Genomic DNA, 55152 nt, shown 5'->3' with positions numbered 1-55152 from the left:
GGTCTATAACCAGTCGCTGCTGGCCGGAATGATCGCCGTCGATGGCGCCGACAAGGCCGAGGCCTGGGCCAAGGGCATCGTCGCCAACATGGCCAGGAAGCCGCAGGGCGGCGACCGCGACCAGATCGCCGCCGTCGCCGCCGGCCAGTGCGACGTCGCCATCGCCAACACCTATTACTTCGCCGGCATGCTGACCTCGGACAAGGCCGACGAGAAGGCCGCCGTCGCCAAGGTCGGTCTGTTCTGGCCGAACCAGCAGGGCCGCGGCGTCCATGTCAACATCTCGGGGGCTGGAATGACCGCCTCGGCCAAGCACAAGGTCGAGGCCGTCAAGCTGCTGGAGTTCCTGGCCAGCCCGGCGGCCCAGAAGATCTATGCCGAAACCAACCATGAATTCCCGGTGGCCGACGGCATCCAACCGTCGGCGCTGGTGGCCGGCTGGGGAAGCTTCAAGCCCGAGACGATCCCGGTCGCCATGCTGGGCGAGAACAATCCGGTGGCGGTCAAGCTGTTCGACCGCGCCGGCTGGAGGTGAGATGGTCATCTGGAGGAATATGATGACGCGGGCGCTGGCCCGCGCCATGGCCGAGCGGGCGGCCGAGGCGCCGCCCGACAAAGAGCCGGACGAGGCCTATCCCAAGAACCTGTCCAACACCCGGCCGACACCGTCCAAATAAGAGCCGCCGAACAGGCGGACATGGACCAGCAGGGGATAAAGCAGGTAAAGGTCGCGCCGTTCCTCCCAGAAGCCGGGCGCGATCGGCCGGATCTCGCCATAACGGCGAAAGAAGGACTCGTCGAAGGTGCCGAACATGGTGCCGAAGGCCAGCTCGATCTCGGGATGGCCGTAATAGATGGCCGGGTCGATGAAGGCGGCGACCCGACCGCCCTTGACCAGGATGTTGCCGGTCCAGCAATCGCCATGCAGCAGGGCTGGTTGTGCCGGCTCCTCGATCCAACTGGGCAGGCGTGCGGCCAGAATCTCGATCCGGTGCATGGTTTCGGCCGGCAGCCGGCCCGCATCCAGCGCGTGGCGGGCCATCGCCAGCAGGCGGTGGTCGCGAAAGAAATCAAGCCAGCGATGGGTGGCCGTATTGACCTGCGGCAAGCCGCCGATGACGGTGTCGCGCTCAAGCCCAAAGGAATGCCACGACGCCCCGTGCAGGTCGGCCAGCAATTCGGCGGCATGGGCCTGGGCCGCGCCGGTCAGCGCATCGCCGCCATCCACATGTTCCATCAGCAGCAAATCGTCGTCGGCATGGATGATGGTCGGCAAGGGCAGCCGCGACCGACACGCCAACTGGCGGACCATCCAGCCCTCGGGCTCAAGCCCCGGTCCCAGCTTGGCCACCACCCGACCGTTGCCGGCCAATTGGATCAGCAGCACCCGACCGACCGAGCCGCCCGACAACGGGGCCATGGCATCGACCTTGCGGCCGGTGAAGCGTTCGACCAGGGCCGGAACCCGGGCCTGCACCTAAAGCCGCTCCCGCAGATGGACCAGCACGCCGCGCGCACCGGCCTCGATCATGTCCAGCACCCGCTCGAACCCGTCGGCACCGCCATAATAAGGGTCGGGGACATCCTTGATCCCCCACGCGGGGGCGAAATCCATGAAAAGGGCCAGGCGCTCCTCGCGCCCCTTGGGGCACAGACGGGCCAGAATGTCGTGGTGGCTGCGGTCCATCGCCAACACCAGATCGAATTCGTCGAAATCCGCCGCGGCTACCTTGCGGGCCCGCAAATCGGCCATGACGACACCGCGCCGCGCCGCGGCGGCCGTCGAGCGCTGGTCGGGCGGCTCGCCGACATGGTAGCCGTGGGTGCCGGCGGAGTCCCATCCTATACGATCGACCAGGCCTTCCGCCGCCACCAGGGCGCGGAACACCCCCTCGGCGGTGGGCGAGCGGCAGATGTTTCCGGTGCAGACGAACAAGACCTTGATCATCGATCCCGGATACCCCTTTCGCCGCCTTCCCGCAAGGGGGATGCTGCCGCAACTTGACCTAAGTCATTTCTTTTATCCTTGGAAAGCGCCCACAAAAGTGGGGCTATTGGCCGAGGAGCAGGGGAGGTCATGAACTTTACCAAACTGGCGAATTCCATACCAATTGGTAGGCGGCTGTCGATCGGCTTCCTGTCGCTGTGCGGCTTGATCCTGATCCTGGCCGGCACCGTTGCCCTGTCGTCGGGCCGGATCGTCGAGGTCAACCGCCGGATCGTCGATCTGCGGATGCCGGTGGCGGAAATCAGCGCCAGCATTCAGACCCAGCTGCAATCCTCGCTGGCGTCGTTGCGCGGCTTTCTGCTGACCGGCAAGGACGGCTTCAAGGTCGATCGCGCCGAGGCCTGGACCATCATCAACGGGCAGCTCCCCGAGATGGACGCGCTGGCGGCCCAGTTCACCAATCCCAAGAATGTCGAGCTCTGGCGCGAGCTGAAAGCCCTGCTGCCGCAAATCAATTCCTTCCAGGCCGAAGCGGAAAAGGCCGGCGCCGGCGAGGCCGGGTCGGCCATCCTGGTGCGCGACCTGCTGCCCCGGGTCACCCGCGCCATCACCATTCTGGCCGGTGAACGCGGCGCCGACGGCAAGCGCCATGGCGGCATGGTCGACAGCCAGAAGGGCCTGTTGGCCACCGATACCGACGACGTCGAAAGCCAACTGAACCAATTGCAGCTGATGTCGTGGGGCGCCCTGGTGGTCGGCCTGGCGCTGGGCGCGCTGATCAGCTGGGGCACCACCCGCTCGATCGTGCCGCCACTGGCCGGCATCACCGGTGCCATGCGCGGACTGGCCGGCGGCGATTCCAGCGTCCATGTCCCCGGCGCCGACCGGGGCGACGAGATCGGCGAGATGGCGCACGCCCTGGAGATCTTCCGCCAAGGGCTGGCCCGCCAGCAAGAGTTGGAGGCACGCGAGCGCGAAGCCGCCGAAGCCCGCCAGCGTCGTGCCGACCTGATCACCCGCCTGACTTCGGATTTCGATTCCGGGGCGACCGAGGTGGTCAAGCATGTCGCGGCCGCCTCGACCCAGTTGGAAGCCACCGCAGGGGCGATGTCGGGCGCGGCCGCGCAAACGGCCCAACAGGCCACCGCCGCCTCGCACGCCTCGGACGAGGCCTCGGCCAACGTGCAGGCCGTCGCCTCGGCCGCCGAGGAATTGGCCGCCTCGATCGGCGAGATCAGCCGCCGGGTCGCCGAATCCTCGGCCATCGCCGACGGCGCCGTCGGCGAGGCCAACCGCGCGGCATCCGACGTCGATGGCCTGGCCGAAGCGGTCCGCCATATCGGCGAGGTGGTCAGCCTGATCACCGCCATCGCCAGCCAGACCAACCTTCTGGCCCTGAACGCCACCATCGAAGCGGCGCGTGCCGGCGAGGCCGGCAAGGGCTTCGCGGTGGTCGCCAACGAGGTCAAGGGGCTGGCTAACCAGACCGCCAAGGCCACCGACGAAATCGGAGCCCAGATCGCCCTGGTCCAGGAAAAGACCGCCAAGGTGGTCGCCGCCATCCAATCCATCGTCAGCGTCATCCAGCATGTCGGCGAGAACGCCGCGTCGATCGCCGTCGCCGTCGAGGAGCAATCGGCCGCCACCACCGAGATCGCCCGCTCGGTCGATCAGGCCTCGAGCGGCAGCGCCGAGGTTCGCCACAACATCGCCGGCGTCCAGACGGCGGCCGGCGAAACCGGCGCGGCGGCCAAGCAGGTGCTGGCGGCGTCGGGGTCCTTGTCGCAACAGGCCCGCGATCTCAAGGTGATCATCGACGATTTCCTGGAGGGCGTGCGGACGGCATGACATCATCGGGCGATTGATCGCCCCGGAGGATTCATGCCCCACTTGCCCCGTCAGGGCCGGATCGTCGTGCTGACCGGCGCCGGTATCTCGAAGGAATCCGGCCTGGATACCTTTCGCTGCGAAGGCGGTTTGTGGTCGAAGGTCCGCCTGGAGGACGTCGCCACGCCCGAGGCGTTCGCGGCCAACCCTGCGCTGGTCCAGGATTTCTATAACGCCCGACGGCGCGGCCTGCAGGACCCCGCCATCGCCCCCAACCCGGCCCACCTGGCCCTGGCCCGGCTGGAAGCGGCTTGGCCCGGCGAAGTGCTGGTGGTCACCCAGAACATCGACGACCTGCACGAACGGGCCGGCAGCCGCAACCTGATCCACATGCATGGCGAGTTGCTGAAGGTCCGCTGCCAGGTCTGCGACGATCCGTTCGAATGGCGGGGCGACCTGACCGTCGACGAACGCTGCCCCGATTGCCGCCGCCCCGGCCGCCTGCGCCCGCATGTGGTGTGGTTCGGCGAGATGCCGTTGGCCATGGATCGCATCGAGCGGGCGCTGATGGACTGCGACCTGTTCGTCTCGATCGGGACCTCGGGCAACGTCTATCCGGCCGCCGGCTTCGTGCTGGGCGTGCGCCGCGCCGGCCGTGCCCACACGGTAGAACTGAACCTCGAACCTAGCGAGGGCGCCAGCCTGTTCGCCGAGACCGTGCTGGGACCGGCGTCCCAGGTGGTTCCAGCCTTCGTCGAACGCCTGCTTGGGGCTGCTTGACTCTTCTCGCGGTTCGAGGCCATATGCGCACCGTCTATAAGGGGAATCACCGAGATGAGCGCACCCGACGGGGCCGGACACGGCCATTCGCGCAATGTCTTCGCCCTGATGTTCGGCGCCATCGGCGTCGTCTTCGGCGACATCGGCACCAGCCCGCTTTACGCCATGAAGGAAACCTTCGCCGGCCCGCATCCGCTGGCGCTGGATCGGCTGCATGTGTTCGGCGTGCTGTCCCTGGTGTTCTGGGCGGTGACCATCGTGGTCTCCATCAAATACGTCATCTTCATCATGCGCGCCGACAACAAGGGCGAGGGCGGATCGCTGGCCCTGCTGGCCCTGGTCGGCCGCGCCGCGCAAGGCAGGCCCGGCCTGTCGGCCCTGGTCGCCGCCCTGGGCATCTTCGCCGCCGCCTTGTTCTATGGCGATTCGATGATCACCCCGGCCATCTCGATCCTGTCGGCGGTGGAAGGCCTGCAGGTGGTGGCCCCGGCGCTGGACCAATATGTCGTGCCGCTGACCATCGGCATCCTGGTGATCTTGTTCGCCATCCAGAAGCACGGCACCGACGCCGTCGGCAAGATGTTCGGCCCGATCATGATCATCTGGTTCACCGTGTTGGCGGTCATGGGCGTGCGCAATATCGGCCTGGCCCCCGACGTCCTGAAGTCGCTGTCGCCGCATTGGGCCATTCTGTTCCTGTATAACGACGGCTGGATCGGGTTCCTGGCCTTGGGCTCGGTGGTGCTGGCGGTGACCGGCGCCGAGGCGCTTTACGCCGACATGGGCCATTTCGGCCGGGTGCCGATCCGCCTGGCCTGGTACTTCCTGGTGCTGCCGGCCTTGCTGCTCAATTATTTCGGTCAGGGCGCGCTGCTGTTGACCAATCCGGCCGCGCTGGAGAACCCGTTCTTCAAGATGGCCCCGGCCTGGGCCGGCGTGCCGCTGCTGCTGCTGGCCACCTGCGCCACCGTCATCGCCTCGCAGGCGGTGATTTCCGGCGCCTTCTCGGTGACCCGCCAGGCCATTCAGCTGGGCTATCTGCCGCGCATGACCATCGTCCACACCTCGGAACAGGAAATCGGCCAGATCTACGTGCCGGTGCTGAACTGGACGCTGATGATCTTCGTGATGGCCCTGGTGCTGGGCTTTCGCACCTCGTCCAACCTGGCTTCGGCCTATGGCGTGGCGGTGACCGGCACCATGGTCATCGACGCCACCCTGATCGGCATGGTCATGCTGCTGCTGTGGGGGTGGAAGAAGAATTGGGTGTTCGGCCTGGTCGGGCTGTTCCTGGTGATGGATCTGGCCTTCTTCCTGGCCAATTCCACCAAGATTCCCCATGGCGGCTGGTTCCCGCTGGCCATCGGCCTGGTGGTGTTCGTGTTCCTGACCACCTGGAAGCGCGGCCGCCAGTTGTTGATGGCCAAGCTGGCCCACGACGCCATGCCGGTCGATGCCTTCCTGGCCTCGCTGTCGGCGCGGGTCACCCGCGTCTCGGGCACCGCCATCTTCCTGACCGGCACCCGCGAGGGCATTCCGCTGGCCCTGCTGCACAATCTGAAGCACAACAAGGTGGTGCACGAGCGGGTGGTGATCCTGACGGTGATCATGGCCGAGACGCCCTTCGTGTCGGCGGACAAGCGCATCGAGCATGAAGTGCTGGCGCCGGGCTTCCAGCGCCTGACCCTGCGCTTCGGCTTCATGGAGGATCCCAACATCCCCAAGACCATGGCTCAGGCCAAGACCGAGCAGTTGGGCTTCTTCTACGAACCGATGTCCATCAGTTACTTCCTGTCGCGCGAGACCATCATCGCCTCGCAGAATCCCGGCATGGCCCCGTGGCGCGAACAATTGTTCGCCTGGATGGCCCGGTCGGCCACCAATGCCATGGACTTCTTCCAACTGCCCAGCAACCGCGTCGTCGAACTGGGCAGCCAGGTGGAAATCTAGGGCTCGAGGACGCCCGCCAGAAAGTCAGCCGCCCGGCGGCGCGAGCGCTCGGCGATTTCCGGGTCGGGGGTCAGGCGAACCTTGCCGCCACGCCCCTCGAACGCCATCGCATCATAGATGAAGCGCTCGCGATCGGTCTGGCCGTCCCAGCCATGGGTGGCCTGGGGATAGAATTCCAGGTCGATCCTGGCCCCCGGCTTGTCCTCGAGCATCCGGGCAAAACGCGCGCAATCGTCGGGCCGGCCGTAATCATCCTGGCCCCCGGCCAGGATCAGCACCGGCGCGCCGGTCAGGCGATCGAAGGTCCCGAACTGGGGGTGACGCGGATTGGTCTGCAGCCGCGCATGAGTCCAGCAGGTCGGATAGAAAGCGACGTGGACAGCGAATCGCAACCCGCCCAGATCGTCGTCGAAGGCTTCACGCGTGGGGGCCGAGGCGGTGCGGATGGCCAGATTGGCCCCGAACGAGAAACCCATCACCGCAATCCTGCCCGGATCGATATCGTCACGCCCGGCCAGATATTTCAGCGCCCCATAGGCGTGGGTCAGGTTGACGTGATGGCCCTCGCGCGGGCGGCCACCCGGCGGGAACATCAGCACTTCCAAGGTGGCGAAACCACGGCGCTGCATTTCGGCGGCATGGAAGGCGCCGCGGCCGTCGATCCCCCCCGATCCATGCAGGATCACCAAGGCCGGCCGCTTGCCGTCACCGGGCGGCACGACCAGATCGGCGGTGACCTGCTCAACCCACGGATATCCGGTTCCCTGCGCGCCGGGAAAGCCGACCGGGTCGGCGAAGGCGGGAACGCCCACCGCCACCGCCCAGATGGCCAGGACGGCCCTAGATGATCTTGCCTTCGCCGCCATCATCGACGATACCCGCCACGCCGGCCAGCCAATGGCGCAGTGCCCGGCGGCTCATCAGCTTTTCCTGGGCCGGCCCCGGCAGGTCGGTCAGGGCCAGCACGCCCTTGCGCATCAGCACCTCGATCAGATCCTCGACCACGCGGATGAAGGCCAGATCGGCGTTGATGAACGGCGCCTCGCCGGCCCCTTCGATGGCCAGGTCGCAGGTGCGTTCGACGAAGGCGACAATTTCCGGGTCGTCGGCGGCCAATTCCTCGGCGCTGTCGTCCAGCGGGAATTCGGCGATGGCGATCAGACGGCCGTCGGTATCGCGGGTGACGAAGGGCATGGGGACGGCTCCGCTATCCAATACACCCACCCTAAACCGACAAAGCCCCCTCGGGAAGACCCGAGGGGGCTTTGCTAGAGCGTTTTAGCCGTCAGGACCTTAATGCAGCTTGTGCGGCAGTTCCTGGATGGCGCCGTCCACCAGGGCGGCGGCCTGGTCGGCGGTGATGCTTTCGGCCAGAACCTGACGGGCGGCGGCGATGGCGACATCGACGGCCAGATTCTTGACTTCCTTGACCGCCTGGGCCTCGGCCTGGGCGATACGGTCCATGGCCTGCTGCTCGCGGCGCTTCAAGGACGCGTCGAGATCCTTGGCCGACTGCGCGGCCAGGCGCTCGGCCTCGGCCTTGGCATGGGCGATGATCTCTTCCGCTTCCTTCATGGCGTCGCGCTGCTTGCGCTGATAGCGGGCCAGGGTCTCCTGGGCCTCTTCACGCAGGCGGGCGGCTTCGTCGATGCGGGCCTTGATCTTGGCCGACCGGGCGTCGAGCCCGGCGCCCAGGGCGCGCACCACCGGCTTCATAGCCAGGGCGACGACCATGATGAAGGCGATGCCGACCCAGAAGGCGGCATCGGTGTAGAACGGACCGGCGGCGTGATGCGCGTCGGCTGCGTAGGCGACCGAAATCATTGTCCGTTCTCCTTCAGCGCGGCGGCGATGGCCGATTCCAGCTTGCCCTGATCGGGGCTGGTACCAACCAGACGGGCGATGGCGGCGCCGGCGACGTCAAGGGCGACGTCTCGCACATTGGCGAGGGCCTGTTCCTTGGCGGCGGCAATGCGAACCTCGCCGGCCTTGATCTGCTCGGCCAGCTTGGCGCTGAGCTCACGGGTGCGCTCATCGGCTTGCTTGGCCAGGCGTTCGCTGGCTTCCTTGATGACGGAGTGCGCGTGCGCGCGCGATTCGGCCAAAGCCTTTTCATACGCGGCAATCGCGGCCTCGGCTTCGGCCTTCAACTGCATGGCCTTGTCGAGATTGTCGTCGATCTTGCGCTGACGCTCGTCGAGGACGGCGCCGATCTTCGGCAGGGCCACCTTGGACATCAGGATGTACAAAGTGATGAAAGTGACGGCCAGCCAGAAAAGCTGGGGCGCGAAGAACGCCGGATCGAACTGGGGCATCCCGATGCTCCATATGGGGTATTGAAGCGGGATATCGGAGCGGGAGGCGGGCCGCGCCACCGGTTACCCGGCGGCGCGGCTCTCACACCGTTCCGAAGGAGGAACCTTCGCCTGAAACCTTAGGCGAAGAGGATCATCAGCGCGACGACCAGAGCGAACAGCGCGATAGCTTCGGTCACCGCGAAGCCGATCCAGCCGTACAGCTCGACGTTCGCCTTGGCGGCCGGGTTACGGCCGACGGTGGCGATCAGGTTGGCCCAAATGTTACCCACGCCGATACCCGAACCGATCATGCCGATGGCGGCCAGACCAGCACCGATCAACTTAGCAGCACTCGCTTCCATAATTTTGCTCCTTCGAGGACTGGAAACCGAAAACAGACGAAAAAGTCAGAACCCTGAAGCCACCCATCAATGCATGTGGATGGCGTCGTGCAGGTAGATGCACGACAGGATGGTGAAGACATAGGCCTGCAGCAGGGCGATACCGAACTCGAGAACGGTGATGGCGCCCAGGAAGGCGAAGGGCACGATGCCCGGAATGACGTAGAACGCGCCCAGGCTGACCACGAAGCCGCCCAGCACCTTCAAGATGATGTGGCCGACGGTCATGTTGGCGAAAAGACGAACCGCCAGGCTGAACGGGCGCGAGAAGTACGAGATCACCTCGATCGGCACCAGGATGATCGCGGTGGCGATCGGGGCACCCTCGGGGAAGAACATGCGCAGGAAATGGGTGCCGTGGCGGGCGAAACCGATGATGGTGACGCCGATGAACACCACGATGGCCATGCCGAACGTCACGATGACGTGGCTGGTATAGGTGAAGGCGCCCGGGATCATGCCCAGCAGGTTACCGAACAGCACGAACATGAACAGGGTGAAGATGAAGGGGAAATACTTGCGCCCTTCCTGCCCCACATTGTCCTTCAGCATGCCGGCGATGAATTCATAGAACACCTCGGCCAGCGCTTGCCAGCGCCCGGGAACCAAGGCGCGCGAGCGCACCGAGAGCGTCAGGAAGGCGGTGATCAGCACCACCGAAATGACCATCATCACCGCGGAATTGGTGAACGACACGTCGACGCCCGCCACTTCGAGCGGAATGATGGGCTTGATCTTGAACTGCTCGATCGGGTTCGCCACGAGAGTCTCCTACCTGTCCTTCGTTCGCTTGGCCTGCCGTTTCTGGGCCATCCCCAGTCCGACCGTCGCATCCAACCCCTTGGCGGCGCGATAGGCGTTCATCACGCCAGCGCCCCCGCCGAGAAGCAGGAACAACACCATCAACAACGGCTTGGTGCCGAAGAAGTGGTCCAGGCCCCAGCCTATGCCCACCCCGACGGCAACGCCCGCCACGAACTCGACCGAGATGCGCATCCCCAAGGCGATCCCCGAAGACGACGTCCGCCGCCCCGGTTTCTGCTCTGTCTCAGCCATCTCCCGCTCGCGCGCCGCGCGGATGCGGGTATCGAGATCGTCCAGCCCTGAAGGTCCTTCGTGCTCACTCATCGAGATCGAGCCCTTGCGAACATCCTGGTCCGGTCGCATCGGTGCCAAAAGCGCGGGCAACATAAGGGGTGCATCAGCGCGTGTCAAGGCCGGAAACCAGTAATTTCAACATGTTGATTTTAAACAAAAATTCAAGACCGACCCGACCATTTTTTGCACTGCGATATCGCAGTGCGACGAATCCGAGCCCCGCCCGAAGGGGTGGCGGCACCTCCCACCTTAAGGTGGTGTCGCCTGATCGGTCAGTTCCGCGGCCTGGGAAAGGTCGACCGAGACCAGTTGCGACACCCCACGCTCGGCCATGGTAACGCCGTACAGGCGGTGGACGCGGGCCATGGTCATGCGGTGGTGGGTGACGATCAGGAATCGGGTGCGGGTGGTCTGGGCGATATTCTCGACCAGACTGCAGAAGCGGTCGACATTGGCGTCGTCCAGGGGGGCATCGACCTCGTCCAGCACGCAGATGGGCGCGGGATTGATCATGAACACCGCGAAGATCAGGGCCAGGGCGGTCAGGGCCTGCTCGCCACCCGACAGCAGACTGAGGATCTGCAGCCGCTTGCCCGGCGGCGAGGCCATGATTTCCAGGCCGGCTTCCAGCGGATCGTCGGATTCGGTCAAGGCCAGATGGGCGCGCCCGCCGCCGAACAATTGCACGAACAGGTCGCGGAACTGGCGGTCGACCTGTTCGAACGAGGCCAGCAGCCGCTCGCGGCCCTCGCGGTTCAATTCGCCGATGGCGCCGCGCAGCTTGGCGATGGCGGCGACCAGATCGTCCTTTTCCGCCCGCATGCCGGTGATGCGCTCGTCCAGCTCGGTCACTTCCTGCTCGGCCCGCAGGTTGACCGGCCCCATGGCGTCACGTTCGCGCGACAAGCGATCCAGCCGGCGGCTTAAGTCCTCGCGGTCGGGGCGTTCCTCCTCGACCAGGCCGGCGACCTCGCGCAATTGCTCAGGGGTCAGGTCCAGCCGCTCGGCGATGCGAACAGCGACGGCGCGGCAATTCTGATCGGCGGCCGAGACGGCGGCCTCGCGGCGGATGCGGTCCTCGCGGGCCTGGGCCAGGGCCGCCTCGGTGGCGCGCATGGCGCGGTCGGTCTCGGCCTGGGCGGCTTCGGCGGCGGCTAGGGCATCGGCCGAGCGCTTGCGCGCCGCTTCGGCCTGTTCCAGCTTGTCCAGCAACTCGGCGCGGCGCCGGGCGAAGGTGTCGGGGGCCTGGGCCAGGCGCTCGATCTCGGCCATCACCGTCTCGCGCCGTTCCTCGAGTTCCTGGACATGGGTGCGGGCGGTCTCGGCCCGTTTCTTCCACGATTCCCGGTCGGCGGCCAGTTGGTCCAGCCGGCGCGCGCGGTCGGCACCGTCGCGCAGCACGCGGTCCAGCTCCGAGCGCGCCTCGACCAACCCCGAGCGCTTTTCCGCCAGTTCGGCCCGCAAGCCGTTGACCCTGTCCTTGCCGTCATCGGCCTGGGGGAAGGCCTCGACTTCAAGCCGGGCCTCCATCAGATCGCCCTCGGCATCCTCGAGATCGGCGCGGGCGGCGGTGGATTGCTCGGTCAGGGCCGCCATGCGCGATTCGAAGGCGGCGAAGCGCTGGGCCAGCCTGGCGTGATCGTCGCGGGCCTTGGCGGTTTCGGCCTCGGCCCGGCGCACCGCGTCCTTGGCGGCACGCTCGGCCTCGGTCGCCTCGTCCATCGCCGCCTGGGCCGCCTCGACCCGGCCTTGCGCCTGCTCGGCACCCAGTTCGGCATCCTCGAAGGCGGCATCCAGCTCGCGCAGGCGGTTGCGCTGGGCCAGGCGCACCGCCATCGGGCTGGGCGCGCCGGCCAGGGCGGTCAGACCGTCCCAGCGCACCAGATCGCCGGCCCGGGTCACCAGACGCTGGCCGCAGGCGAGCGCCTGACGCAGGCGGATGGCGGCGGCAAGGTCGGCGACCACGCCGACTTGCGCCAGCGAGCGGGCCAGGGCCGGCGGCGCCGATACCAGCCGGGCCAGGGGCTCGGTGCCGTCGGGCAGCGCAGGGGCCGGATCAAGCGGGGCCAGTTCGACCCAATGGACCGGGGCGTCCGACTCCAGCGAGGCCGACAGATCGTCGCCCAGGGCGGCGGCCAGGGCCGGCTCGGCCCCCGGCGAGGCCGAGACCCGGTCCAGCACCGGCGGATGATCGCTGGCCTTGGCCCCGTTCAGCACCTGATTGAGGGCGTCGATCTCGGCCTTGATGCGTGTGCGGGCCGCCTGGGCGGCCTGGAAGGCGTCGCGCGCCGATTCGCGGGCGGCGGTGGCCTGGACCCGTTTCCTGTCCCAATCCTCGGCAGCCTCGCGGCTTTCCTCCAGATATTCCTGGGCCGCTTCCAAATCCATCTCGGCCGCGGTCAGATCGGCCCGGTCCAGCCCTTCGCCTTGCAATTGCTCGGCCTGGGTCTGCAATTGCACCACCCGTTCCTTCAGGCGGTCGCGGCGGGTCTCGGATTCTTGCAGGCGGCGAAGGGCGGCGGCGCGTTCGGCGTCGGCGGCGGCCACCTCTTCCATCGCCTGACCCAGATCCTTTTCCAGGGCCACCACCACGCCCGCTGCGGCCTCGACCGCCTGCTCGGCCGCCAGGCGACGCTCGCCCTCATCCTCGGCGGCGGCGCGGACCTCGTCCTCCTCGGCGGCCAGGCGGGCGATGGCCTGATCGGCGTCGGCTGCGCGGGCATGTTCCTTTTGCAGGTCCGATTGCGACTGGGCCAGGCGCGCTTCCAGATCGCGGCGGGTCTCGGCCAGCCGGCCTTCCTCGCCCTCCAATTGCTCGCGCTCGACCAGCAGGCGCTGCCACAGGGCCTGGACCTCGCCGTCATGGCGGCGCAACTCGGGCAGGCCGGCGGCGGCCTCGGCCTGACGCGTCGCGGCCACCGCCGCCAGTTCGGCCGCTTCCTCGACGCGAAGCTCGGCTTCCTTCATGGCGGCACGGGCGGCATCGATCACCGCCAGGGCTTCCAGCCACGACAGATAAAGGACCTGGGCCTCGGTGGCGCGGATCTGTTCCGACAGGGTGCGGTAGCGCACCGCCTGACGCGCCTGCTTTTGCAGCCCCTTCAATTGCTCGTCCAGGGTGGCCAGCACGTCGTCGAGACGGGCCAGGTTGGCCTCGGCGTTCTTCAGGCGCAGCTCGGCTTCGTGCCGGCGCGAATAAAGGCCCGAGATGCCGGCGGCTTCTTCCAGCAGGCTGCGGCGCTCGGCCGGCTTGGCGTTGATCAGGGCGCCGACCCGGCCCTGGCTGACCAGTCCCGACGAACGCGCCCCGGTCGCTGAATCGGCGAACAGCAACTGGACGTCGCGGGCGCGCACGTCGCGGCCGTTGATGCGGTAGCTGGAGCCCTGGCCGCGTTCGATGCGGCGCACCACCTCAAGCTCGGCGGTGCCGTATTGCGGCGGCGCGACGCCGGCCGAATTGTCCAACCCGACCAGCACTTCGGCCAGATTGCGGGCCGGGCGGCTGGAGGTGCCGCCGAAGATGACGTCGTCCATCTCGCCGCCGCGCATCTGGCGGGCCGAGGTCTCGCCCATCACCCAGCGCAACGCCTCGATCAGGTTCGACTTGCCGCAGCCGTTGGGGCCGACCACCCCGGTCAAGCCGGGTTCGATCAGAAGCTCGGTCGCATCGACGAACGACTTGAAGCCGGCCAGCCGCAGCTTGGTGAACTGGATCACCCCCTGGCTCCCCCTTGCCCGGTCAGGACCGCCTTACTTGGCGGCCTTCAGCGCCTTGTCGAAATCGGCATAGTCGCGGGCGCCGACGATTAGCTTGCCGTTGATGATCAGGGACGGCGTCGATTCGACGTCGTACTTCTTCGAACCGGCCTGGGCGCGGTCCTGAATGTCCTTGGCCAGGTCCTGACGCTTCAGGCAGGCATCGACGTCGTCGCCGGTCATGCCGGCGAAGCGCACCAGCTTCTTCAAGACGTCCAGCGGGTTCTGGTCGCGCATCCACTTGTCCTGGTTCTTCATGATCAGGTCCAGCACGCCGAAATAGCGATCCGGCCCCGAGCAATGGGCGATCATCGAGGCGCCGACCGACAGGCCGGCCGGGCCGGTGGGGAAGTCGCGATAGATCAGCTTGGCCTTGCCGGTATCGATCCAGTTGGTCTTGATCTCGGGCAGGGTGGTCTTGTGGAAGTTGGCGCAATGGCCGCAGGTGGTCGAGGCGTACTCGATGATGGTGATCGGGGCGTCGGCCTTGCCCAGCACACGGTCGATGGCGAAGCTGTCGGCATCGGCGGCCAGGGCCGGGGCGGCTGCGAACACGACGATCAGGGCGAAAAGGCGGGCAAGGACGGTCACGGCGTCAACCTCCAAGATGGGATCGCCGGATGATAGGTGCAGTGCGGCAGCGACACAAGATTACCCTTTGGCAAGGATGTGGCGGCCCAGCCGTTCCAGCGCCTCTTTCAGGGCGGGATCGGTGACGTCCTTCAGCCGTTCGCTCAAGGCGGCGTTGGCCGGTGGCGGCCTTGGCGCCGCCTTGGCCTTGGCTCGTTCGGGAAGCGGGCCATGGCGCAGGCGCAAGCGGGTCACCGCCTGCCAGCCGAAATAGCCGTTGACCCGTTCGATGATCAAGGGTTCCAGATGCTGCAATTCGGTGGCAAACGCGCTGGAGGCGACCTTGATCTCGAGGATGCCGCCGGTCCGTTCCTTGGGCGGGAACTTGATGCGCACCGGGAGCGTGTGGGCCGCCACCGCGCTGCCTACGATGGCCGGCCAATCGACCACCAGCGCGCCGCCGGCAAAGCCGTGGCGCCCGAAAATCGGCTTGGTCACCCGATCGGCGGCAAGGGCTACGGACACCATGCCCTGGATGCGGCGGTCTTCGTCCCGGGGGGGCTTGCTGGTCATGGACGAAACCTTAGCGCAAGCCCTATGCTGCCGCCATGCCTGATACCCTGCCCGACCGCCTGCTTGTCTGGTACGACCGCGATGCCCGCACCCTGCCGTGGCGCGGCCTGACCGACCCTTATGCCGTCTGGCTGTCGGAAGTGATGCTGCAGCAGACCACGGTAGCCGCCGTCATCCCCTATTTCGCCCGTTTCCTGGCCCGCTGGCCGACGGTGGAATCCCTGGCCGCCGCGCCCACCGATGCCGTCATGGCCGAATGGGCCGGACTTGGCTATTACGCCCGGGCCCGCAACCTCATTGCCTGCGCCAAGCTGGTAACCCAGTGGCGGAACGGCCGCTTCCCCGAGGACGAAGCTGGCCTGCGCCAATTGCCGGGCGTCGGTGACTATACCGCCGCCGCCATCGCCGCCATCGCCTTCGGGCAGAAGGCGGTGGTGGTCGACGGCAATGTCGAACGGGTGATGACCCGGCTGCACGCGGTCCAAGAGCCGCTGCCCAAGGCCAAGCCCCGCCTGAAACAGCTGGCCGCCGCCCTGACGCCGGATCTGCGCGCCGGCGATTACGCCCAGGCGGTGATGGATCTGGGGGCGACCATCTGCACGCCAAGGAAACCCGCCTGCGGCATCTGCCCGTGGCAAGAACCGTGCGAGGGCCGCCGGCTGGGCATTGCCGAACGATTGCCGGCCAAGCTGGAAAAGCCGGCGCGCCCGATCCGGTTCGGCACCGCCTTCTGGCTGACCGATTCCAAGGGTCGCGTGCTGCTGCGCCGCCGCCCGCCGCAAGGATTGCTGGGCGGCATGATGGAGATCCCCTCGACCGAATGGTCAGAGACCCAGCCCGCCGATCCGACCGCCCAGGCCCCGATCACCGCCGACTGGCGGGCACTGCCGGGCGAGGTGCGCCACATCTTCACCCATTTTCAACTGAACCTGCGGATAATGGCCGCGAAGGCCGGCCCTGGAGGGCGGCCATCAGGCCTGTGGGTCGAGCTTGACCGTTTGGGCGAGCACGCCTTGCCGACGGTGATGCGCAAGCTGGTCCGCCATGCGCTGGCCAAGGCGTATTAATGGAGAGTCGGATGCGTTTCGCCCTTGCCGCCCTGATCGTCGCCGGGCTTGCCACACCGGCCCTGGCCCAGCAATACCCGCCGCCGGGCGAGCGGTTGGTGATGAACCCGCCGGCCGGCTGGGCCGCGGTGCCGGTCCAGAAGGGCGAGAAGATGTCGATCACCCGGCTTTTCCCGCCGGGCGAGGACGACAAGAACTGGAACGAGCTGATCACCGTCCAGGTCTATACCGCGCATGACCAAAGCCCGCGCACCTTCATCGACAGCGTCATCCAGTACAGCCGCGACAATTGCGAGGCGGCCGGCGCCAGCGCGGTGACCGAGGTGCCGACCAACGGCTATCCGATGGCGGTGGTGTCGGTGACCTGCACCAAGGGTCGTAAGTCGGGTATGGGCGGCTTCGTTCTGGTCCAGGCCATCCGCGGCCGCGAGGCGCTTTACGTGGTCCAGCGGCAATGGCGCGGTCTCCCGTTCGCCAAGGACCAGACGCCGCCCTTCCCCGACGGCTTGCTGCGCCGCTGGAGCGAGTTCTCGCATCAGGTCAGCCTGTGCGACACCCGCGACAACCGCTATCCCTGTCCGAAACAGTGACGCCAAGCCCGTGCGGCGTTTGAGCTGGCCCGGTACGGACTTAGAGTCTCGCTGAGTTTGGTGGAATCGGATTTTCCTGTCGTCACCCTCGGGCTTGACGAAAGGGACGATGGTTGGTAGGCCCGATTTTTAACCGGACAGCAGTGGGGCAAGCGCCAGCGTGACGGGTGGGGGGAGGCGAGCTTCAGCCTAGACCAGACCGCCCCCTAATCCTTCAGATATTCCATCGCCTGGTTCAGCTGGCTCATGCGGTCATGGCTGCCGTAATTGCTGTCGGGATGATGGATGGTCGCCAGCATGCGAAAGCGCGCCCGCACCATCCGTTTGTCGGGATGGGTGCCGGGCGGGAAGCCCAGGACGTGCAAGGCGTCGGCCTTGCTGGACACCCCATGCGGCAAGGGCTCGAACGACAGCACGTTGACGATGGCCCGCAGCCGCTCGACCTCCTCGTTGACCGCGTCCAGGATCCGGGTATCGACGACCGGCGGTGGGGGTGGCGGCGGTGGGGGTGGCGGCTCGGGAATCGGCGGCGGCGCCGATGGGTCTTCCAGCTTCAAGGCCAGGGCGCCCTGGTCCATGGCCAGGGCCAGCGCCAGGGCTCGGCGGATGAACAAGGCGTCGAAGCCGGGCGCCATGCGGACCTGCAGGCGCGGCTTGCGCCGCCACGGCCGGCCCTGGCTGGGGCCTGATTTCAGCACCACCGTCTCGCGGTCCAGCGGGTCGGGATCGCCGGGATCGGGAAAGCCCGCGATGGTTTCGGCCGGCACCACCAGCAGCACCGAGCGGGCGATGTCGCCGACATTGACCCGGCGGCGGGCGGCCAACGCCTCGACGGCGTCGCGAAACGCCGAGGCGCAGGCAATGGTATAGGAGTGCTTGACGCTGTTTCCGGCCTTGGGGTCGGTCATTGAGCTAGGCCCGCCGCCGTTCCTCGAATTTCAGGCGGCGGCCTTCTTCCAGCAGCGCGCCCATCTCGGTGGCCGGCAAGGGGCGCGAGAACAGATAGCCCTGCATCTGGTCGCAGCCCAGCGCCCGCAGGAACTCGAGGTGCTGGACGTGCTCGACGCCCTCGGCCACCACCTTCATCTTCAAGGCCCGCGCCATGGCGACGATGGCATCGACGATGGCGGCGTCGTTGGGATCGGTGATGACGTCCATCACGAAGCTGCGGTCGATCTTCAGCTTCGAAATCGGGAAGCGCTTCAACACCGACAGCGACGAATAGCCGGTGCCGAAATCGTCGATCGAGCAGGCGATGCCCATGTCCTTCAGGGTCTGCACCACGGCGATGGCGTTGTCGGCGTCGCGCATCGCCGAGCTTTCGGTCAGTTCGACTTCCAGGTAACGCGGATCAAGGCCGGTATCGGCCAAGGTGCTTTCCAGCGCATGGATCAGCCGCTTGGCATACTGGAACTGGCGGCCGGAAACGTTGACCGCCACCGGGATCGGCGGCAGTCCCATCTCCTGCCACGCCTTGTTCTGGCGGGCGCACTTGTCCAGCATGATCTCGCAGATGCCGTCGATCAGGCCGCATTCCTCGGCGACCGGGATGAACTCGACCGGCGACACCATGCCCAGTTCCGGGCTGTTCCACCGCACCAGCGCTTCCATGCCGACCACCGCGCCGGTGACCAGATCGACCTGCGGCTGGAAATAGGGCAGGAACTCGCCCTGATCCAGCGCGCGGCGCAGCTTGTTTTGCAGCGACAGGGTCTTGGCGACCCGCGAACTCATTTCCTGGGTGAAGAATTGCAGCGTCGCCGGCCCCTGGCCCTTGGCCCGCTGCAGCGCCGCCTCGGCGTTGCGGATCAGTTCCTCGGCGTCGTCGCCGTCGCGCGGGAACAAGGCCACGCCGATGGATACCGAGATGTCGAACTCGTCGCCCTGCACCGACACCGAGGTCTGGGCCAGATGGTGCAAATGCTCGATCGCCTCGGTCAGATCGCGCATGGCCTGATGGCCGGTGATCAGCACCAGGAAGCGGTCGCCCGAGGCCCGGGCCATGATGTCGTCGCGCCCCAATCCCGATTGCAGCAGGTCGGCCGCCGCGATCAGCACCTGATCGCCGATGGTGTGCCCCATGGTGGCGTTGATGATGCCGAACCGGTCGATGCCCAGGCTGAGCACCGCTAGCGGGCTGCCGCGCCCGGCCGCCAGCTCGCGGGCGGAATTGAAGCGGTCCAGGAAGGCGGCGCGGTTGGGCAGCCGGGTCAGCGGGTCGTAATAGGCCAGGAACGACAGACGCTGTTCGGCCATCTTGCGGTCGGTGACGTCGATCATCACGCCGTCCCACACCACCGAGCCGTCGGGCCGCTTGGTCGGACGGCTTTGTCCGCGCAGCCAGCGCCGCCGACCGTCGCCGCCCAGCACCGCCAGTTCCTCGTCATAGGGCTCCATCATCTTGGCGGAATGGGTCAGGCCGGCCACGAATTTCTGGCGCTCGTCGGCGGTCAGCATCTGCATGAAGACATCGGGATCGACCATCAATTCCTCGGGCTCGACCCCCAGGAACGAGCGACAGCCCTCGGACACATAGGTATAGCCGACCCTTCCGTCCTTCGACAAAATCCGCTGGAACACCATGCCCGGCATGTTGCCGGCGATGGCGCGCAGCCGCTGCTCGGTCTCGCGCAGCGCCGCCTCGGTGGCCTTGCGCGCCGTGATGTCGCGGCCGATGCAGACGAACAGGCGCGTCCCTTCCAGCCGCACCTCGACGGTCGAGATCTCCAGCGGGAAGGTGGCACCGTTGCGGCGCAGGCCGATCATTTCGTGCGGGCCGCCGCCGACCATGCCGCCGTCGCCGACCTGCAGCAATTCCGGCCGGCGATCGGGTTCGGCCAGCAAGGTCAGGAAGTCGCGGCCGGCCAGTTCCTTGCCCGACCAGTCGAACAAACGTTCGCCGGCGGCGTTGACGGTATCGACCTGGCCGTTCTCGTCCAGCACCAAGATGGCGTCGGCGGCGTGCTCCATCAGCATGTCGAGACGGAACTCGGCACGGCGGCCGTCAGTGATGTCGATCAGCACGCCGTCCCACAGCACGGTGCCGTCATCCAGGCGCCGCGCCTTGGCGGCGCCCTTCAGCCAGCGCACCTGACCGGCGGCGGAAATGGCGCGGAATTCTTCCGGGTTGACGCCCAGAACCTGGGCGGAATGACGGATCGCCGCCAAATGGTCGTCACGATCGGCCCAATGGATGACGTTCAGACAGCCCTTGCCGTTGACACTCATCGCCTCGGCGCCGATTCCCAGCACCGCTGCCAGGGTTTCGCCAAACTGGGGATAGCTGATGGTGCCGTCGGGGGCCTGGCGACGCTGAAAGGAGAATCCGGGCAGACTGGCGGACAAACCATCCAGACGCGCCGCCAATTCGGCGGGGCTTAGTCCCATGGACGGCCCCTGCTCGCCATTCTCACCAGCCAATCCTGCCTCCCTGGCGCGGCCTTGCTGCCGCCGAAGGAAGTGTAAGCCCGCGCGTGCCCGAAGGCAACGGCCGAGCCGCACCCGGACAAACGGCTTGACTCTGGGGCGGCGTCGGGCCTAAAACCCCATCCTCTTCAGTTCCTCTGGAGACATCCGCCACCACGGTGGCCCGTCAGTCCGCGAAGATACGCGCACTGGCGCGAATTTGTTTTGGAGTGCTTGATGTTCGAATCGCTCTCTCAACGTCTGTCGAAGGTGTTCGACAAGCTGACCGGCCGCGGTGCGCTGTCGGAGGCCGACGTTGTCGAGGCGCTGCGTGAGGTCCGCGTCGCCCTGCTGGAAGCCGACGTCGCCCTTTCGGTGGTCAAGGACTTCGTCGCCCGCGTCAAGGACCGCGCCGTCGGCCAGGATGTCATCCGCTCGGTGACGCCCGGCCAGATGGTGGTCAAGATCGTCCATGACGAACTGATCAACATCCTGGGCACCGAAGGGGTCGAGCTCAACCTCAACGCCGTGCCGCCCGCAATCATCTTGATGGTCGGCCTGCAGGGCTCGGGCAAGACCACCACCTCGGGCAAGCTGGCCGTTCGCCTGAAGGCGCAGAAGAAGAAGGTCCTGCTGGCCTCCCTGGACGTCTATCGCCCGGCGGCGCAGCAGCAATTGGAGATTCTGGCCCGCCAGGCCGATGTCGGCTCGCTGCCGATCATCATGGGCGAGATGCCGGTGGCCATCACCAAGCGCGCCTTGGAGATGGGCCGCAAGGAAGGCTACGACGTCGTCGTCCTCGACACCGCCGGCCGCCTGCACATCGACCAGGAACTGATGGCCGAGGTCGCCCAGGTCCGCGACGTCGCCAAGCCGGTCGAGACCCTGCTGGTGGTCGACGCCATGACCGGCCAGGACGCCGTCACCCTGGCGCATGAATTCAACGAAAAGGTCGGCGTCACCGGCATCGTGCTGACCCGCGTCGATGGCGATGCCCGCGGCGGCGCTGCCCTGTCGATGCGCGCCGTCACCGGCCGCCCCATCAAGTTCCTGGGTCAGGGCGAAAAGCTGGACGCCCTGGAGGTGTTCCACCCCGACCGCCTGGCCGGCCGCATCCTGGGCATGGGTGACGTGGTCTCGCTGGTCGAGAAGGCCATGGAGACCATCGAGGTCGACGAGGCCGAACGGCTCGCCAAGCGGATCGAGAAGGGCAAGTTCGACCTGAACGACATGCTGGCCCAGTTCAAGCAGGTCGAGAAGATGGGCGACCTCAAGGGCATCATCGGCATGCTGCCCGGCATCGGCAAGATGGCCGACCAGTTGAAGGACGCCAAGCTCGACGGCAAGGTGGTCGGCCGCCAGAAGGCCATCATCTTGTCGATGACCGCCGCCGAGCGGAGAAATCCCGACCTGATCAAGGCGTCGCGCAAGAAGCGCATCGCCGCCGGCTCGGGTGTCTCGGTCCAAGACGTCAACAAGCTTCTCAAGCAGCACCAGCAGATGGCCGACATGATGAAAAAGGTCGGCAAGATGGGGCAGAAAGGCTTGATGAGACACGGTCTGGGCGGGCTGTTGCCCCCCAGCATGAGGTTCGGCCGCTGATCCGGCGGCCGGTGGTTTTTGTTTTTGGTTTTTGATCAGAGGGAAACTCTTATGGCTCTGAAGATTCGTCTTGCCCGTGGCGGCGCCAAGAAGGCTCCGTATTATCGCGTCGTGGTGGCCGATGCCCGCTGCCCGCGCGACGGCCGCTTCATCGAGAAGGTCGGCACCTACAACCCGCTGCTGCCGTCGGACCACGACCAGCGCATCACCCTGAACGAAGAGCGCATCAAGCATTGGCTGAGCGTCGGCGCCCAGCCGACCGACCGCCTGGTCCGCGTGTTCGCCGCCAAGGGCCTGATCGCCCTGCCGGCTCGCCCCGAGCAGACCAAGCAGCCGAAGCCCAAGGCCAAGGCCCAGCAGCGCGCCAAGGATGCCGCCGAGCGCGCCGCGGCCGCCGCCGCGGAAGCCGGCGAGTAAGTGTTGATGACGACCCGGGTGTGCGTCGGCGCCATCGTTGGCGCGCACGGGGTCAGGGGGCAGGTCCGCGTCAAGAGCTTCACCGACGATCCCGCCGATGTGGCGGCCTATGGTCCGGTGGAGAGCGAAGACGGCAAGCGCCGGTTCGGTTTGAAGGTGGTCGGGCAGTCCAAGGGGCTGGTCATCGCCTGGATCGACGGGGTGACGGACCGCAACGCCGCCGAGGCGATGAAGGGAACGCGGTTCTTCGTGCCGCGCGACCGACTGCCGGAACCCGAGGAAGACGAGTTCTTCTATTCGGATCTGGCCGGATTGATCGCTTTCGGCGTGGACGGGGCCGAGATGGGCCGGGTCCGGGGCGTGGCGAATTTCGGGGCCGGCGAGGTCCTGGAAATCCAGCTTCGGGACGGCGGCTCGATCATGGTGCCGTTCACCAAGGCTTGTGTGCCCCAGGTGGATGTGGCGAAGGGCAGGCTGGTCGTCGATCCGCCTTCCTTCGCAGAAGAGGACGAGAACGATCAGGGCGGGGCGGAACGGTGAGCGGGTCGTGGCATGCGACGGCGCTGACCATCTTCCCCGAGATGTTTCCGGGACCGCTGGGCCAATCCTTGGCCGGGCGGGCGCTGGAGAAGGGAACCTGGCGGCTGGACGTGGCCAACATTCGCGATTACGCGAGCGGGCGCCATCGGTCGGTCGACGATATCCCCTTCGGCGGCGGGGCCGGCATGGTGATGCGCCCAGAAGTGCTGGACGCGGCCATCCGGGCCAATCGCGGCAGCGGGCCCTTGATCTATTTGACCCCGCGCGGGCGCCTGATCGATCAGGCCTTGGTGCGGGAACTGGCGGCGGGCGACGGGGCGACCCTGCTATGCGGCCGGTTCGAAGGAGTGGACCAGCGGGTGCTGGAGGCGCACGAGGCCGTCGAGCTGTCGCTGGGCGATTTCGTGCTGTCGGGGGGCGAGCTCCCGGCCTTGGTGCTGTTGGACGCCATCGTCCGCCTGTTGCCCGGCGTGGTCGGCAACCAGGAAACGCTGGCCGAGGAAAGTTTCGAGTGGGGCTTGCTGGAATATCCCCACTACACCCGTCCGGCCGAATGGCAGGGACGGTCGGTGCCGGAGGTTCTGCTGTCCGGTCACCACGAGAAGATACGCGCCTGGCGGAAAAGCCAGGCCGAGGACATAACCCGGCTGCGGCGTCCGGACCTGTGGGACCGGTACAAGGCGGCCAAGGACAGTAAGGATGGTATGAGATGAACATCATTCAAGAGCTCGAGAAGGAGCAGATCGCCAAGCTGACCGACGGCAAGGCGATTCCGGAATTCAGCCCGGGCGACACCTTGAAGGTCAACGTCAAGGTGATCGAAGGCAACCGCGAGCGCGTGCAGGCCTATGAAGGCGTCTGCATCGCCCGCAAGAACGACGGCCTGAACAGCTCGTTCGTGGTGCGCAAGATCAGCTACGGCGAAGGCGTCGAGCGTATCTTCCCGCTTTATTCGCCGAACATCGCCTCGATCGAGGTGGTCCGTCGCGGCGACGTCCGTCGCGCCAAGCTGTATTACCTGCGCGACCGTCGCGGCAAGTCGGCCCGCATCGCCGAGCAGACCACCGGCTACGCCGCCAAGGTCAATGCCGCCGAGCGTGAGGCTGCCGCCACCGCCAAGGTTGCCGCTGCCGCCGCCAAGGCCGAGGCTGCCGCCGCCAAGGCCGAAGCCGCCGCCCAGGCCGCCGCCGAAGAGTAAGACCGCGATGGGCCGCGCTCCTTGCGGCCCATGTTCGGATAAGACCTGCTGTCCCGACGCCGATCTCCCCGGATAATCCCGGGGGGATCGGTGCGCGGGACATCGCTATGATGGCCCCACGATGACGCCCCGCCCCGTTGGCAGGGGCGCCCGCGATAACCGTCAAGGAAAAACGATGTCCAAGCCGCGCACGCTGTTCGACAAAATCTGGGACGCCCACCTGGTGGATGTCCAGGATGATGGCACCTGCCTGCTCTATATCGACCGCCACATGGTCCATGAAGTGACCAGCCCGCAGGCGTTCGAAGGGCTGCGCATGACCGGCCGCAAGGTCCGCCACCCCGAGGCGACCCTGGCCGTGGCCGACCACAACGTGCCGACCACCGACCGCTCCAAGGGCATCGAGAACGAGGAATCGCGCATCCAGGTCGAAACCCTGGAAGCCAACGCCCGCGATTTCGACGTCGAGTATTTCCGCATGGACGACATCCGCCAGGGCGTGGTCCACATCGTCGGCCCCGAACAGGGCTTCACCCTGCCCGGCACCACCATCGTCTGCGGCGATAGCCACACCGCCACCCATGGTGCCTTCGGCGCCCTGGCCTTCGGCATCGGCACCTCGGAAGTCGAGCATGTGCTGGCGACCCAGACCCTGGTGCAGAGCCCGGCCAAGAACATGCGCATCACGGTCAACGGGCCGGCGGCTCCGGGTGTCACCGCCAAGGACATCGTGCTGGCCATCTGCGGCAAGATCGGCACTGCCGGCGGCACCGGCTATGTGGTCGAATATACCGGCGACGCCATCACCGCTTTGTCGATGGAAGGCCGCATGACGGTCTGCAACATGACCATCGAAGCCGGCGCGCGGGCCGGCCTGATCGCCCCCGATCAGGTCACCTTCGACTATGTCATGGGCAAGCCGCGCACCCCCAAGGCCGCCGCCTTCGAGGCCGCGCTGGCCTATTGGAAGACCCTGAAGACTGACGAGGGCGCCCATTTCGACGCCGAAGTGGTGATCGACGCCAGCCAGTTGGTGCCGCAGATCACCTGGGGCACCAGCCCGGAAGACGTGATGCCGATCACCGGCACCGTGCCCAACCCAGCCGACATCGCCGATGAAGGCAAGAAGAAGGCGGTGACCCGCTCGCTGGAATATATGGGCCTGACGCCCGGCATGAAGGCCACCGACATCAAGATCGACGTGGTGTTCATCGGCTCGTGCACCAACGGCCGCATCGAGGATTTCCGTGCCGCCGCCAGCATCTTCAAGGGCCGCAAGGTGGCGCCTGGCGTCCAGGCGCTGATCGTGCCGGGCTCGGGCTTGGTCAAGGAGCAGGCGGAAGCCGAGGGCCTGGACCAGATCTTCATCGAGGCCGGCGCCGAATGGCGCGAACCCGGCTGCTCGATGTGCCTGGCCATGAATGCCGACCAATTGAAGCCGGGCCAGCGTTCGGCCTCGACCTCGAACCGCAATTTCGAAGGCCGCCAGGGTCGCGGCGGCCGCACCCATCTGGTCAGCCCGGAAATGGCCGCGGCGGCTGCCGTCACCGGCAAGCTGACCGACGTGCGTTCGCTTTAGGATTTGATTGATCGTCATGGCCGGGCTTGACCCGGCCATCCACGAAACGGAAAAGGAAAAAACCACAGAGACACAGAGGCACAGAGGGGCCGTGCCGGAAGGCAACCCGGGGACCTCCTGAACAACATCTCTGTGTCTCTGTGCCTCTGTGGTGAATTGAATGGACGTCGACGCCGAAATCGCCGTTTTGGACAAACAACGCAAGTTTCTGACCCGCATGGGGATCGGACTGACCGCGGTGTTCGCCGGCATCCTGGCGGGCTACGTCCACCACAAGGGCGGCATCGCCGAAATGCTGGCGCTGCCGCTCAATAACATGGGCGATTTCCTTGCCGGCGCCTGTTCCCCGCTGGCCTTCTTGTGGTTGGTGGTTGGCTACCGGATGCAAGCGCTGGAGTTGGAGCAGAACAGCAAGGCCCTGCGGCAGCAAGCCGAGGAAATGCGGAGTGCGGTTGAACAGGCTAAAGAGCAGGCTCAAGCGATGCGCGGACATGAACGCATCGCACTTCAGAACTTACTTTTGGAAACACGGAAGCAATTTGAAGAAGACCTCGCCTTGCTGGCTGCACATATTGCAATGAAACATTCAGGAACAGAGTGTGACGTGTATTGGGGAAAATTGGCGTCTGGCGATAAATATATATTTTGCACATACATGTGCGAGCGAATTGACTCAGATATGTCGGAGTGGGGTCGATATTTCACGGACCCATCCGCCCCAGAAAAACAGCGCGAGATTGCGTCACTTTCAAACAGATACATGTTCATATTTGATAAATTCACATCATTGCTTAAGGCGATAGACGGGGGTAGCTTTATCTCATTTTACGAAAACTCTCCGTATGGCCGTCTGAACCAAGCACTCAAAAGCCTGTCACTGAAACCCGAGGTCTAGATGGATAAGTTCACCAAATTGACCGGCGTCGCCGCGCCGCTGGCGATGATCAACGTCGATACCGACATGATCATCCCCAAGCAGTTCCTGAAGACCATCAAGCGGTCGGGCCTGGGCAAGAACCTGTTCGACGAGATGCGCTATACCCCCGAGGGAGGGGAAGTCGCCGACTTCGTACTGAACAAGCCGGCCTATCGCGGCGCCAAGGTGCTGATCGCCGGCGCCAATTTCGGCTGCGGCTCGTCGCGCGAGCATGCGCCCTGGGCCATCGCCGATTTCGGCATCCGCTGCGTCATCGCCACCAGCTTTGCCGACATCTTCTTCAACAATTGCTTCAAGAACGGCATCTTGCCGATCAAGCTGGCGCAGGCCCAGGTCGATGCTCTGATGAAGCAGGCCGAGAACGGTGCCAACGCCACCTTCACCGTCGATCTGGAAGCCCAGGAAATCACCGCCCCCGACGGGTCCAAGACCGCGTTCGAGGTGGATTCCTTCCGCCGCCATTGCCTGCTGAACGGCCTGGACGATATCGGCCTGACGCTGCAAAAGAATGCCAAGATCGAAGCCTTCGAGGCGGCGCGCAAGCAGTCGCAGCCCTGGCTTTAAGGAATAAACCACAGAGGCACGGAGGCACAGAGAGAGCGTCTTCGCGATAGGCGCCACGCCGTCCCTTCCGGGGCTATCTGTTTCAGTCTGGTCGGATACCTCTGTGTCTCTGTGCCTCTGTGGTTCAATTTCTCTTATTCAAAAGAGAGGATCGTTTTATGACCGCCAAGAAGCTCCTTATTCTGCCCGGCGACGGTATCGGCCAGGAAGTGATGGTCCAGGTCCGCCGCATCATCGACTGGATGGCCAAGAAGCGGAACATCCATTTCGAGGTGTCGGAAGGCCTGATCGGCGGTTCCGCCTATGACGTGCACGGCACGCCGCTGGCCGACGAGACCCTGGCCGACGCCATGGCCGCCGACGCCGTGCTGCTGGGCGCGGTCGGCGGGCCGAAGTGGGATGACCTGCCGTTCGAGGTCAAGCCCGAGCGCGGCCTGTTGAAGATCCGCAAGGAAATGGGCCTGTTCGCCAACCTGCGCCCGGCGGTGGTGTTCGACGCCCTGGCCGACGCCTCGACCTTGAAGACCGAGGTGGTGTCGGGCCTGGACATCATGATCGTGCGCGAGCTGACCGGCGGCCTGTATTTCGGCCAGCCCCGCGGCATCGAGACCTTGCCCAACGGCGAGCGCAAGGGCGTCAACACCCTGACCTACACCACCAGCGAGATCGTCCGTATCGGCCGCGCCGCGTTCGACCTGGCCCGCAAGCGCAACAAGCGCCTGTGCAGCGTCGATAAGGCCAACGTGCTGGAATGCACCGTGCTGTGGCGCGAAGAGATGATCAAGCTGCAGCAGACCGAGTATCCCGACATCGAACTGAGCCACATGTATGTGGACAACGCCGCCATGCAGCTGGTGCGCAACCCCAAGCAGTTCGACGTGATGGTCACCGAGAACATGTTCGGCGACATCCTGTCCGACTGCGCCGCCATGCTGACCGGTTCGCTGGGCATGCTGCCGTCGGCGTCGTTGGGTGCCGCCGATGCCAACGGCAACCGCAAGGCGCTGTACGAGCCGGTGCACGGCTCGGCCCCGGACATCCAGGGCAAGGACATCGCCAATCCGCTGGCGACCATCCTGTCGTTTGCAATGTGCCTGAAGTACTCGTTCAACATGGACCATGAAGCCGAGATGATCGAGACGGCGGTCAAGAACGTGCTGAAGGGCGGCCTGCGCACCGCCGACATCATGGCCCCGGGCAAGGCCAAGGTGTCGACCAGCGTGATGGGCGAATCCATCGTGCGCGAGCTGGACAAGCTGAATTAATCAGCGCGTCGAGAAAAGATGAAGGGCCGGTTCCCCACGGGAGCCGGCCCTTTTCGTTTCAGCCGGCCAATTTCTGCTCGGCCGCTTCCACCAGGAAGCGCGACCGATTGCCGCCGCTGACGGCGTCGATGCGCCCCAGAAGGTGGCGCGGGATCATCACGTTGATGCGATCGGCCTTCAGCAGATTGGGATCAAGATCGACCAGGATCGCGACGGCGTCGCCGCGATGAGGGTCGTCCTTCAGGGCGTCCAGCGTCGATGGCGGCGGCACCGGCAGGCCGTCCTCGGTCAGAAAGGCGACATGGCCGGCCAACGCCTCGGCAGCCATGGCCCGCGCTTCGTCCAGGGTGTGGCCGGCGCTGACGCAGCCCGGCAGGTCGGGAAATTCGACGCCGTAATCGCTGCCCGCGTCCTTGCGCAAATAGGCGACATAGGAAACCATCGCATCACCCCAACAATTTGATACCGCTCTGCCGTTCGATCGACCGAACCGTCCCGGCGGGAAAGTCGCGCTTGGGATGCGGCACGGTTACCACGCCCGGCTTGGTTGGATGTCTGAAATGCCAATGGCTGCCGGTGGTCCGTCGATGCTCCCAGCCATCCGCCTCCAAGGCCTTGATGATCCGGCGGCTATCCATGTGTGTAATAATACACAACAGCCGCGCGACGGGCAATCATCCATTCCCCCGCGCCATCGCCACGCCTTCGCGGGCCAATTGGTCGGCGCGTTCATTCTCGGGGTGGCCGGCATGGCCCTTCACCCAAAGCCACTCCACCTGATGGCCGGCGCGGGCCGCATCCAGCCGCTTCCACAGATCGTCGTTCTTGACCGGCTTGTTGTCGGCGGTCTTCCAGCCCCGTTTCTTCCACGAGAACATCCACTCGGTGATGCCCTTCATCACGTACTGGCTGTCGGTGGTGACCACCACCTTGCACGGCCGGGTCAGCGCCTCCAGCGCGCTGATCACCGCCATCATTTCCATGCGGTTGTTGGTGGTGGGGTTCTCGCCGCCCTTCAGCTCCTTCTCGGTGCCCTTGAAGCGCAGGATGGCGCCCCAGCCGCCCGGGCCGGGATTGCCCGAGCAGGCGCCGTCGGTGAAGATCTCGACCGCGGGTTGGTCGTTCATTCCAGACCGTAGGCGGCGGGGCTGGTGATGCCCTGGTGGAAGCGCAGCTTCCTGAGATATTCCAGCGGGTCCTTGCGCTTGACGAAGGCCCCTTCCGGCGTATTCAGCCAGTCATAGGTGCGGGTCAGCAAAAAGCGCATGGCGGCACCCCGGGCCAGCAGCGGCAGGGCATCCAGCTCGTCGGCCGACAAGGGCCGCACCTTGCGGTAATTGCCCAGCATGAGGCGGGCCTTGGTGGCGTTGAAGGCGCCGTCGGGCTCGAAGCACCAGGCGTTCAGGCAGATGGCGATATCGTAGGCCAAAAAGTCGGTGCAGGCGAAATAGAAGTCGATCAGGCCCGACACCTTGTCCTCCCGCGTGGTCCGGTCGGCCAGGAAGAACACGTTGTCGGGGAACAGATCGGCATGGATCAGCCCCGAGGGCAGGGATTTCGGCCAGTGGGCTTCCAGCGCGTCCAGTTCGGCCTCGATGAAGGCGGCGAGGCCCGGGCGGATCTCGTCTGCGCGGTCCTTGACCTGGGCGAACAACGGGCGCCAGCCGGCCACCGACAGATTGTTGGGCCGGGTCATGGCGAAGTCGGCGCCCTTCTGGTGCATCTCGGCCAGGGCTCCCCCCAGGGCGGCGCAATGGCCCAGCGCCAGCCTGCGGGCCGACATCCCCTTGAGGAAGGTCACCATCGCCGCCGGACGGCCGCACAATTCCCTGAGCGCGTTGCCATCGGCGCCGTGCAACGGGGTCGGGCAGGCCAGGCCGCGCGCCGCCAGATGTTCCATCAGTCCCAGGAAGAACGGCAGATCGTCGGGATTCACCCGCCGCTCGTACAGCGTCAGGATATAGGGGCCGGTCTCGGTCTGGACCAGGAAGTTGGAATTCTCGACGCCTTCGGCGATGCCGGTGAACGACACCAGTTCGCCGATGCCGTAAGCGGCGACGAACTCTTCCATCTCTTCGTCGGAAACTTCGGTATAGACCGCCATTGATCCCCTCGGGCGCCGTCATTGGCCGGGAAAGTACGACGTTGACGCCACTTACTCAAGCCCGAGACACAAGCGGCGACTGAGCCGCCCGGCACGGGCCGCGCTTCGCGCCGGCATCAATCCAGTAGCTGCTGGGGCAGTTTGAAGGCGATGGTCTCGTCGGTGACCTTGACCTCTTCGATGGTCACGGCGAAATGGGCGCGGGCGGCGTCGATCACCTCTTCCACCAGCACTTCCGGGGCCGAGGCGCCGGCGGTGATCCCCAGTCGGCTGATGCCCGCCAGCGACGCCCAATCGATCTCGGGGGCGCGTTGGACCAACAGGGACTTGGCGCAGCCTTCCCGGGCCGCCACTTCCACCAGCCGCTTCGAGTTCGACGAATTGGGGGCGCCGATCACCATCACCGCGTCGCATCGGGCGGCGATGGTCTTGACGGCGTTCTGGCGGTTGGTGGTGGCGTAGCAGATATCGTCCTTCTTCGGCCCAACGATGGACGGGAAGCGCCGGGTCAGCACGGCGACGATGGCCGCCGCGTCATCGACCGACAGCGTGGTCTGGGTGATATAGGCCAGATGGTCGGGATGGGCCGGCTGCACCGCTTCGGCGTCGGCCGCGCTTTCAACCAGCATCACCGCGCCCTCGGGGACCTGGCCCATGGTGCCGATCACTTCCGGGTGGCCCTTGTGACCGATCATGATGATCTGGCGGCCGAAGGCGTGGTGGGCCTCGGCCTCGCGGTGGACCTTGGTCACCAGTGGACAGGTGGCGTCCAGATAGGACAGGCCGCGCGCCTCGGCGGCCGTCGGCACCGATTTGGGCACGCCATGGGCGGAAAACACCACCGGCACGCCGTCGGGTACTTCCGACAATTCATCGACGAACACCGCCCCCTTGGCCTTCAAGGAATCGACGACGAAACGGTTATGGACGATCTCGTGACGGACATAGACCGGGGCGCCGTACTTGGCGATGGCCGCCTCGACGATCAGGATGGCGCGGTCGACGCCGGCGCAGAAACCGCGCGGGCTGGCAAGCACGATGGTCAGCGGCGGCAAGGTCATCGGCAGGTTCCCATCAAACGTCGTTGCGGGCGGCGCCCGCCTTCTCTAAAGTCGCCCCGACCAATGCCACGGATGCCTGTCCCTCCTCAACGGCTTTTCCGAGATCATCGATGAAACTTCGCTCGCTTCTGCCGCTTGCCGCTCTGGCCCTGGTGCCCGCGCTCGCCTCGTGCTCGGTGTTCCAGAAGAAGGAGCCGCCGCCCTGCCCGCCGGTCTATATCCTGGGCGACGCCGGGACGCTGACCAAATACAAGGACGGCAAGGGCCGCGACCTGACCGATGTCGAGTTCGAGGCCGAGATCAACGGCTTCCAGGGCGACTGCAAATATGACGAGAAGGGCGCACTGGTGGAAATCCAGGTGTCGTTCGCCATCAAGCGCGGCCCCGGCGACACCGACCGCAAGGCCGAGTTCACCTATTTCGCCGCGGTGCCGCTGTTCTATCCGGCCAAGGACGCCAAGGCGGAATTCCCGGTCAGCGTCGAATTCCCGCAAGCGACCAATTATGTCCGCTATACCGACGAGCCGGTGGTGCTGCGCATCCCGGTCAAGGATTCCGACATCATCCAGAATTACGAGATCTATCTGGGCTTCCAGGCCACGCAAGAGCAGCTGGAGCGTAACCGCCAGGGCCGCAAATAGGCATTTCTGGCGTGGCGCGGGCCGTGCCGGCCCCGCTCAATCGCGCTCCTAACGCTCCCGGCGCAGGATGAAGCGGACGTGCTCACCCCGCTTGTTGGTGGCGAAGCCGTAAAGCTTGCCGCCATCCGACAGCACCCCTTCGAACTTGAAGGCGCCCTCGCCCCCCGACAAGGCGACGGTGCAGCCGCTGGCCTGATCGACCAAGCCGCCGATCTGGGTGCCGTCGGTCCAGCCGAAATCGTTGGCGATCTGCCCCTTGCGGTCCATCGCCCAGATCAGGCGGCCTTCCTTGCGGGCGAATTCCCACTTGGTCTGCGGCGCCACCCAGCGCCCGACCAGCCATTCGCCGTTATTGGCGATGGTGGTGTCGCAGATGGCCTCGGGCAGCGGCTCGGGCGGGCCGGCCTTGGGGAATTGCGGCAAGTCCTGGGCAAGCGCCGGCGCGGCCAGCAGCGTGGCGGTCAGGCAAATGGCTAGGCGCATCCTGGTCCTCACTTTCGGATCGGAAAGTAGCCGCGGTCACGCATGCAGCTGGCGGTCAGGGCATCCATCTGCTTGCGGGCGCGGGCGCGGTCATAATCGTTGAACATCGAGCCTTCGCTGGTGTCCTGATAGCCGACCTGGGCGTCGGACCAGCGCCGGCAGCCGTTCCAGTCGGTCCGCCACTGGTCCTGCGGCACGTTCGGATTCTGCCACGGCACCGTGGGCAGGGCACAGCCGGCCACGGCCAGGATCAGGACGATTGAAGCGAGACGACGCATGGGAGCCCCTGGAAAATCGGCGCCATTCGGCCACAGAGCGGCCGGGCGCGCAACCCCGGAATCGTCATTTGTGGCGTCCCTGCGCCCGGTCTATACTGCAGCGCAATCACCGCCAATATGGGGAGACCAGCAGATGAGCGGCGAAACTTTGAACGGCCTTTATTTCGAGGATCTGAGCGTCGGCCAGTCGGCGATCTTCGCCAAGACCGTCACCGAAGCCGACATCGTCGCCTTCGCCGGAATCTCGGGCGATTTCAACCCGGTCCACATCAACGAGGAATTCGCCAGCCAGACCATGTTCAAGGGCCGCATCGCCCACGGCATGCTGTCGGCGGCCTTCATCTCGACCGTGTTCGGCACCAAGCTGCCGGGCCCGGGCTGCATCTATGTCTCGCAGCTTCTGAAGTTCAAGGCCCCCGTGCGCATCGGCGACACCGTCACCGCCCGCGTCGAGCTGACCGCCCTGGTGCCGGAAAAGAAGTTCGCCACCTTCCGCACCACCTGTTCGGTCAAGGACAAGGTGGTGATGGACGGCGAGGCCACCTTGATGGTCCCGTCGAAGGGCTAGGGCAATTCCGGCTTTGCAGGAATTGCACCAAGCCCGCGTGGCGTTTGAACGGCCCCGGGACGGGGCGCCAGAGGCAAAGCCTAGACCAATTCCAGCCAACCTGGAATTGGTCTAAAGTTCCAGAACCATGGCGAGGGCGGTGCCGTAACTGGCGCCGCCCTTTCCCGTTTCAATGAACCCCAGCCCCGCCCAGAAGGCCGGCGATTGGCCCACCGCCGTCAGGGCGATGCGGGGCAGGCCAGCAGCTCGGGCCACCCGGGCCAATTCCGCCACCGCCGCCCGGCCCAGGCCCAGACCGCGCGCCTGGGGCAGCAGGGCCAGATCGTGCAGGTACAGGCAATCGGGCCCGTCCGGCAATCGGTCAAGGACGGTATCCAGCGCCGGCGCCCGGCCCAGCTTCCCGGGATGGGCCAGGCAATAGCCGCCCCCATCCGCCGCCATCAGGCAGCCGGCCGGAAACAGCGCCAGACGGTTGGCGAACACTTCGGCGCGTTCGGGATGATCGACATGGACGATGTCGGCGATGACCTGAACCCGGGCCAGATCGGCCGCAACCATCGGCCGCCAGACGGGCTCAGCCGCCGGCGATGCGTTCGGCGACATTCTTCAGCAACCCGGCCAGCAAGACGTCCAGCAGCACGACGCCGGCGGCGGTGCCCAGATTGACCTTCAGCGCCACATGGGCGACGAAGGCGCGATAAATCAGCATCAGGATGGTCAGGGCCTGGGCCAGCAGGGCGGTCCCCGCCATCGGCGCCAAGGTGGCCAGGACGGCGACGGGGAACAAGATGCCGACCTGCACCACCGCCGACCAATTATAGGCGACGACATAGCGGGCCCACTGGCCGCCCCGGCCCAGCGTTGCGGCAATGTAAAACATCACCAGCGGGAAGGCGGTCCAGTCGATGACATAGGAAATCAGCTTGACCGCCAAGTGGCGCGGCCCGGCATCGGCGAACTCGCCGGCCAGCAGGTCGAGCCCCAGGAAGGCCGGCGCCACCAGCACCGCCGCCCAGAACGACTTCCAGAAGCCGCCGTCGCTGTCGTCGAACCATTCGATGCCGGCCCGATTGCGCTTGGCCAGCAGCCAGGCCCCGGTGATCCCGCGTGCGATTTCGTCGGCGGTGATCATTCTGCCTCGAAAAAGCGGTCGAGGACCGCCTGATAGATCTCGGTCAGTTGTTCCAGATCGGACAGGGCGACGTGCTCATCGACCTTGTGCATGGTCTGGTTGATCAGGCCGAATTCCAGCACCGGACAATGATTCTTGATGAAGCGGGCGTCCGAGGTGCCGCCCGAGGTCGAGAATTCCGGCCGCAGGCCGGTGATGCGCTGGACCGCGTCGGATACCGCCGCCGACAGCGGGCCGGGCTGGGTCAGGAAGCTTTCGCCCGACACCTCGATCGAACAATCGTAATCGCCGCCGATCTCGGCCACGGTGCGCCGGATCCATTCTTCCAGCGAGGCGCTGGAATGCAGGTCGTTGAAGCGGATATTGAAGGCAGCGCGGGCCTGGGCCGGGATGACGTTGGTGGCTGGGTTGCCGACATCGATGGTGGTCAGCGCCAAGGTCGAGGGCTGAAACAGCGGCGAGCCGTGATCCAGCGGCTCGGCGGTCAGACGGCGCAGCATTTCCAGAAGGCGCGGGATCGGGTTGTCGGCCAGATGCGGATAGGCGACGTGACCTTGGGTCCCGGTGACGGTGATGCGGGTGTTCATCGAGCCGCGCCGGCCGATCTTCAGCATGTCGCCCAGGCGGGCCGGATTGGTCGGTTCGCCGACCACGCAGGCATCCAGCGTCTCGCCCTTGGCCGTCAGCCAGTCCAGCACCTTGACGGTGCCATCGACGGCCGGGCCTTCCTCGTCGCCGGTGATCAGCAGGCTGACCGAATCGGCATTGTCGCCGCGCCGGGCGATGGCGGCGACGAAGGCGGCGATGGCGCCCTTCATATCGACGGCACCGCGCCCGTACAGCCGGCCGTTCATCACCTGGCCGGCGAAGGGATCGATGGTCCAGCCGGCACCGGGCGGCACCACGTCGGTATGGCCGGCAAAGCAGAAATTCGGCCCCGCCGTGCCGCGCCGGGCATACAGGTTTTGGATCGCCGGCCCGCCGGTGGCGGAGCAGATGACATGGCAGGTAAAACCCAACCGCTCCAGCCAGCCGGCCAGCAACCCGATCGCGCCCGCATCGTCAGGGGTGACGCTGGGGCAACGGATCAGGCCAGAGGCCAGGCCGACGGGGTCGGTAAGAAGCGTGGTCAATCGCGCAACAATTCGTTGATCGACACCTTCGAGCGGGTCTTCTCGTCGACCCGCTTGACGATGACGGCGCAATAAAGGTTGGGGCCGGGGGTGCCGTCGGGGAACGGCTTGCCGGGCATGGTGCCCGACACCACCACCGAATAGGCCGGAACGCGGCCATAGAACACCTCGCCGGTGGCGCGATCGACGATCTTGGTCGATTGGCCCAGATAGACACCCATCGACAGCACGGCGCCCTCCTCGACCACCACGCCCTCGGCCACCTCGGCGCGGGCGCCGACGAAGACGTTGTCCTCGATGATCACCGGGCCGGCCTGCAGGGGTTCCAGCACGCCGCCGATGCCGGCACCGCCCGAGATATGGACGTTGCGGCCGATCTGGGCGCACGAGCCGACGGTGGCCCAGGTGTCGATCATGGTGCCGGAATCGACATAGGCGCCGACATTGACGAAGCTGGGCATCAGCACCACGCCCGGCGCGATGAAGGCCGGCCGGCGCACCACGCAGCCCGGCACGGCGCGAAAGCCGTGGGCCTTGAAGGTGCCGTCATCCCAACCCTCGAACTTGGTGGCCACCTTGTCGTACCAGGTCGAGCCGTTGGGCGCGCCCGTGACCGGCGCCGAATCGTTCAGGCGGAAGGACAGCAGCACCGCCTTCTTCAGCCACTGATTGACCACCCACTTGCCGTCCAGCTTCTCGGCGACCCGCAGATGTCCGGTGTCGAGCATGCCGAGCGCCGTCTCGACGGCGTCGCGGATCTTGCCGGTGGTCTGGGCGTTGATGCCGTCACGGGCCTCCCAGGCGGCGTCGATGTCGGACTGAAGTTGGGCGAAGCTCATGGGGTCGTGTCCTTGAAGGGCGAGAAGTCACAGGCCGAAACATAGCGCTTCGGCGTTCCAAGTCAACGCGCGCCCGCGTAGGGTCACCCCTGCCCGCCGCGGGTGGGGCGGTCAAAGGACGGTGAACTGGCGGAGCAAAATCACGTAATGGTGGGGTCCAAACGTCCTCGACCGCATGCAATGGACGATATAGGAGATTCCCTTGGCGTCCTTAAGGAAACGGTGAATTCGTGACACAACTTCATCACGCAACTTCAGCGCTTGATCGCCCCGATCGGCGACTACGGCATCCATGTGGCTCACCAACTGCTCACAGGCCAACCAAAGAGACAAATGCTCGTTGACGCACGCAAACGGCTTCTTGTCGTTGGTATGCGCGATCTTGATGGGCTTGAGCTTACGAATCCAAAAGGCCGCATAGCCGATCTGTTTGTGGGGATCGACAGCCTCGTTCTGGTAGACGGCAAGCTTTTCAAGATCCTTCGCCGTGTTGGCGGCCACCTCGTCGAACCAACCCGGCTCGACCTCGTGCCATTCAACCCCATACTTCGCCAAGACCCGAGGAACCACCCGCTCCAGCTTATCAGAGATAAGGGCCGCCAGATCGTCAACGTCAGCGCGCAGGCGCTGGTGTGCTTCGGCCCTGGTCGTCACGGCGCCAACCCTATGCTTGCTGTTCGGACGTCTCGCGATCCAGGCGACTGCAGGTCAAATCAAACAAGCGGGCCAAATAGGACAGGTCTTCGCCTTCGTTTTCCGGTTCCATGATCAGCCCCTTGGCCACCATCCGCGCACGGATGACCTGCTGCGCGTCATCGGATAGCGTTTGGGGGAAGACGGGTTCGCCGTGGCTCATGGTTCACTCTCGGAAAAATCAGAGGCGGCAGCATACGAAAGCGCATCGAAAAATCAAGCCCGGACCGCTCGCAGCAGCCGCAGGTTGATCGCAAACCTCGAAAACACGCTACTACAAAGGAATCCAGAGCGGAAGCCTCATTTTCCGCTCCAACCGGCCGTCCGCAGCCACGCCACCAGGTCATCGACGACGTGATCGACATGGGCCAGGTCGGAATCGTCTTGCATCACCACCTTGGCGTCGGGGTGGTCGTCCTGGCGGACCCACACCGTGGTCATGCCGATGTCGAAGGCGGGTTTCAGGTTCCGATGGATGTCTTCGACCATCGCCGCCGCACGCGGGTCGAAGGCGAAGCGCGCCACCATGTCCAGATAGCATTCCGGCTGCGGCTTCGGCACATAGCGGGCCGCCTCGATGTCGAAGATGCCGGAAAAATGCTGGCCGATGCCCAATTGCGCCAGCACCTTCTCGGCATGGCGCTCCGAGCCGTTGGTGAAGATCAGCTTGCGCCCCGGCAGGGCGGCCAGCGCCCGGTCCAGGTCGGGGGCGGCGGCCAGCACCGAATGGTCGATGTCGTGGACATAGTCCAGGAAGGCCGAGGGCTCGAGCCCATGCACCAGCATCAGCCCGCGCAGCGTGGTGCCGAATTCGCGGTAATAGCGCTTCTGCAGGGCGAAGGCCTCGTCCAGCGGCATGTGGAACCGCTCGGAGATGAAGCGGCGCATGCGCACGTCGATCTGCGGAAACAGGCTGGACGTCGCCGGATACAGGGTGTTGTCGAGGTCGAACACCCAGGTTTCGATCTGGTCGAGGGGACGAGTCACGGTCATGGCCGACAGGGTGCGGCTTTAGCCGCCGAAAAGCAATGGCCGCTCGCGTTTCAGGGGGTGTTTGACCGCCATACTTATGGTACTTCGTGGTACGAGAGTTTGATCATCGGGTGGGCGGGAATCCAAGTCGCATGAGTTCGGGCCACGAATCCAGACCCCAAAGGCCGGTCGAGCCACAGCGCCGCGCGGTGACGCTGGGCGATAGCGCCCTGGCGGCCTATCCGGGTCCGGCCCTGGTGCTGACCCGTGACGGCGCGGTGGTTCAGGCCAACCGGCGCGCCGAGCCGCTGCAGGCCGCCATCGCCGCAAACCGCCTGAAGAACCTGCCCGCCCTGCTGGCCGCCGCCGACGGCCAGCCGACAGCGACCATCGAGACCCTGGCCGCCCCCGGCGGCGGCGTGCTGATCCTGGAATTGTCGTCGCTGCCGACCGAGGACAACCATCTTCTGATCCTGGGCCGCGACGTCACCTTGGAGCGCAACCTGCGCTCGGCCCTGGTGGAATCGCGCCAGCGCTACAAGGATCTGGTCGAGATCAGTTCCGACTTCGCCTGGGAAGTCGGTGCCGACGGCCGCTTCGTGTTCGTCAGCCCCAAGGGGGCGCTGGGCTATGCCGCCTCGGAACTGGTCGGCCACCATCCCAAGGAATATTCGGCCTCGACCGACCACACCACCGCATTGCCGTTCCTGGCCTCGATCCCGGTCGAGGATTCCGAGGTGTGGATGCGCCAGGCCGACGGCTCGGAAGCCTGCCTGCTGGCCTCGGCCACGCCGATCCTGGGCGAACAGGGCGAATGGATCGGCGCGCGCGGCATCTGTCGCGACGTCACCCAGGAACGCCTGCGCGACGCCGCCCTGTCGCGCGCCAACAGCCGCGAGCGTCTGCTGTCCTATATCGTGCGCACCATCAGAGACGAGGTCGATCCCGCCGACATGCTGCGCGCCGCCGCCGAGGCCACCGCGCGCGCCCTGGGGGCTACCGGCTGCCAGATTTTCCGCATCCATCCCGAAGCGTCGGATTTCGCCCTGGCCGCCCAGTACGGCGAAGGCGGCGACGAGAAGACCATCCTGGACAGCTTCCTGGAATCCGACCATTTCGACGACTCCATCGGCGGCTGGAACGTCTTGTCCACCGTCAGCCGCTACCGCGCCTCGATCAACGGGGCGGTGCTGCTGTGGCGCGACCCCTGCCGCCCGGGCTGGAGCGACGACGACCGCCTGCTGATCGACGATGTCGCCAACCAGGTCGGCCTGGCCAACGAACAGATCGCCAACCACGAACGCATCTTGAAGCTGTCGCGCACCGACAGCCTGACCGGCCTGTTCAACCGCCGCGCCTTCTTCGAGGAAATCACCCGGCGCTTCAACCGCCTGTCGCGCGAACACCGGCCGGCCGCCCTGATCTATGCCGACCTGGATAATTTCAAGGCGGTCAACGACGTGCACGGCCACCAGACCGGTGACCAGGCCCTGCTGGCGGTGCGCGATCTGCTGCTGCAATCGACCCGCCCGATCGATCTGGTCGCCCGGCTGGGCGGCGACGAGTTCGCCATCTGGCTGGAAGGCGCCGAGGAACATATCGCCATCCAGCGCTGCACCGACATGCTGGAGGCCAGCAAGGAGCTGGTCCGCTATTCCGGCAGCCCGGAAAAGAAGCTGGCCATGAGCCTGGGCGTCGCCGTCCATGGCGGCCCCAGCCATGAAAGCCTGGAAGAGCTGATCGCGCGCGCCGACAAGGCGATGTACGAGGTCAAGCGCGACGGCAAGGGCCACTGGCGCCTGGCCCCGCCGCCTGGCGCGACCGGAGGCTGAACCCATGGTGATGAGCCTGCTGAAGCGCCTGTTGGGTGGCGACCACAAGGTGACCTATGAGGAAGCCCGCGATCTGGCCGCCGCCCCCGATCCAGCGGTCCGCTCGAAGCTGGCCGGCCACCCCGAGATGCGGGCCGAGATCCTTTATTTCCTGGCCGAGGATTCCGACCCCGACGTCCGCCGCCTGGTCGCCGCCAACCCATCGACGCCGGCCCAGGCGAACCTGCTGCTGGCCCGCGACATCGACGCCGCCGTGCGCCAGGACCTGGCCATGAAGATCGCCCGGGTCGCCCGCGGCCTGACCGCGCAGGAACAAGACCGCCTGCGCCGCACCGCCTACGAGGCGCTGGAAACCCTGGCCCGCGACCAGATCACCCGGGTCCGCGAAATCCTGTCGCAGGCCCTGAAGGACGTCGCCGACGCCCCGCCGGAAGTGATCGGCCGGCTGGCCCGCGACGCCGAGATCGCCGTGGCCGGCCCGGTGCTTCAATATTCGCCGGTGCTGACCGACGAGGATTTGCTGGAAATCATCGCTTCCAGCCCGATCCCCGGGGCGTTGACCGCCATTTCCAAGCGCGACGGCGTCAATGTGCGGGTGGCCGACGCCATCGCCGCCACCGACGATACCGACGCCATCGCCGTGCTGCTGGGCAATGCCAGCGCCCAGATCCGCGAGGAAACCCTGGACCGGCTGGTCGATCGCGCCGTCGATATCGAGGCCTGGCACCAGCCGCTGGTCAACCGTCCGTCGCTGCCGTCGAAGGCGGCCATCAAGCTGGCCCGTTTCGTCGCCGCCAACCTGCTGCAGGGCCTGGCCTTGCGCAACGACCTCGATACCGCCGCCACCGCCGCGGTGGCCGCCGCCGTCAGGAAGCGCCTGGACGAGCTGGAGGTCCAGGGCCCGGCCAAGGGCGAGGCCAAGCGCGCCGCCGACGAAGAGGCGGCCCTGATCCGCGCCCGTCAGTTGCACGCCCAGCACCAATTGGACGAAAGCACCATCGACACCGCGCTTTCGGGCAACGACATCGCCTTCGTCACCGCCTCGCTGGCGGTGCTGGCCGAGCTGTCGCCCAAGGTGATCAAGAAGACCGTCGAGACCCAAAGCGCCAAGGGCATGGTATCGATCGCCTGGAAGGCCGGACTGTCGATGTCCTTGTGCATGACCCTGCAAAGCCGCCTGCTGAAGCTGCCGGCCAGCCGCACCCTGCACGCCCGCGACGGCGGCTTCCCGCTGTCACCCGACGAAATGACCTGGCAGTTGGAATTCCTGGCGGATTGACGGTCAAGGGGCTGCCCCCTACCCCCGCAACGCCTCGATCTTCTCGCGGATGACGTCGATCCGTTCGACCAGGGCCACGATGCCCAGGGTGTCCTCGATGCGGGCCCGTTCGGCCATCAGGGCATCCAGTTCGGCACCGCTTTTGCCCTTCATGCGGACGTTCAGATCTTCCTCGACCAGGGCGTACTGGTCCATGGCGTCGTCCAGCAGCTGGTCCAACCGCTTCTTTTCAGCGGTCAGGAAGGCCAAATCCTCGGTCACGGTCGCATCCCTTCCACCGAACCCCGCCACCATACTATTGGAAGGGGAGGTGTACCCGTCAATGGGCAAGAGCCCAGGATGGACCTGTTCCGGTTTCCACCACCAGCGGCACGCTTAGGCTCGCCGCCTGCTCCATCACCTGCTTGACCAGGCGGGCGGTCGCGTCGATCTCGCCTTCGGGGACCTCGAACACCAGTTCGTCATGGACCTGCAGCAGCATGCGTGCGGTCAGTCCGGCCGCCGCCAGCTCGCCCGGCAGGCGGATCATCGCCCGCTTGATGATGTCGGCGGCGCCGCCTTGGATCGGGCCGTTGATGGCGGCCCGTTCGGCGAAGGCGCGCAGCGCGCCGTTCTTGTCCTTGATGCCGGGCGTCCACACCTTGCGGCCGAACGGCGTGACCACGAAGCCCTTGGCCCGGGCTTCCTCCTTGGTCGTCTCCATGAAGGTGCGGATTTCCGGATAGCGGGCGAAATAGGCCTCGATATAGGTCTTGGCCTCGCCGTTCGAGATGCCCAGCTGGTTGGCCAGCCCGAAGGCCGAGATGCCGTAGATGATGCCGAAATTGATCGCCTTGGCCCGGCGGCGTAAGCCCGGGTCGATGCCTTCGACCGGCACCCCGAACACCTGCGAGGCGGTGATGGCGTGGATGTCGTCGCCGTGATGGAAGGCCTCGATCAGGCCCTTGATGCCGGCGACATGGGCCACCAGGCGCAGCTCGATCTGCGAATAGTCGGCCGACAGCAGGGTGTGGCCGGGGGTGGCGACGAAGGCGGTGCGGATCTTGCGGCCTTCCTCGGTGCGGATCGGAATGTTTTGCAGGTTGGGGTCGGATGACGACAGCCGCCCGGTGGTGGTCACCGCCAGGGCATAGCTGGTGTGGACCCGGCCGGTCCGGGGGTTGACCTGGGCCTGCAGCGCGTCGGTATAGGTGCTTTTCAGCTTCGACAATTGGCGCCAATCCAGCACCCGGGCCGGCAGCACATGGCCTTGGGCGGCCAGTTCCTCCAGCACGTCGGCGCCGGTGCCCCACTGGCCGGTCTTGGTCTTCTTGCCGCCCGGCAGGGCCATGTCCTCGAACAGCACCTTGCCCAGCTGCTGCGGCGAGCCGACATTGAAGGCGGTGCCGGCCAGATCCTGGATCTCGGCCTCCAGCAGATCAATACGACCGCCGAACTCGGACGACAGGCCGGCCAGCACGGCGCCATCGACCTTGATGCCGGCCGCTTCCATCGCCACCACCACCGGCACCAGCGGGCGCTCCAGCGTTTCGTAGACGGTGACCATGCGTTCGGCCAGCAGGCGGGCCTTCAGGAAGCCGTGCAGGCGCAGCGTGATGTCGGCATCCTCGGCGGCATAGGCCAGCGCCTTGTCCAGCGGCACCCGGTCGAAGGTGATCATGTTCTTGCCGCTGCCGCACACCGCCGAAAAGGGGATGTTGGTGTGGCCGCAATGCAATTGGGCCAGTTCGTCCAGCCCGTGGCCGTGGCTGCCGCCATCTTGCACATAGGACAGCAGCATGGTGTCGTCGATGGGGGCGACCGACAGGCCGGCCTGGGCCAGCACCTGCAGATCGTACTTGATGTTGTGGCCGACCTTCAGCACCGAGCGGTCGGCCAACAAGGGCGCCAGCGCGGCCAAGGTATGGGCGCGGGGCAGGATGTCGGGGGCCTTGGGTGCCCCGGCATCGCCCAACAGCAGCGAGCCCTGGGCCTCGCCGGTCGTGTGCTTGACCGGGATATAGCAGGCCCGTCCCGGCGCCACCGCCAGCGACACGCCGACCAGTTCGGCGCTGAGCGGGTCCAGACCGGTGGTCTCGGTATCAAGAGCGACGATGCCGGCGGCGGTGGCCGCCTCGATCCAGCGGGCCAGGGCGTCGGCACTGGTCACCAGTTCGTAATCCTGGGTGACCCGTTCCACCGGCGGCGGCGTTTCCGGCACCGGGGCGGCGTCTGGCGGCTGTTGCGGCGCGTGGGCCTTGACGCCCAGGCGGGCCATCAGGCTCTTGAAGCCCTGCGCGGCCAGGAAAGCGGCCAGCTCGGCCGGGTCGGCGCGGCGCTTGGCGAAGCCGGACAGGGGTTCCACCCCCGGCACATCGGTCTTCAGGCGCACCAGCTCGCGGCTCATGCGGGCGGCATCGGCGTTTTCCAGCAAGGTCTCGCGCCGCTTGGGTTGCTTGATCTCGCCGGCGCGGGCCAACAGGGTATCGAGGTCGCCATATTCGGCGATCAATTGGGCGGCGGTCTTGATGCCGATGCCCGGCACGCCCGGCACGTTGTCGGCGCTGTCGCCGCACAGGGCCTGGACGTCGACCACACGATCGGGGGCGACGCCGAACTTTTCGGCCACCTCGGCCACGCCGATGGTGCGGTTCTTCAAGGTGTCGAGCATGGTGACGCCGTCGCCCACCAACTGCATCAGATCCTTGTCCGACGACACGATGGTGACGCGCGCGCCGGCGGCCACCGCCTGGGCGGTATAGGTGGCGATCAAATCGTCGGCCTCGAAGCCGTCCATCTCGACCGAGGGGACGTTGAAGGCCCTGACCGCCTCGCGGATCAGCGGGAACTGGGGCACCAGTTCTTCCGGGGCGGGCGGGCGGTGCGCCTTGTAGGCGGGGTAGATATTGTTGCGGAAGCTCTTGCGGGCGGCGTCGAAGATCACCGCCACATGGTCGGCGTCGGTGTCGTCCAGCAGCTTCATCAGCATGGTGGTGAAGCCGTAGACCGCGTTGACCGGGGTGCCGTCGGGCCGGGTCATCGGCGGCAGGCCATGGAAGGCCCGGAAGATGAATCCCGAGCCGTCCACCAGAAAGACGTGACGAGGAGCGTCCGCCACCGGAATCAATGCCCGCCGAGCTTGGCGCCCTCGGCCAGCACGAAGGTGCGCGAGCAATAGGGGCAGGTCACCTGGCGGTCGTGGCCGAGATGCAGATAGACCAGCGGATGGCCCAGCGGACCGCCGCCGCCGTCGCAGCCGACCGAGGCGGACTCGACGGTGATGGTCTCGAACTGGGGGGCCTTCTGGGCAGCCTGGGCGTTGGACATGATGGATGATCCGTTGACCGTTGAAACCGGCGGATGATACCCATTGCTGACGATGGAGCAAACACTTCCCGACAACGCCGTCCACGCTGACGGCCTTTCCAAGGTCTATGCCGGCAAGCAGGGCCGCAAGCAGGCGCTGAACCAGGTGTCGCTGGCGATTCCGCGCGGCTCGTTCTTCGGCCTTCTGGGGCCGAACGGCGCCGGCAAAAGCACCTTCATCAACATCCTGGCCGGGCTGGTGATGAAAAGCGCTGGAACCGTGGCGGTGTGGGACAGAGACATCGACAAGGACCCCAGGGGCGCCAAGGCGGCCATCGGCGTGGTCCCGCAAGAGCTGAACCTGGACCCGTTCTTCACGCCGCGCGAATTGCTGGAGGTCCAGGCCGGCATGTACGGCGTGCCCAGACCTGAGCGCCGCACCGAGGCGATCCTGGAAAGCGTCGGCCTGGCCGACAAGGCCGATTCCTATGCCCGCACCCTGTCGGGCGGCATGCGCCGCCGCCTGCTGGTGGCCAAGGCGATGGTGCACAATCCGCCGGTGCTGGTGCTGGACGAGCCGACCGCCGGCGTCGATATCGAGCTGCGCCAAAGCCTGTGGGCGATGATCCGCCAGTTGAACACCGCCGGGACCACGGTGGTCCTGACCACCCATTACCTGGAAGAAGCCCAGGAATTGTGCGACCGCATCGCCATCATCAACCAAGGCCGCCTGGTGGCCTGCGACACCACGCCGAACCTGTTGGCGCGGATGGATTCCAAGGCGGTGGTCCTGACCCTGGACCAGCGTCTTGACGCCGTGCCTGGCGCTCTGGCTGCACTGGCCCCCGAGATCAGACCCGACGGGCGGATGGTCATCCGCTATCAGCCGTCGGCGCTGCCCATGGGCAAGATCCTGGATCTGGTGCGCGAGGCCGGGCTGGTCATCCAAGACCTGTCGACCGAGGAAGCCGACCTGGAAGACATCTTCCTGCAACTGACCTCGTCCAAGGCATGAGGCGGCTGCATGTCCTGCTGCTCGCCCTGCTGCTGTCGGCTTGCGCCGCCGTGAGCCACCCGCCCGGCCCCCCGGTGGTCACCCCCGCCATCGCCCCCGATCATCTGCTGATGGCCGACGGCGCCCGCTTGCCGCTGCGTCAATGGATGCCGGCGGGGCCGCCCAAGGCGGTGATCGTCGCCCTGCACGGCATGAACGATTACTCGAACTTCTTCGACGAGCCGGGCACGTATCTGGCCGGATTGGGCATCGCATCGTACGCCTATGACCAGCGCGGCTTCGGCCAGGGGCCGCATCCGGGCACTTGGTCATCGACCGAGGCCATGGCCGACGATTCCGCCACCGCCATTCGCCTGATGGCGGCCAAGCATCCCGGCGTGCCGGTCTTCGCCCTGGGTGAAAGCATGGGCGGCGCCGTCTTGATGGTGATGGAAGCCCAAGGCCGCACGCCCGCGGAAATGACCGCGAAGCTCTTGTCGGCGCCGGCGGTGTGGGGCCGCGCCGCCATGCCATGGTACCAGCGCGCCGTCCTGTGGCTGGCCTATCATGTCGCGCCGGGCTGGAAGCCGTCGGGTCGCGGGCTGAACATCCGCCCGTCCGACAATATCGAGATGCTGAAGAAGCTGGGCGCCGACCCCTTGGTCATCAAGGAAACCCGCGTCGATGCCATCAAGGGGGTGGTCGATCTGATGGACCGCGCCGCCGAACTGGCCCCCACGGTCACCGGCCCGACCCTGGTGCTGTATGGCGAGAAGGACGAGGTCATCCCGGCCGAGCCGACCTGGCGGGCGATCCGCGCCCTGCCCGGCCTGGAAACCGAGCAGCGGGTCGCCTTGTACGGCCAGGGCTGGCACATGCTGCTGCGCGACCTGCAGGCCAAGGTGGTGTTGGACGACATCGCCGCCTGGGTGGCCGACCGCGCCGCCCCCTTGCCGTCGGGGGCCGATTCCCGGGCGCGGGCGAAGCTTTCCGACAGATGATGCGCACATTCACCTTGCGCTAAGCTGCCCTCGAACCACCGGGGGGACAAGGATGTTTGGGAAGCTTCTGGCCGCTTTGTTGCTGTTATCGACGCCCGTTCTGGCCGCCGACAAGGAATTCGACCTGGGGTTCGCCCGGCCGGGCATGATGCAGGGCCAGTTCCGCTTCGGGGCCTGGCCGCCGGGCATGGCGGTCTATTGCAGCGACGATCCCGACAAGCCGGGCACCTTGGGCAAGCTTTTGACCATGCCGCAACAGATGACCAATATGGGGGCGACCCGCTGCGCCCTGCTGTCCATCGACGACAAGGGGGTGTGGAGCCAGGCCAAGCGCAAGATCGCCGGCCAGCCCGGCCAGATGGCCGCCACCTTCGGCCCCGATGCCGGCGGCACCAAGCGACTGGTGCAATTGTTCATCGAGTTCCCGCGCACCGGCTTCGCCGATCTGAGCAAGTTCCTGACCAGCCGCTTCGGCGCACCGCAGGATCAGGCCGATACCCTGATCCGCTGGAAAACCCCCAAGCAGGAAGCAGTCCTGGTGCACGAGGACGGTGACACCGCCACCTTGATGATGTTCGATCTGGTGCTGCAGGCCCAGATGGACGCCAAGATGCAGGCGATGGCGCCGGCCAAGAAGTAAGCGGCTTATGTCACCCCGGCCTTGAGCCGGGGTCCAGGGGGCTGCGGCACGGCTGGAGATGCGCTCCTGGGTCCCCGCCTGCGCGGGGACGACGGTTCGGATATCACTTCCAGATCGGCTTGCCCGAACCGGGCAGGCCGTATTCGCCCCAGCGCTTGGTCACCTGATCGACGATTTCTTGGGCCATGGTCAGCTTGACGCCCCATTCGCGATGGGTCTCGGGCGGCCATTTGTTGGTGGCGTCCAGGCCAATCTTGCCCCCCAAACCCGATTCCGGGCTGGCGAAGTCCAGATAGTCGATGGGGGTGCCCTCGACCACCGTGATGTCGCGGGCCGGGTCCATGCGGGTCGAGATCGCCCACATCACATCCTTCCAGTCGCGGCAATCGATGTCGTCATCCACCACGATGACGAACTTGGTGTACATGAACTGCTTCAGGAAGCTCCAGATGCCGAACATCGCCCGCTTGGCGTGGCCGGGATAGGCCTTCTTGATCGACACCACGGCGATACGGTAGCTGCAGCCCTCGGGCGGCAGCCAGAAATCGACGATTTCCGGGAATTGCTGGGTCAGCAGCGGAATGAACACCTCGTTCAGCGCCTCGCCCAGCACGCTGGGCTCGTCCGGCGGGCGGCCGGTGAAGGTCGACAGATAGATCGGGTCCTTGCGCATGGTGATGGCCGAAACCTTGAAGACCGGGAAATCCTCGACATTGTTGTAATAGCCGGTGTGGTCGCCATAAGGGCCTTCCGGCCCGGTCCGGTCCAACAACACATGGCCTTCCAGCACGATCTCGGCATTGGCCGGAACCTTCAGGGGCACCGTCTTGCAATCGACCAGCTCGACCTTCTTGCCGCGCAACAGGCCGGCGAACTGGTATTCCGACAAGGTCTCGGGCACCGGGGTCACGGCGGCGATGATGGTGCCGGGATCGGCGCCGATCACCACCGCGGCCGGCATCGGTTCGGACTTCACCTGCTTCCAGCGGTGGAAATGCTGGGCGCCGCCGCGGTGCTTCAGCCAGCGCATCAAGGTTTCGTCCTTGGCCGTGACCTGCATGCGGTAGATGCCCAGATTGAAGGCGTCGCGCTTGTCCTCGGGCGGGTTGGGGCCTTGGGTCACCACCAGCGGCCAGGTGATCAGGGGCGCCGGCTCGCCCGGCCAGCAGCCCTGGATCGGCAGCCGGCCCAGATCGATCTGATCGCCGGTCAGCACCACCTGCTGGCAAGGCGCGTTGCTGACCGTCTTGGGCTTCATCGCCATGACGTTTCGGACCAAAGGCAGCATTTCCAGCGCTTCGCGCCAGCCGCCCGGCGGCTCGGGCTGCTTCAGGAAGGCCAGGGTCTCGCCCACCTCGCGCAACTGGCCCGGCTCGCGGTCCATGCCCCACGCCACCCGTTCCACGGTGCCGAACAGGTTGACCAGCATCGGCATGCCGTAAGGCGTGCCGTCGGCACGCACAGGATTCTCGAACAGAACCGCCGGGCCGCCCTCGGCCAGCAGGCGGGTCTGGATCTCGGTCATCTCCAGGGACGGCGACACAGGCACACCAACGCGCACAAGACGCCCGGTGCTTTCCAACCTGGAGATAAAATCGCGCAAGGAATCGTGGGGCAAGGAGACCTCCGGCAGATGGCGCCCCATGGAAGCGCGAAGCGAGCGGAAAGGTCAACCTTGGCCTTGGCCTTGTGCGCGAGAACGGTTACCCTTAAATATTGCCCTGGGCAGGGATGAGGGAGTTGCGCACATGGCCGCGGCATCGCAGGAACAGCGATATCGGACGCTGATCGAGTTGGGCATCGCCCTCTCGGCCGAGCGGAATCACAACCGGCTGATGGAAAAGATCCTTCTGGGCGCCAAGTCGATGACCAATGCCGATGGCGGCACGCTGTATCTGGTCACCGAAAAGAAGGACGCGCTGAAGTTCGAGATCATGCTCAACGACACGCTGGACGTGGCGATGGGCGGCACCACCGGCAAGCCGATCCCGTTCCCGCCGCTCAGGCTGCATGACGACCAGGGCGTGCCCAACCACAAGAACGTGTCGAGCTATTGCGCGCTGTCGGGCGCCACCGTCAACATCGCCGACGCCTACGACGTCGACAAGTTCGACTTTTCCGGCACCAAGGCCTTCGACGCCAAGACCGGCTATCGGTCGAAATCGTTCCTGACCGTGCCCTTGAAGAATTACGAGAACGAGGTGATCGGCGTCCTGCAGCTGATCAACGCCCGCGACGCGAAGAACACCGTCATCGCCTTTGGCCCCGACATCACCCCGCTGATCGAGGCCTTGACCTCGCAGGCGGCGGTGGCGCTGGACAACCAGCGCCTGATCGAAGCCCAGAAACATCTGTTCAAGAGCTTTATTCAAGTCATCGCCGGCGCGATCGACGCCAAGAGCCCCTATACCGGGGGCCACTGCAATCGCGTGCCCGCCCTGACCGCCATGCTGGCCAAGGCGGCGTGCGACCAAACCGAAGGCCCGTTCGCCGACTTCGACCTGACCGAGGACGAGTGGTACGAACTGGAAGTCGCCGCCGGCCTGCACGATTGCGGCAAGGTCACCACGCCGGAATACATCGTCGATAAGGCGACCAAGCTGGAAACCATCTACAACCGTATCCACGAAGTGCGGATGCGGTTCGAGGTGATGAAGCGCGACGCGGTCATCGATTATCTGCAGGCGGTCATCGCCGACGAGAAGCCCGAGGCCGAGCTGAAGGCCGAGATGGAAGCCCGCCTGGCCCAGTTGGACGAGGATTTCGGCTTCGTCGCCGAATGCAATGTCGGCGGCGAGTTCATGGCGCCCGAACGCATCGAGCGCCTGAAGCAGGTCGCCGAGATGACCTGGGTGCGGACCATCGACGACCATCTGGGCCTGTCCATCGACGAGATGAGGCGCCGCAAGCCGGACGAGCCCAAGCCGCCGGTGGTGGAAAAGGTGCTGGCCGACCACGAATGGCACATCATCCCGCACGAGGCGACCATCGACTGGAGCCGCTATGACGAGGAGGGCTTCACCATGAAGCCCTGCGCCAACAAGTACAACCAGGGTGAAATCTACAATCTGTCGATCGGCCGCGGCACCCTGACCGCCGAGGATCGCTTCAAGATCAACGAGCACATCACCCAGACCATCTTGATGCTGAAGGCCCTGCCCTTCCCCAAGAACCTGACCCGGGTCGCCGAATGGGCCGGCGGCCACCACGAACAGATGAACGGCCGCGGCTATCCCAAGGGCCTGATGCGCGAGCAGATGAGCGACCCGGCCCGCATGATGGCGGTGGCCGACATCTTCGAGGCGCTGACCGCCGCCGACCGCCCCTACAAGAAGCCCAAGACCCTGTCGGAATCCCTGAAGATCATGTCGTTCATGGTCAAGGATGCCCATATCGACCCCGATCTGTGGGTGCTGTTCCTGACCAGCGGCGTATGGAAGGACTATGCCGAGCAATATCTGAAGCCCGAGCAGATCGACGACGTCGATATCTCGAAATATCTCCCCAAGGCCGCCGAGTAGTGGCCCCCGGAAAGACCAAGCGAACAGACTGGGGAGAACTCACTTGCCCGATGGCCGTCATGCCCGGACTTGATCCGGGCATCCCTGCGGCACCACGGAATATACTGTTTTTACGGCATGATCGCTGATCAACGCGGATGGCCGGGTCAAGCCCGGCCATGACGAAGTAGGGAAACGGCCTCGGATCGGGATCAGGCATAAGGGGACGTGGTGAAACGGTAAACACTGGCGACTTAAAATCGCCCGGCTTCGGCCTTGCGGGTTCAAGTCCCGCCGTCCCCACCAATTTCCACACGAACCCGCAAGACTGTTGTTTGGCATGCTCCGCATGCTCGGGTTCAAGTCCCGCATTCCCCACCATCACCTTTGCGGCGGGAACGCCGCCGGGATTGGATCGACCAGCGGCCATTCGCCACTGTCGGCCAGTTCCTTGCGCAATTGGGCCGCGCGGATCCGGGCATCCAGATCAATGGCGACGTTACCGATGAAGGCGGCATGGCTTCGCGTGCGCTCCATCGGTTCCAGCAGCAACCGGTCGGCTTCGGCGCGCGGCGGATCGCCGCGTTGGCTGGTGGCGGCAAGATGCACCCAGGTCAGAGCGTCGGTGAAGTCGAGCGGCGCACCCTGGCCGTGCAAGGAAAGCGTGGCGAGGGTCAGTTGTGCCATGCGGTTGCCAGAACGGGCCGCCTGGATCAGCAATGCGCGGGCGCGCTCAGGTTCCGGAGCGCCGCCGCGTCCCTGCAACAGCAGCAATCCCAGCACCGTGCGGCCTTCGGCGCTTCCCTGTTCCGCGGCCAAGGTGGCAAGCCGCCGGGCTTCGACGTCGTCCTTGCTCACGCCGCCACCAATCGCCGTCAAATGGGCAAGACGCGCCAGGGCGACGGGGTGGCCTTGGGCGACGGCAGTGCGGTAGAGCGTGATGGCTTCGGCGCGGGACTGAGATACCTTCAGGGTTTCCGCCGCCTTTTTCTCAAAGCCGTTATCAAAGTCGTCGGGGCGGCGGTGATGAAGGATGGCAAGAGCGACCATCGCATCGGCCATGCCCAGGCGCACCCCTGTTCGGCATGTGTCGATGGGGGTTCCCATGGTTTCACCCGGCAGCGCCGCCAAACGACACGCCAGTGAGATAGCGGCACGGTCTCCGGCTCGGACTCGCTCCAGCAAGGCGGGCAAGGCGTCGCCATCCCAATAGGCGTGCGTCGAACCGATGATCGGCAGCGCGGCCAGCAAGGCACTGATCGATCGGTTCCGCAGGATGGCCGAGGCCTGTTCGAGCACTTGGCGAGTTTCGGCGGACGGTGCCGTCGCCCCTGCGCGAAATTCGCTGGCGATACGATGGCTCAGCCCTTTTGCGATGGCGTCGCCATAGCCCTTGTCGGCCCAGGCATCAAGTTCTTGCCATGAGCCGCGTCCGGCGGCGAGACGATAGACTGCGTCGTCGTAGAATCCCTGTGCAGCGACCATGTTCACGCCAGTCGCGGCAACGAGAACACCAGCAAACACGGTCATGAAAACAGTTCGCATGCGATCGCCCCTGTAACCGAAAAAATGGCCGGGACCCTTGCGGTCCCGGCTCACCGATATTTACCGCTGCTTGCTCTGGGTCCGGCCGGGGACAGGTTCCCACCGGGGAAAGCCAAGAATCGTTCCCCGACGATGCAATTGCCCCCCGGGGTCCCAGGCGGTTCCCTTTCGGTCATCTTCGTATTCCCAGCCCCGAGGAAGTTGCGGCTGAACTTGGGGCGTCCCTCCAGGTCTTTGCTGGTTTTGCGGAATTTGCGATGGAATATAGACATTGGATTGGCGGCGAGCATCACCACCCATGCGGACAATCATAGATGGTTTTTGGCGTCGGCTCAAGAACAAATAAAGAACCATGGTGAAGGCGCGAGCTTCCTGGAGGTAAGCTGCCGCGGCGCGTCAGTGATCGACCTGACGGCCATTATACCAATGCGGGGTCTTCTTGGCCCAATCGGACCTTGGGAAGCGCTTGTGCAAGAGCTTGAAAGCCCGCTTCCCCAGTGGAACGCCGTCAATGTCGCCGCCGCTTTCATAGCGGTTGAGCATGACGACCCGATGCAGGACCTCGGCGACCAGGTCGCGGTCCGACAACAGGGCCTTCAGCCAAGTTTCCGACTGGGAATCGGCCCACCGCAGCAGCGTCAGGCTCACCTGGCGGATCAGACGCCGCTCTCCCTGCAACTGGGCGATTTCATCCAATGCCGCCAGCTTGGCGATACCGAACAAGGATTGGCGGGACCGCGATTTGAAGATCGCGGGGGCGGGAACCGGGTCCTCGGGATTGTTGTTCCACCTAGCCCGAGCGGAATGGATCCGCTCAATTGCGCTCCATGTGATGCCACGCTCATACCTGAAACGATACCATTTCTGGGGCAGTAGCAACCAGGTCTCGAAATCGCCTTGGATGGCGCCGCCAGCGCTGAATGCCTTGGGAAGTTCACGGCTATCATGGACGTCGAAGTAATAGATTCCGACGTCGTAGTACTGGTAGGATCGGCGACTCCCCTCTTTGATCCAGGTGGACAAACCTGGGGTCCGGCTGACGACAAGTGCCATGGCGACGTCATCGGGCAATGACTCCTTGACCTCTTCGATCGCAATCTTCGCACCCGCAGCAGGCGTTTTCCCCGCAATCTGGGGAAGCAATGCCCGAGCCTCGCCTGCCCGGCCAAGGGCAACCAGACGGGCGAATATCCCGTGCAGAAGGCTGGCTTCGGTCCATCCCGAGAAAGCCCCGGACTGAACAAGACGTTGGAGATCGTCCACGGACAGCAGGTTCAGAGCCCGGAGGCTTTTGGAGTCCAACTCTTGCCCCCGGTGGATCTCGATCAACTGCTCGACCGACATCGCCGTATAGGTGCGGGCAACATTCAGCCAGCCCCGGAAGCCCGGCTCGGAGGTGATGCCCACGAGCCTCTCGAGCACCTCACGCGCCTCGGCTGCGCCACCCCTCGCCATGGCCATCATCGCGGCATTGCGGGCCAGCACGGATTGGACGGACCAGGGAAGGACGGCCATCCGCTCGCGATCCAGGGCGATGCCGGTATAGCGCCCGGCGACCGAGGCTCCAGCCGCATGGGCGGCGTACTCGGCGGGCGATGCCGCACATTTCAGGACCTTGTCCTCGATATCCTTGGCGATCCGCCCAAGCGCGTCGGCGTGGGCGGTGCCCTGGTGCCAGAAAAGCTGTGCCGCTACGGCCCACTCGATGCCCCGACCGGCCATGTACTTGTCCAGCGCGTCGGCGATCAGCCGCTCGTATTCGGCGGCATGATCCTGGCCTCCGTGATCCAGATGCCACGCCAGCGACCAGGGGGTATCGGATGCGGTAATGATCGTCTGGAGCCAGTCCAGCAAGGGGCGCTCGGCGGCAAGTCGGGCAACGGTGTATTGGACGACAGTCGGATTGGCCGCATCGTCCGGCGCCCGCCACCAATCGGCAGGCCGCCGGACCGAGGTCGCCAAATCCAGGACAATGGCCGCCTTAAGCCGTTCCGGCTCGGAGCTCGAGCCCGACGGGTCGTTTTCGACAAGCTCGACCGCCTCGGCGATAGCCTCGGCCCAGGAATCGGTGTCAAAGGGATTCTCGAACTGATCGTCGCCTTCCAGGCCCCTCATGCCAAGGTCGGGAAGTCCCCGCCAGAGGCGATAAAGGTCAAGCGTCGCGCCGACATGATCAAGCCGGTGCCAATGCGACCCGCCGGAATAGACGGTGTCGTAACGGCTGATCGCTCCGTCGATCATGGCGGCGGCGGCCTGATAGCGTCCGTCGCACCGCTCGGCGGCAAGCGCGGGCGAGGCCAATGCCATCGACAACAAGAACAGGAAATACTTCATGCCGCTCGCCCCCACGAAGACGGAACCGACCATCTTATTGTGGCCCATGATAGACAAACACGCCGATCTTCGGCATTAGGCAATTGCACCCATTAAAGATCTCAATCGGCGGTGTCGATAATCTTTAATTGCTCTATTGTGCAATCTTTTCCCTTTAAACTGGCCTCCATGAATGCCATCCTGAGACCGGGTCGAGCGTTCGGCCGGCATATGCGAAACCAGGGCGGGGGACTTAGTCATGGCTTCAGGCTTGAAATACACCATCCAGCCGGGCGATTCCTATTGGTCGATCGCGGCTGCCGTCAACAAGTGCAAGGGCGTCACCGCCGACCAGATCGCGGCTGCCAATCCCGAAATTCCGGCGTCTGCGCTGCAAGTCGGCCAAACCATCCTCATCCCCCCATAGGCGTTAACATAGCGCACACACTTGGCGTTTTCGCTTTCTTGGGGTGTCGGCGAGGCGTACAGCGAGGC

Annotated in this window: 59 protein-coding genes and 1 tRNA gene (1 of these 60 only partly in view); 26 read left to right on the top strand and 34 right to left on the bottom strand. The window is 65.7% G+C overall.

Features of this window, described 5'->3' with window-relative positions:
- Together A6A05_RS04225 and A6A05_RS22065 are read left to right on the top strand one after the other, a co-directional pair.
- Window positions 1-535, top strand: partial view of a Fe(3+) ABC transporter substrate-binding protein gene (locus tag A6A05_RS04225; protein ID WP_068497783.1) — the 3' portion only. The gene continues 488 nt to the left of window position 1, outside the view; the window shows 535 of its 1023 coding nt (coding positions 489-1023); its start codon lies beyond the left edge, outside the window; the stop codon is at window positions 533-535.
- 19 nt (window positions 536-554) lie between these two features.
- Window positions 555-677, top strand: a complete 123-nt coding sequence (locus A6A05_RS22065) for a hypothetical protein (protein ID WP_281193238.1) — start codon at window positions 555-557, stop codon at window positions 675-677.
- On the opposite strand, the gene A6A05_RS04220 is transcribed toward A6A05_RS22065, so the two are convergent.
- Window positions 632-1477: a fructosamine kinase family protein gene (locus A6A05_RS04220; protein WP_068497780.1), complete on the bottom strand. Its 846-nt coding sequence runs from the start codon at window positions 1475-1477 to the stop codon at window positions 632-634. The two genes, A6A05_RS22065 and A6A05_RS04220, sit on opposite strands and share 46 nt — an antisense overlap.
- On the bottom strand, window positions 1478-1948 hold the full coding sequence (locus A6A05_RS04215; protein WP_068497778.1) for a low molecular weight protein-tyrosine-phosphatase: 471 nt from the start codon (window positions 1946-1948) through the stop codon (window positions 1478-1480).
- A 129-nt stretch (window positions 1949-2077) separates the two neighbouring features.
- Between A6A05_RS04215 and A6A05_RS04210 the strand changes: the two genes are divergently transcribed.
- The 3 genes from A6A05_RS04210 to A6A05_RS04200 are packed head-to-tail and all read left to right on the top strand — an operon-like array spanning window position 2078 to window position 6505.
- Complete coding sequence (locus tag A6A05_RS04210; protein ID WP_245644190.1) at window positions 2078-3796, top strand: methyl-accepting chemotaxis protein; 1719 nt, start codon at window positions 2078-2080, stop codon at window positions 3794-3796.
- A gap of 33 nt (window positions 3797-3829) precedes the next feature.
- Window positions 3830-4555 carry a Sir2 family NAD+-dependent deacetylase gene (cobB, locus tag A6A05_RS04205; protein ID WP_068497777.1) on the top strand — a complete coding sequence of 242 codons (726 nt, stop codon included), beginning with the start codon at window positions 3830-3832 and terminating at the stop codon, window positions 4553-4555.
- A gap of 54 nt (window positions 4556-4609) precedes the next feature.
- Window positions 4610-6505, top strand: coding sequence for a potassium transporter Kup (locus tag A6A05_RS04200; RefSeq protein ID WP_068497775.1), 1896 nt, complete (start codon window positions 4610-4612; stop codon window positions 6503-6505).
- Here A6A05_RS04200 and A6A05_RS04195 read toward each other — a convergent pair.
- From A6A05_RS04195 to A6A05_RS04150, 10 genes are all read right to left on the bottom strand, one after another.
- Window positions 6502-7374 (bottom strand): dienelactone hydrolase family protein, encoded by an 873-nt coding sequence (locus tag A6A05_RS04195; protein ID WP_082910683.1) that lies wholly within the window; start codon window positions 7372-7374, stop codon window positions 6502-6504. The two genes, A6A05_RS04200 and A6A05_RS04195, sit on opposite strands and share 4 nt — an antisense overlap.
- Window positions 7346-7699 (bottom strand): hypothetical protein, encoded by a 354-nt coding sequence (locus tag A6A05_RS04190; RefSeq protein WP_068497771.1) that lies wholly within the window; start codon window positions 7697-7699, stop codon window positions 7346-7348. The genes A6A05_RS04195 and A6A05_RS04190 overlap by 29 nt, the downstream gene beginning before the upstream one ends.
- Window positions 7700-7798: 99 nt before the next feature.
- The gene (locus tag A6A05_RS04185; protein ID WP_068497769.1) at window positions 7799-8329 is read right to left on the bottom strand and encodes a F0F1 ATP synthase subunit B family protein; all 531 of its coding nucleotides are present in this window, start codon (window positions 8327-8329) and stop codon (window positions 7799-7801) included.
- Window positions 8326-8820: a F0F1 ATP synthase subunit B family protein gene (locus tag A6A05_RS04180; protein WP_068497768.1), complete on the bottom strand. Its 495-nt coding sequence runs from the start codon at window positions 8818-8820 to the stop codon at window positions 8326-8328. Before A6A05_RS04180 ends, A6A05_RS04185 begins: the two co-directional genes overlap by 4 nt.
- 119 nt (window positions 8821-8939) lie before the next feature.
- Window positions 8940-9164 (bottom strand): ATP synthase subunit C family protein, encoded by a 225-nt coding sequence (locus A6A05_RS04175; protein ID WP_068497766.1) that lies wholly within the window; start codon window positions 9162-9164, stop codon window positions 8940-8942.
- A gap of 66 nt (window positions 9165-9230) precedes the next feature.
- Window positions 9231-9965, bottom strand: a complete 735-nt coding sequence (locus A6A05_RS04170; protein WP_068497764.1) for a F0F1 ATP synthase subunit A — start codon at window positions 9963-9965, stop codon at window positions 9231-9233.
- A 9-nt stretch (window positions 9966-9974) separates the two neighbouring features.
- A complete protein-coding gene (locus tag A6A05_RS04165; RefSeq protein ID WP_245644189.1) occupies window positions 9975-10394 on the bottom strand; it encodes an AtpZ/AtpI family protein in 420 nt (139 codons plus the stop codon).
- Between the two features lie 156 nt (window positions 10395-10550).
- Window positions 10551-14018, bottom strand: coding sequence for a chromosome segregation protein SMC (gene smc, locus A6A05_RS04160; RefSeq protein ID WP_068497762.1), 3468 nt, complete (start codon window positions 14016-14018; stop codon window positions 10551-10553).
- Window positions 14019-14051: 33 nt separating this feature from the next.
- Entirely contained in the window at window positions 14052-14648 is a 597-nt protein-coding gene (locus tag A6A05_RS04155) for a DsbA family protein (RefSeq protein ID WP_068497794.1), read from the bottom strand.
- 60 nt (window positions 14649-14708) lie between these two features.
- On the bottom strand, window positions 14709-15200 hold the full coding sequence (locus A6A05_RS04150) for a DUF721 domain-containing protein (protein ID WP_068497761.1): 492 nt from the start codon (window positions 15198-15200) through the stop codon (window positions 14709-14711).
- Between the two features lie 35 nt (window positions 15201-15235).
- On the opposite strand from A6A05_RS04150, the gene mutY reads away from it, so the two are divergent.
- Window positions 15236-16267 (top strand): A/G-specific adenine glycosylase, encoded by a 1032-nt coding sequence (gene mutY, locus A6A05_RS04145; RefSeq protein ID WP_068497759.1) that lies wholly within the window; start codon window positions 15236-15238, stop codon window positions 16265-16267.
- An 11-nt stretch (window positions 16268-16278) separates the two neighbouring features.
- A complete protein-coding gene (locus A6A05_RS04140; protein ID WP_068497757.1) occupies window positions 16279-16857 on the top strand; it encodes a hypothetical protein in 579 nt (192 codons plus the stop codon).
- 206 nt (window positions 16858-17063) lie between these two features.
- Here A6A05_RS04140 and A6A05_RS04135 read toward each other — a convergent pair whose 3' ends face one another.
- A complete protein-coding gene (locus A6A05_RS04135; RefSeq protein ID WP_068497755.1) occupies window positions 17064-17765 on the bottom strand; it encodes a J domain-containing protein in 702 nt (233 codons plus the stop codon).
- 4 nt (window positions 17766-17769) lie between these two features.
- Entirely contained in the window at window positions 17770-20277 is a 2508-nt protein-coding gene (locus A6A05_RS04130) for an EAL domain-containing protein (protein WP_245644188.1), read from the bottom strand.
- A gap of 222 nt (window positions 20278-20499) precedes the next feature.
- Here A6A05_RS04130 and ffh point away from each other — a divergent pair, with 222 nt between their 5' ends.
- The 9 genes from ffh (at window position 20500) to leuB (ending at window position 28364) form a co-directional block, all read left to right on the top strand.
- Complete coding sequence (gene ffh, locus A6A05_RS04125; protein WP_068497751.1) at window positions 20500-21864, top strand: signal recognition particle protein; 1365 nt, start codon at window positions 20500-20502, stop codon at window positions 21862-21864.
- A gap of 51 nt (window positions 21865-21915) precedes the next feature.
- The gene (gene rpsP / locus A6A05_RS04120) at window positions 21916-22281 is read left to right on the top strand and encodes a 30S ribosomal protein S16 (protein ID WP_068497747.1); all 366 of its coding nucleotides are present in this window, start codon (window positions 21916-21918) and stop codon (window positions 22279-22281) included.
- 6 nt (window positions 22282-22287) lie between these two features.
- Window positions 22288-22821 carry a ribosome maturation factor RimM gene (gene rimM, locus A6A05_RS04115; protein ID WP_068497745.1) on the top strand — a complete coding sequence of 178 codons (534 nt, stop codon included), beginning with the start codon at window positions 22288-22290 and terminating at the stop codon, window positions 22819-22821.
- Window positions 22818-23534, top strand: coding sequence for a tRNA (guanosine(37)-N1)-methyltransferase TrmD (gene trmD / locus A6A05_RS04110; RefSeq protein ID WP_281193237.1), 717 nt, complete (start codon window positions 22818-22820; stop codon window positions 23532-23534). The genes rimM and trmD overlap by 4 nt, the downstream gene beginning before the upstream one ends.
- Window positions 23531-24019, top strand: coding sequence for a 50S ribosomal protein L19 (gene rplS, locus A6A05_RS04105; protein WP_068497743.1), 489 nt, complete (start codon window positions 23531-23533; stop codon window positions 24017-24019). The genes trmD and rplS overlap by 4 nt, the downstream gene beginning before the upstream one ends.
- Before the next feature lie 175 nt (window positions 24020-24194).
- Window positions 24195-25598 (top strand): 3-isopropylmalate dehydratase large subunit, encoded by a 1404-nt coding sequence (leuC, locus tag A6A05_RS04100; RefSeq protein ID WP_068497742.1) that lies wholly within the window; start codon window positions 24195-24197, stop codon window positions 25596-25598.
- 160 nt (window positions 25599-25758) lie between these two features.
- Window positions 25759-26493 (top strand): hypothetical protein, encoded by a 735-nt coding sequence (locus A6A05_RS04095; protein ID WP_068497740.1) that lies wholly within the window; start codon window positions 25759-25761, stop codon window positions 26491-26493.
- Window positions 26494-27099, top strand: a complete 606-nt coding sequence (gene leuD / locus A6A05_RS04090; RefSeq protein WP_068497738.1) for a 3-isopropylmalate dehydratase small subunit — start codon at window positions 26494-26496, stop codon at window positions 27097-27099.
- Between the two features lie 158 nt (window positions 27100-27257).
- Window positions 27258-28364: a 3-isopropylmalate dehydrogenase gene (gene leuB, locus A6A05_RS04085; RefSeq protein WP_068497736.1), complete on the top strand. Its 1107-nt coding sequence runs from the start codon at window positions 27258-27260 to the stop codon at window positions 28362-28364.
- 58 nt (window positions 28365-28422) lie between these two features.
- Here leuB and A6A05_RS04080 read toward each other — a convergent pair whose 3' ends face one another.
- From A6A05_RS04080 to ispH, 5 genes are all read right to left on the bottom strand, one after another.
- Entirely contained in the window at window positions 28423-28806 is a 384-nt protein-coding gene (locus A6A05_RS04080) for a type II toxin-antitoxin system HicB family antitoxin (protein WP_068497734.1), read from the bottom strand.
- Between the two features lie 4 nt (window positions 28807-28810).
- Window positions 28811-29038 carry a type II toxin-antitoxin system HicA family toxin gene (locus A6A05_RS04075; RefSeq protein WP_245644187.1) on the bottom strand — a complete coding sequence of 76 codons (228 nt, stop codon included), beginning with the start codon at window positions 29036-29038 and terminating at the stop codon, window positions 28811-28813.
- Window positions 29039-29491: a ribonuclease HI gene (gene rnhA / locus A6A05_RS04070; protein ID WP_068497731.1), complete on the bottom strand. Its 453-nt coding sequence runs from the start codon at window positions 29489-29491 to the stop codon at window positions 29039-29041. It lies immediately after the preceding gene.
- Window positions 29488-30468 carry a homoserine kinase gene (locus A6A05_RS04065; protein WP_068497729.1) on the bottom strand — a complete coding sequence of 327 codons (981 nt, stop codon included), beginning with the start codon at window positions 30466-30468 and terminating at the stop codon, window positions 29488-29490. The genes rnhA and A6A05_RS04065 overlap by 4 nt, the downstream gene beginning before the upstream one ends.
- Before the next feature lie 116 nt (window positions 30469-30584).
- Window positions 30585-31529 (bottom strand): 4-hydroxy-3-methylbut-2-enyl diphosphate reductase, encoded by a 945-nt coding sequence (ispH, locus tag A6A05_RS04060; RefSeq protein ID WP_068497726.1) that lies wholly within the window; start codon window positions 31527-31529, stop codon window positions 30585-30587.
- 110 nt (window positions 31530-31639) lie between these two features.
- Here ispH and A6A05_RS04055 point away from each other — a divergent pair, with 110 nt between their 5' ends.
- Complete coding sequence (locus tag A6A05_RS04055) at window positions 31640-32170, top strand: hypothetical protein (RefSeq protein ID WP_068497724.1); 531 nt, start codon at window positions 31640-31642, stop codon at window positions 32168-32170.
- Window positions 32171-32218: 48 nt separating this feature from the next.
- On the opposite strand, the gene A6A05_RS04050 is transcribed toward A6A05_RS04055, so the two are convergent.
- Together A6A05_RS04050 and A6A05_RS04045 are read right to left on the bottom strand one after the other, a co-directional pair.
- Window positions 32219-32653, bottom strand: coding sequence for a hypothetical protein (locus A6A05_RS04050; RefSeq protein ID WP_068497722.1), 435 nt, complete (start codon window positions 32651-32653; stop codon window positions 32219-32221).
- A gap of 8 nt (window positions 32654-32661) precedes the next feature.
- Entirely contained in the window at window positions 32662-32931 is a 270-nt protein-coding gene (locus A6A05_RS04045; RefSeq protein WP_068497720.1) for a hypothetical protein, read from the bottom strand.
- A gap of 133 nt (window positions 32932-33064) precedes the next feature.
- Between A6A05_RS04045 and A6A05_RS04040 the strand changes: the two genes are divergently transcribed.
- Complete coding sequence (locus tag A6A05_RS04040; RefSeq protein WP_068497718.1) at window positions 33065-33499, top strand: MaoC family dehydratase; 435 nt, start codon at window positions 33065-33067, stop codon at window positions 33497-33499.
- A 111-nt stretch (window positions 33500-33610) separates the two neighbouring features.
- Here the strand turns inward: A6A05_RS04040 and A6A05_RS04035 are convergent, their stop codons facing one another.
- The 7 genes from A6A05_RS04035 to A6A05_RS04005 all read right to left on the bottom strand — a co-directional run bounded on the left by A6A05_RS04035 (window position 33611) and on the right by A6A05_RS04005 (window position 38289).
- Complete coding sequence (locus tag A6A05_RS04035; protein WP_245644186.1) at window positions 33611-34057, bottom strand: GNAT family N-acetyltransferase; 447 nt, start codon at window positions 34055-34057, stop codon at window positions 33611-33613.
- A 16-nt stretch (window positions 34058-34073) separates the two neighbouring features.
- Window positions 34074-34631 carry a hypothetical protein gene (locus tag A6A05_RS04030; protein WP_068497715.1) on the bottom strand — a complete coding sequence of 186 codons (558 nt, stop codon included), beginning with the start codon at window positions 34629-34631 and terminating at the stop codon, window positions 34074-34076.
- Window positions 34628-35764 (bottom strand): succinyl-diaminopimelate desuccinylase, encoded by a 1137-nt coding sequence (dapE, locus tag A6A05_RS04025; protein ID WP_068497713.1) that lies wholly within the window; start codon window positions 35762-35764, stop codon window positions 34628-34630. Before dapE ends, A6A05_RS04030 begins: the two co-directional genes overlap by 4 nt.
- Complete coding sequence (gene dapD, locus A6A05_RS04020; protein ID WP_068497711.1) at window positions 35761-36603, bottom strand: 2,3,4,5-tetrahydropyridine-2,6-dicarboxylate N-succinyltransferase; 843 nt, start codon at window positions 36601-36603, stop codon at window positions 35761-35763. Before dapD ends, dapE begins: the two co-directional genes overlap by 4 nt.
- A 111-nt stretch (window positions 36604-36714) precedes the next feature.
- Window positions 36715-37257 carry a hypothetical protein gene (locus tag A6A05_RS04015; protein WP_068497709.1) on the bottom strand — a complete coding sequence of 181 codons (543 nt, stop codon included), beginning with the start codon at window positions 37255-37257 and terminating at the stop codon, window positions 36715-36717.
- 10 nt (window positions 37258-37267) lie between these two features.
- The gene (locus A6A05_RS04010) at window positions 37268-37459 is read right to left on the bottom strand and encodes a hypothetical protein (protein ID WP_068497707.1); all 192 of its coding nucleotides are present in this window, start codon (window positions 37457-37459) and stop codon (window positions 37268-37270) included.
- A 137-nt stretch (window positions 37460-37596) separates the two neighbouring features.
- Window positions 37597-38289: a pyrimidine 5'-nucleotidase gene (locus tag A6A05_RS04005; RefSeq protein WP_068497705.1), complete on the bottom strand. Its 693-nt coding sequence runs from the start codon at window positions 38287-38289 to the stop codon at window positions 37597-37599.
- 131 nt (window positions 38290-38420) lie between these two features.
- Here A6A05_RS04005 and A6A05_RS04000 point away from each other — a divergent pair, with 131 nt between their 5' ends.
- Both A6A05_RS04000 and A6A05_RS03995 read left to right on the top strand, forming a co-directional pair.
- Window positions 38421-40100 (top strand): sensor domain-containing diguanylate cyclase, encoded by a 1680-nt coding sequence (locus A6A05_RS04000; RefSeq protein ID WP_068497703.1) that lies wholly within the window; start codon window positions 38421-38423, stop codon window positions 40098-40100.
- Between the two features lie 4 nt (window positions 40101-40104).
- Window positions 40105-41379 (top strand): DUF2336 domain-containing protein, encoded by a 1275-nt coding sequence (locus tag A6A05_RS03995; protein ID WP_245644185.1) that lies wholly within the window; start codon window positions 40105-40107, stop codon window positions 41377-41379.
- A gap of 18 nt (window positions 41380-41397) precedes the next feature.
- Here A6A05_RS03995 and A6A05_RS03990 read toward each other — a convergent pair whose 3' ends face one another.
- Genes A6A05_RS03990 through A6A05_RS03980 form a run of 3 tightly spaced genes read right to left on the bottom strand, consistent with a single transcriptional unit; the run spans window position 41398 to window position 44685 of the window.
- Window positions 41398-41640, bottom strand: a complete 243-nt coding sequence (locus A6A05_RS03990) for a hypothetical protein (RefSeq protein WP_245644184.1) — start codon at window positions 41638-41640, stop codon at window positions 41398-41400.
- Window positions 41641-41698: 58 nt separating this feature from the next.
- On the bottom strand, window positions 41699-44476 hold the full coding sequence (polA, locus tag A6A05_RS03985) for a DNA polymerase I (RefSeq protein ID WP_068497791.1): 2778 nt from the start codon (window positions 44474-44476) through the stop codon (window positions 41699-41701).
- Between the two features lie 5 nt (window positions 44477-44481).
- Window positions 44482-44685 carry a zinc-finger domain-containing protein gene (locus A6A05_RS03980; protein WP_068497697.1) on the bottom strand — a complete coding sequence of 68 codons (204 nt, stop codon included), beginning with the start codon at window positions 44683-44685 and terminating at the stop codon, window positions 44482-44484.
- Window positions 44686-44737: 52 nt separating this feature from the next.
- On the opposite strand from A6A05_RS03980, the gene A6A05_RS03975 reads away from it, so the two are divergent.
- From A6A05_RS03975 to A6A05_RS03965, 3 genes are read left to right on the top strand one after another with little or no spacing between them, the layout of a single operon-like run.
- Complete coding sequence (locus tag A6A05_RS03975; protein ID WP_068497695.1) at window positions 44738-45679, top strand: ABC transporter ATP-binding protein; 942 nt, start codon at window positions 44738-44740, stop codon at window positions 45677-45679.
- A complete protein-coding gene (locus tag A6A05_RS03970; RefSeq protein WP_068497694.1) occupies window positions 45676-46659 on the top strand; it encodes an alpha/beta hydrolase in 984 nt (327 codons plus the stop codon). The genes A6A05_RS03975 and A6A05_RS03970 overlap by 4 nt, the downstream gene beginning before the upstream one ends.
- A 52-nt stretch (window positions 46660-46711) precedes the next feature.
- Window positions 46712-47299 (top strand): hypothetical protein, encoded by a 588-nt coding sequence (locus A6A05_RS03965; RefSeq protein ID WP_068497692.1) that lies wholly within the window; start codon window positions 46712-46714, stop codon window positions 47297-47299.
- Between the two features lie 103 nt (window positions 47300-47402).
- Here A6A05_RS03965 and A6A05_RS03960 read toward each other — a convergent pair whose 3' ends face one another.
- Window positions 47403-48917 (bottom strand): UbiD family decarboxylase, encoded by a 1515-nt coding sequence (locus A6A05_RS03960; RefSeq protein WP_068497789.1) that lies wholly within the window; start codon window positions 48915-48917, stop codon window positions 47403-47405.
- A gap of 130 nt (window positions 48918-49047) precedes the next feature.
- Between A6A05_RS03960 and A6A05_RS03955 the strand changes: the two genes are divergently transcribed.
- Window positions 49048-50820 carry an HD family phosphohydrolase gene (locus A6A05_RS03955; RefSeq protein WP_068497690.1) on the top strand — a complete coding sequence of 591 codons (1773 nt, stop codon included), beginning with the start codon at window positions 49048-49050 and terminating at the stop codon, window positions 50818-50820.
- Between the two features lie 201 nt (window positions 50821-51021).
- Window positions 51022-51105, top strand: a tRNA-Leu gene (locus tag A6A05_RS03950).
- A 75-nt stretch (window positions 51106-51180) separates the two neighbouring features.
- Here A6A05_RS03950 and A6A05_RS03945 read toward each other — a convergent pair.
- Window positions 51181-52344, bottom strand: coding sequence for a tetratricopeptide repeat protein (locus A6A05_RS03945; protein WP_156520886.1), 1164 nt, complete (start codon window positions 52342-52344; stop codon window positions 51181-51183).
- 396 nt (window positions 52345-52740) lie between these two features.
- Complete coding sequence (locus A6A05_RS03940) at window positions 52741-54678, bottom strand: hypothetical protein (RefSeq protein ID WP_156520885.1); 1938 nt, start codon at window positions 54676-54678, stop codon at window positions 52741-52743.
- Window positions 54679-54916: 238 nt separating this feature from the next.
- Here A6A05_RS03940 and A6A05_RS19955 point away from each other — a divergent pair, with 238 nt between their 5' ends.
- Entirely contained in the window at window positions 54917-55084 is a 168-nt protein-coding gene (locus A6A05_RS19955) for a LysM peptidoglycan-binding domain-containing protein (protein ID WP_082910682.1), read from the top strand.
- Window positions 55085-55152: the final 68 nt, after the last annotated feature.

The sequence above is a fragment of the Magnetospirillum moscoviense genome, from assembly GCF_001650635.1.
GTDB lineage: Bacteria > Pseudomonadota > Alphaproteobacteria > Rhodospirillales > Magnetospirillaceae > Magnetospirillum > Magnetospirillum moscoviense.
This window is presented reverse-complemented; position numbering and strand designations above follow the sequence as displayed.

Coding starts and splice junctions, on each gene's coding strand:
- ispH (WP_068497726.1), bottom strand. CDS start 31,529: ATGACCTTGCCGCCGCTGACCATCGTGCTTGCCAGCCCGCGCGGTTTC.
- A6A05_RS04095 (WP_068497740.1), top strand. CDS start 25,759: ATGGACGTCGACGCCGAAATCGCCGTTTTGGACAAACAACGCAAGTTT.
- A6A05_RS04035 (WP_245644186.1), bottom strand. CDS start 34,057: ATGGTTGCGGCCGATCTGGCCCGGGTTCAGGTCATCGCCGACATCGTC.
- A6A05_RS04055 (WP_068497724.1), top strand. CDS start 31,640: ATGAAACTTCGCTCGCTTCTGCCGCTTGCCGCTCTGGCCCTGGTGCCC.
- rpsP (WP_068497747.1), top strand. CDS start 21,916: ATGGCTCTGAAGATTCGTCTTGCCCGTGGCGGCGCCAAGAAGGCTCCG.
- A6A05_RS04185 (WP_068497769.1), bottom strand. CDS start 8,329: ATGATTTCGGTCGCCTACGCAGCCGACGCGCATCACGCCGCCGGTCCG.
- A6A05_RS04180 (WP_068497768.1), bottom strand. CDS start 8,820: ATGCCCCAGTTCGATCCGGCGTTCTTCGCGCCCCAGCTTTTCTGGCTG.
- A6A05_RS22065 (WP_281193238.1), top strand. CDS start 555: ATGATGACGCGGGCGCTGGCCCGCGCCATGGCCGAGCGGGCGGCCGAG.
- A6A05_RS03980 (WP_068497697.1), bottom strand. CDS start 44,685: ATGTCCAACGCCCAGGCTGCCCAGAAGGCCCCCCAGTTCGAGACCATC.
- cobB (WP_068497777.1), top strand. CDS start 3,830: ATGCCCCACTTGCCCCGTCAGGGCCGGATCGTCGTGCTGACCGGCGCC.
- A6A05_RS03955 (WP_068497690.1), top strand. CDS start 49,048: ATGGCCGCGGCATCGCAGGAACAGCGATATCGGACGCTGATCGAGTTG.
- A6A05_RS04150 (WP_068497761.1), bottom strand. CDS start 15,200: ATGACCAGCAAGCCCCCCCGGGACGAAGACCGCCGCATCCAGGGCATG.
- A6A05_RS19955 (WP_082910682.1), top strand. CDS start 54,917: ATGGCTTCAGGCTTGAAATACACCATCCAGCCGGGCGATTCCTATTGG.
- A6A05_RS03945 (WP_156520886.1), bottom strand. CDS start 52,344: ATGCGAACTGTTTTCATGACCGTGTTTGCTGGTGTTCTCGTTGCCGCG.
- A6A05_RS04215 (WP_068497778.1), bottom strand. CDS start 1,948: ATGATCAAGGTCTTGTTCGTCTGCACCGGAAACATCTGCCGCTCGCCC.
- A6A05_RS04080 (WP_068497734.1), bottom strand. CDS start 28,806: ATGGTTTCCTATGTCGCCTATTTGCGCAAGGACGCGGGCAGCGATTAC.
- ffh (WP_068497751.1), top strand. CDS start 20,500: ATGTTCGAATCGCTCTCTCAACGTCTGTCGAAGGTGTTCGACAAGCTG.
- A6A05_RS04005 (WP_068497705.1), bottom strand. CDS start 38,289: ATGACCGTGACTCGTCCCCTCGACCAGATCGAAACCTGGGTGTTCGAC.
- A6A05_RS04140 (WP_068497757.1), top strand. CDS start 16,279: ATGCGTTTCGCCCTTGCCGCCCTGATCGTCGCCGGGCTTGCCACACCG.
- A6A05_RS03965 (WP_068497692.1), top strand. CDS start 46,712: ATGTTTGGGAAGCTTCTGGCCGCTTTGTTGCTGTTATCGACGCCCGTT.
- A6A05_RS04165 (WP_245644189.1), bottom strand. CDS start 10,394: ATGTTGCCCGCGCTTTTGGCACCGATGCGACCGGACCAGGATGTTCGC.
- A6A05_RS04175 (WP_068497766.1), bottom strand. CDS start 9,164: ATGGAAGCGAGTGCTGCTAAGTTGATCGGTGCTGGTCTGGCCGCCATC.
- A6A05_RS04195 (WP_082910683.1), bottom strand. CDS start 7,374: ATGATGGCGGCGAAGGCAAGATCATCTAGGGCCGTCCTGGCCATCTGG.
- A6A05_RS04135 (WP_068497755.1), bottom strand. CDS start 17,765: ATGACCGACCCCAAGGCCGGAAACAGCGTCAAGCACTCCTATACCATT.
- A6A05_RS04010 (WP_068497707.1), bottom strand. CDS start 37,459: ATGAGCCACGGCGAACCCGTCTTCCCCCAAACGCTATCCGATGACGCG.
- leuB (WP_068497736.1), top strand. CDS start 27,258: ATGACCGCCAAGAAGCTCCTTATTCTGCCCGGCGACGGTATCGGCCAG.
- A6A05_RS04030 (WP_068497715.1), bottom strand. CDS start 34,631: ATGATCACCGCCGACGAAATCGCACGCGGGATCACCGGGGCCTGGCTG.
- leuC (WP_068497742.1), top strand. CDS start 24,195: ATGTCCAAGCCGCGCACGCTGTTCGACAAAATCTGGGACGCCCACCTG.
- A6A05_RS03970 (WP_068497694.1), top strand. CDS start 45,676: ATGAGGCGGCTGCATGTCCTGCTGCTCGCCCTGCTGCTGTCGGCTTGC.
- rimM (WP_068497745.1), top strand. CDS start 22,288: ATGACGACCCGGGTGTGCGTCGGCGCCATCGTTGGCGCGCACGGGGTC.
- A6A05_RS04200 (WP_068497775.1), top strand. CDS start 4,610: ATGAGCGCACCCGACGGGGCCGGACACGGCCATTCGCGCAATGTCTTC.
- dapD (WP_068497711.1), bottom strand. CDS start 36,603: ATGAGCTTCGCCCAACTTCAGTCCGACATCGACGCCGCCTGGGAGGCC.
- rnhA (WP_068497731.1), bottom strand. CDS start 29,491: ATGAACGACCAACCCGCGGTCGAGATCTTCACCGACGGCGCCTGCTCG.
- rplS (WP_068497743.1), top strand. CDS start 23,531: ATGAACATCATTCAAGAGCTCGAGAAGGAGCAGATCGCCAAGCTGACC.
- A6A05_RS03995 (WP_245644185.1), top strand. CDS start 40,105: ATGGTGATGAGCCTGCTGAAGCGCCTGTTGGGTGGCGACCACAAGGTG.
- A6A05_RS04050 (WP_068497722.1), bottom strand. CDS start 32,653: ATGCGCCTAGCCATTTGCCTGACCGCCACGCTGCTGGCCGCGCCGGCG.
- A6A05_RS04040 (WP_068497718.1), top strand. CDS start 33,065: ATGAGCGGCGAAACTTTGAACGGCCTTTATTTCGAGGATCTGAGCGTC.
- A6A05_RS03940 (WP_156520885.1), bottom strand. CDS start 54,678: ATGAAGTATTTCCTGTTCTTGTTGTCGATGGCATTGGCCTCGCCCGCG.
- A6A05_RS04210 (WP_245644190.1), top strand. CDS start 2,078: ATGAACTTTACCAAACTGGCGAATTCCATACCAATTGGTAGGCGGCTG.
- A6A05_RS04065 (WP_068497729.1), bottom strand. CDS start 30,468: ATGGCGGTCTATACCGAAGTTTCCGACGAAGAGATGGAAGAGTTCGTC.
- A6A05_RS04045 (WP_068497720.1), bottom strand. CDS start 32,931: ATGCGTCGTCTCGCTTCAATCGTCCTGATCCTGGCCGTGGCCGGCTGT.
- A6A05_RS04190 (WP_068497771.1), bottom strand. CDS start 7,699: ATGCCCTTCGTCACCCGCGATACCGACGGCCGTCTGATCGCCATCGCC.
- A6A05_RS04000 (WP_068497703.1), top strand. CDS start 38,421: ATGAGTTCGGGCCACGAATCCAGACCCCAAAGGCCGGTCGAGCCACAG.
- leuD (WP_068497738.1), top strand. CDS start 26,494: ATGGATAAGTTCACCAAATTGACCGGCGTCGCCGCGCCGCTGGCGATG.
- mutY (WP_068497759.1), top strand. CDS start 15,236: ATGCCTGATACCCTGCCCGACCGCCTGCTTGTCTGGTACGACCGCGAT.
- A6A05_RS03975 (WP_068497695.1), top strand. CDS start 44,738: ATGGAGCAAACACTTCCCGACAACGCCGTCCACGCTGACGGCCTTTCC.